Annotated in this window: 59 protein-coding genes (1 of these 59 running past the window's edge); 21 read left to right on the forward strand and 38 right to left on the reverse strand. The window is 44.9% G+C overall.

Going from position 1 to position 57,245, the window contains the following annotated elements:
* Positions 1-264 precede the first annotated feature (264 nt).
* The 3 genes from R7E51_RS12670 to R7E51_RS12680 all read right to left on the reverse strand — a co-directional run bounded on the left by R7E51_RS12670 (position 265) and on the right by R7E51_RS12680 (position 2,981).
* Positions 265-1,404: a flagellin gene (locus tag R7E51_RS12670; RefSeq protein WP_206957661.1), complete on the reverse strand. Its 1,140-nt coding sequence runs from the start codon at positions 1,402-1,404 to the stop codon at positions 265-267.
* A gap of 142 nt (positions 1,405-1,546) precedes the next feature.
* Entirely contained in the window at positions 1,547-2,449 is a 903-nt protein-coding gene (locus tag R7E51_RS12675; protein ID WP_136976114.1) for a Dyp-type peroxidase, read from the reverse strand.
* A 46-nt stretch (positions 2,450-2,495) separates the two neighbouring features.
* A complete protein-coding gene (locus tag R7E51_RS12680) occupies positions 2,496-2,981 on the reverse strand; it encodes a DUF2919 domain-containing protein (RefSeq protein WP_025768263.1) in 486 nt (161 codons plus the stop codon).
* 144 nt (positions 2,982-3,125) lie between these two features.
* Here R7E51_RS12680 and R7E51_RS12685 point away from each other — a divergent pair, with 144 nt between their 5' ends.
* A complete protein-coding gene (locus R7E51_RS12685; RefSeq protein ID WP_005380437.1) occupies positions 3,126-3,479 on the forward strand; it encodes a DUF2956 domain-containing protein in 354 nt (117 codons plus the stop codon).
* 3 nt (positions 3,480-3,482) lie between these two features.
* Entirely contained in the window at positions 3,483-3,815 is a 333-nt protein-coding gene (locus tag R7E51_RS12690; RefSeq protein WP_005380435.1) for a DUF4156 domain-containing protein, read from the forward strand.
* A gap of 34 nt (positions 3,816-3,849) precedes the next feature.
* Here the strand turns inward: R7E51_RS12690 and R7E51_RS12695 are convergent, their stop codons facing one another.
* Positions 3,850-4,137 carry a winged helix-turn-helix domain-containing protein gene (locus R7E51_RS12695; RefSeq protein WP_005380433.1) on the reverse strand — a complete coding sequence of 96 codons (288 nt, stop codon included), beginning with the start codon at positions 4,135-4,137 and terminating at the stop codon, positions 3,850-3,852.
* A 291-nt stretch (positions 4,138-4,428) separates the two neighbouring features.
* Between R7E51_RS12695 and R7E51_RS12700 the strand changes: the two genes are divergently transcribed.
* From R7E51_RS12700 to R7E51_RS12715, 4 genes are read left to right on the forward strand one after another with little or no spacing between them, the layout of a single operon-like run.
* Positions 4,429-4,779, forward strand: a complete 351-nt coding sequence (locus R7E51_RS12700) for an ArsC family reductase (RefSeq protein WP_005380431.1) — start codon at positions 4,429-4,431, stop codon at positions 4,777-4,779.
* 18 nt (positions 4,780-4,797) lie between these two features.
* Entirely contained in the window at positions 4,798-5,934 is a 1,137-nt protein-coding gene (gene dapE / locus R7E51_RS12705; protein WP_005380429.1) for a succinyl-diaminopimelate desuccinylase, read from the forward strand.
* Between the two features lie 14 nt (positions 5,935-5,948).
* Positions 5,949-6,647 carry a M15 family metallopeptidase gene (locus R7E51_RS12710; RefSeq protein WP_005380427.1) on the forward strand — a complete coding sequence of 233 codons (699 nt, stop codon included), beginning with the start codon at positions 5,949-5,951 and terminating at the stop codon, positions 6,645-6,647.
* Entirely contained in the window at positions 6,644-6,847 is a 204-nt protein-coding gene (locus R7E51_RS12715; protein ID WP_005380425.1) for a DUF2897 family protein, read from the forward strand. Before R7E51_RS12710 ends, R7E51_RS12715 begins: the two co-directional genes overlap by 4 nt.
* A 106-nt stretch (positions 6,848-6,953) precedes the next feature.
* Here the strand turns inward: R7E51_RS12715 and bamC are convergent, their stop codons facing one another.
* Positions 6,954-7,973 (reverse strand): outer membrane protein assembly factor BamC, encoded by a 1,020-nt coding sequence (gene bamC / locus R7E51_RS12720; RefSeq protein WP_005380424.1) that lies wholly within the window; start codon positions 7,971-7,973, stop codon positions 6,954-6,956.
* An 80-nt stretch (positions 7,974-8,053) separates the two neighbouring features.
* A complete protein-coding gene (dapA, locus tag R7E51_RS12725) occupies positions 8,054-8,932 on the reverse strand; it encodes a 4-hydroxy-tetrahydrodipicolinate synthase (protein WP_005380422.1) in 879 nt (292 codons plus the stop codon).
* A gap of 475 nt (positions 8,933-9,407) precedes the next feature.
* Here dapA and R7E51_RS12730 point away from each other — a divergent pair, with 475 nt between their 5' ends.
* Both R7E51_RS12730 and bcp read left to right on the forward strand, forming a co-directional pair.
* Positions 9,408-9,950, forward strand: a complete 543-nt coding sequence (locus R7E51_RS12730) for a glycine cleavage system protein R (protein WP_005380420.1) — start codon at positions 9,408-9,410, stop codon at positions 9,948-9,950.
* Positions 9,951-9,966: 16 nt separating this feature from the next.
* Positions 9,967-10,437, forward strand: coding sequence for a thioredoxin-dependent thiol peroxidase (gene bcp / locus R7E51_RS12735; protein ID WP_005380418.1), 471 nt, complete (start codon positions 9,967-9,969; stop codon positions 10,435-10,437).
* An 85-nt stretch (positions 10,438-10,522) separates the two neighbouring features.
* On the opposite strand, the gene R7E51_RS12740 is transcribed toward bcp, so the two are convergent.
* Together R7E51_RS12740 and R7E51_RS12745 are read right to left on the reverse strand one after the other, a co-directional pair.
* Positions 10,523-11,596 (reverse strand): AI-2E family transporter, encoded by a 1,074-nt coding sequence (locus tag R7E51_RS12740; protein ID WP_005380416.1) that lies wholly within the window; start codon positions 11,594-11,596, stop codon positions 10,523-10,525.
* Position 11,597: 1 nt separating this feature from the next.
* Entirely contained in the window at positions 11,598-11,834 is a 237-nt protein-coding gene (locus R7E51_RS12745; protein ID WP_005380414.1) for a sulfurtransferase TusA family protein, read from the reverse strand.
* A gap of 257 nt (positions 11,835-12,091) precedes the next feature.
* Here R7E51_RS12745 and R7E51_RS12750 point away from each other — a divergent pair, with 257 nt between their 5' ends.
* Genes R7E51_RS12750 through R7E51_RS12765 form a run of 4 tightly spaced genes read left to right on the forward strand, consistent with a single transcriptional unit; the run spans position 12,092 to position 14,943 of the window.
* Positions 12,092-13,543 carry a beta-barrel assembly-enhancing protease gene (locus R7E51_RS12750; protein ID WP_005394337.1) on the forward strand — a complete coding sequence of 484 codons (1,452 nt, stop codon included), beginning with the start codon at positions 12,092-12,094 and terminating at the stop codon, positions 13,541-13,543.
* A gap of 16 nt (positions 13,544-13,559) precedes the next feature.
* Positions 13,560-13,910: an arsenate reductase (glutaredoxin) gene (gene arsC, locus R7E51_RS12755; protein WP_005380410.1), complete on the forward strand. Its 351-nt coding sequence runs from the start codon at positions 13,560-13,562 to the stop codon at positions 13,908-13,910.
* Positions 13,911-14,480: an NAD(P)H:quinone oxidoreductase gene (gene wrbA / locus R7E51_RS12760; RefSeq protein WP_005380409.1), complete on the forward strand. Its 570-nt coding sequence runs from the start codon at positions 13,911-13,913 to the stop codon at positions 14,478-14,480.
* 22 nt (positions 14,481-14,502) lie between these two features.
* On the forward strand, positions 14,503-14,943 hold the full coding sequence (locus R7E51_RS12765) for a DUF2069 domain-containing protein (RefSeq protein ID WP_005380407.1): 441 nt from the start codon (positions 14,503-14,505) through the stop codon (positions 14,941-14,943).
* Positions 14,944-15,083: 140 nt separating this feature from the next.
* Here R7E51_RS12765 and R7E51_RS12770 read toward each other — a convergent pair whose 3' ends face one another.
* Positions 15,084-16,292, reverse strand: a complete 1,209-nt coding sequence (locus R7E51_RS12770; protein ID WP_005380405.1) for a DUF2066 domain-containing protein — start codon at positions 16,290-16,292, stop codon at positions 15,084-15,086.
* A 365-nt stretch (positions 16,293-16,657) separates the two neighbouring features.
* Here R7E51_RS12770 and R7E51_RS12775 point away from each other — a divergent pair, with 365 nt between their 5' ends.
* On the forward strand, positions 16,658-17,911 hold the full coding sequence (locus R7E51_RS12775) for a uracil-xanthine permease family protein (RefSeq protein WP_005389855.1): 1,254 nt from the start codon (positions 16,658-16,660) through the stop codon (positions 17,909-17,911).
* A 116-nt stretch (positions 17,912-18,027) separates the two neighbouring features.
* Here the strand turns inward: R7E51_RS12775 and upp are convergent, their stop codons facing one another.
* Positions 18,028-18,654 carry a uracil phosphoribosyltransferase gene (gene upp, locus R7E51_RS12780; protein WP_005380401.1) on the reverse strand — a complete coding sequence of 209 codons (627 nt, stop codon included), beginning with the start codon at positions 18,652-18,654 and terminating at the stop codon, positions 18,028-18,030.
* A 179-nt stretch (positions 18,655-18,833) separates the two neighbouring features.
* On the opposite strand from upp, the gene purM reads away from it, so the two are divergent.
* The gene (purM, locus tag R7E51_RS12785) at positions 18,834-19,874 is read left to right on the forward strand and encodes a phosphoribosylformylglycinamidine cyclo-ligase (RefSeq protein WP_005389861.1); all 1,041 of its coding nucleotides are present in this window, start codon (positions 18,834-18,836) and stop codon (positions 19,872-19,874) included.
* 151 nt (positions 19,875-20,025) lie between these two features.
* On the forward strand, positions 20,026-20,682 hold the full coding sequence (gene purN, locus R7E51_RS12790) for a phosphoribosylglycinamide formyltransferase (protein WP_005394347.1): 657 nt from the start codon (positions 20,026-20,028) through the stop codon (positions 20,680-20,682).
* Positions 20,683-21,071: 389 nt separating this feature from the next.
* Here purN and R7E51_RS12795 read toward each other — a convergent pair whose 3' ends face one another.
* Positions 21,072-21,917, reverse strand: a complete 846-nt coding sequence (locus tag R7E51_RS12795) for a class II glutamine amidotransferase (RefSeq protein WP_005385395.1) — start codon at positions 21,915-21,917, stop codon at positions 21,072-21,074.
* Between the two features lie 50 nt (positions 21,918-21,967).
* Positions 21,968-22,543 (reverse strand): D-sedoheptulose 7-phosphate isomerase, encoded by a 576-nt coding sequence (gene lpcA / locus R7E51_RS12800; RefSeq protein WP_005380392.1) that lies wholly within the window; start codon positions 22,541-22,543, stop codon positions 21,968-21,970.
* Between the two features lie 376 nt (positions 22,544-22,919).
* Here lpcA and fadE point away from each other — a divergent pair, with 376 nt between their 5' ends.
* Both fadE and R7E51_RS12810 read left to right on the forward strand, forming a co-directional pair.
* Positions 22,920-25,364, forward strand: coding sequence for an acyl-CoA dehydrogenase FadE (gene fadE / locus R7E51_RS12805; RefSeq protein ID WP_169628596.1), 2,445 nt, complete (start codon positions 22,920-22,922; stop codon positions 25,362-25,364).
* Between the two features lie 203 nt (positions 25,365-25,567).
* The gene (locus R7E51_RS12810; RefSeq protein ID WP_206957662.1) at positions 25,568-27,343 is read left to right on the forward strand and encodes a SulP family inorganic anion transporter; all 1,776 of its coding nucleotides are present in this window, start codon (positions 25,568-25,570) and stop codon (positions 27,341-27,343) included.
* Positions 27,344-27,416: 73 nt separating this feature from the next.
* On the opposite strand, the gene R7E51_RS12815 is transcribed toward R7E51_RS12810, so the two are convergent.
* The 5 genes from R7E51_RS12815 to dnaQ all read right to left on the reverse strand — a co-directional run bounded on the left by R7E51_RS12815 (position 27,417) and on the right by dnaQ (position 31,230).
* Positions 27,417-27,827: a GNAT family N-acetyltransferase gene (locus R7E51_RS12815; protein ID WP_005391824.1), complete on the reverse strand. Its 411-nt coding sequence runs from the start codon at positions 27,825-27,827 to the stop codon at positions 27,417-27,419.
* An 84-nt stretch (positions 27,828-27,911) separates the two neighbouring features.
* Positions 27,912-28,304 (reverse strand): DUF1353 domain-containing protein, encoded by a 393-nt coding sequence (locus R7E51_RS12820; RefSeq protein WP_206957663.1) that lies wholly within the window; start codon positions 28,302-28,304, stop codon positions 27,912-27,914.
* A gap of 191 nt (positions 28,305-28,495) precedes the next feature.
* On the reverse strand, positions 28,496-29,026 hold the full coding sequence (locus tag R7E51_RS12825) for a hypothetical protein (protein WP_005380387.1): 531 nt from the start codon (positions 29,024-29,026) through the stop codon (positions 28,496-28,498).
* Between the two features lie 222 nt (positions 29,027-29,248).
* The gene (locus R7E51_RS12830) at positions 29,249-30,499 is read right to left on the reverse strand and encodes a TIGR03503 family protein (RefSeq protein WP_206957664.1); all 1,251 of its coding nucleotides are present in this window, start codon (positions 30,497-30,499) and stop codon (positions 29,249-29,251) included.
* Between the two features lie 8 nt (positions 30,500-30,507).
* Entirely contained in the window at positions 30,508-31,230 is a 723-nt protein-coding gene (dnaQ, locus tag R7E51_RS12835; RefSeq protein ID WP_206957665.1) for a DNA polymerase III subunit epsilon, read from the reverse strand.
* Between the two features lie 59 nt (positions 31,231-31,289).
* Here dnaQ and rnhA point away from each other — a divergent pair, with 59 nt between their 5' ends.
* Positions 31,290-31,754, forward strand: coding sequence for a ribonuclease HI (rnhA, locus tag R7E51_RS12840; protein ID WP_005380384.1), 465 nt, complete (start codon positions 31,290-31,292; stop codon positions 31,752-31,754).
* Here rnhA and R7E51_RS12845 read toward each other — a convergent pair.
* Positions 31,751-32,497: a class I SAM-dependent methyltransferase gene (locus tag R7E51_RS12845; RefSeq protein ID WP_017636046.1), complete on the reverse strand. Its 747-nt coding sequence runs from the start codon at positions 32,495-32,497 to the stop codon at positions 31,751-31,753. The two genes, rnhA and R7E51_RS12845, sit on opposite strands and share 4 nt — an antisense overlap.
* Positions 32,498-32,534: 37 nt before the next feature.
* Here R7E51_RS12845 and gloB point away from each other — a divergent pair, with 37 nt between their 5' ends.
* From gloB to R7E51_RS12860, 3 genes are all read left to right on the forward strand, one after another.
* Positions 32,535-33,293 (forward strand): hydroxyacylglutathione hydrolase, encoded by a 759-nt coding sequence (gloB, locus tag R7E51_RS12850; RefSeq protein WP_017636045.1) that lies wholly within the window; start codon positions 32,535-32,537, stop codon positions 33,291-33,293.
* Positions 33,294-33,547: 254 nt separating this feature from the next.
* Positions 33,548-35,131, forward strand: a complete 1,584-nt coding sequence (locus tag R7E51_RS12855) for a lytic transglycosylase (protein ID WP_017820746.1) — start codon at positions 33,548-33,550, stop codon at positions 35,129-35,131.
* Positions 35,128-35,814: a YIP1 family protein gene (locus R7E51_RS12860; protein ID WP_005380375.1), complete on the forward strand. Its 687-nt coding sequence runs from the start codon at positions 35,128-35,130 to the stop codon at positions 35,812-35,814. Before R7E51_RS12855 ends, R7E51_RS12860 begins: the two co-directional genes overlap by 4 nt.
* Position 35,815: 1 nt before the next feature.
* Here the strand turns inward: R7E51_RS12860 and R7E51_RS12865 are convergent, their stop codons facing one another.
* The 20 genes from R7E51_RS12865 to tsf all read right to left on the reverse strand — a co-directional run.
* Entirely contained in the window at positions 35,816-36,661 is an 846-nt protein-coding gene (locus tag R7E51_RS12865) for an endonuclease/exonuclease/phosphatase family protein (RefSeq protein ID WP_054576285.1), read from the reverse strand.
* A gap of 140 nt (positions 36,662-36,801) precedes the next feature.
* Positions 36,802-37,140 carry a nitrogen regulatory protein P-II gene (glnB, locus tag R7E51_RS12870; RefSeq protein WP_005380372.1) on the reverse strand — a complete coding sequence of 113 codons (339 nt, stop codon included), beginning with the start codon at positions 37,138-37,140 and terminating at the stop codon, positions 36,802-36,804.
* A 186-nt stretch (positions 37,141-37,326) separates the two neighbouring features.
* The gene (locus R7E51_RS12875) at positions 37,327-37,641 is read right to left on the reverse strand and encodes a c-type cytochrome (RefSeq protein WP_064368713.1); all 315 of its coding nucleotides are present in this window, start codon (positions 37,639-37,641) and stop codon (positions 37,327-37,329) included.
* Positions 37,642-37,711: 70 nt separating this feature from the next.
* The gene (gene tilS, locus R7E51_RS12880) at positions 37,712-39,022 is read right to left on the reverse strand and encodes a tRNA lysidine(34) synthetase TilS (protein WP_064368714.1); all 1,311 of its coding nucleotides are present in this window, start codon (positions 39,020-39,022) and stop codon (positions 37,712-37,714) included.
* Between the two features lie 106 nt (positions 39,023-39,128).
* Positions 39,129-40,088, reverse strand: coding sequence for an acetyl-CoA carboxylase carboxyl transferase subunit alpha (accA, locus tag R7E51_RS12885; protein ID WP_005380365.1), 960 nt, complete (start codon positions 40,086-40,088; stop codon positions 39,129-39,131).
* A gap of 46 nt (positions 40,089-40,134) precedes the next feature.
* Positions 40,135-43,614: a DNA polymerase III subunit alpha gene (gene dnaE, locus R7E51_RS12890; RefSeq protein WP_206957667.1), complete on the reverse strand. Its 3,480-nt coding sequence runs from the start codon at positions 43,612-43,614 to the stop codon at positions 40,135-40,137.
* Between the two features lie 81 nt (positions 43,615-43,695).
* A complete protein-coding gene (gene rnhB / locus R7E51_RS12895; protein ID WP_033905509.1) occupies positions 43,696-44,331 on the reverse strand; it encodes a ribonuclease HII in 636 nt (211 codons plus the stop codon).
* Between the two features lie 9 nt (positions 44,332-44,340).
* The gene (lpxB, locus tag R7E51_RS12900) at positions 44,341-45,480 is read right to left on the reverse strand and encodes a lipid-A-disaccharide synthase (protein WP_047102603.1); all 1,140 of its coding nucleotides are present in this window, start codon (positions 45,478-45,480) and stop codon (positions 44,341-44,343) included.
* A 119-nt stretch (positions 45,481-45,599) separates the two neighbouring features.
* Positions 45,600-46,388 carry an acyl-ACP--UDP-N-acetylglucosamine O-acyltransferase gene (gene lpxA / locus R7E51_RS12905; protein WP_005380357.1) on the reverse strand — a complete coding sequence of 263 codons (789 nt, stop codon included), beginning with the start codon at positions 46,386-46,388 and terminating at the stop codon, positions 45,600-45,602.
* A 1-nt stretch (position 46,389) separates the two neighbouring features.
* Positions 46,390-46,842, reverse strand: a complete 453-nt coding sequence (gene fabZ, locus R7E51_RS12910) for a 3-hydroxyacyl-ACP dehydratase FabZ (RefSeq protein WP_005380349.1) — start codon at positions 46,840-46,842, stop codon at positions 46,390-46,392.
* Between the two features lie 232 nt (positions 46,843-47,074).
* Positions 47,075-48,106 carry a UDP-3-O-(3-hydroxymyristoyl)glucosamine N-acyltransferase gene (gene lpxD, locus R7E51_RS12915; RefSeq protein WP_171343218.1) on the reverse strand — a complete coding sequence of 344 codons (1,032 nt, stop codon included), beginning with the start codon at positions 48,104-48,106 and terminating at the stop codon, positions 47,075-47,077.
* 6 nt (positions 48,107-48,112) lie between these two features.
* Positions 48,113-48,622 carry an OmpH family outer membrane protein gene (locus R7E51_RS12920; RefSeq protein ID WP_005391804.1) on the reverse strand — a complete coding sequence of 170 codons (510 nt, stop codon included), beginning with the start codon at positions 48,620-48,622 and terminating at the stop codon, positions 48,113-48,115.
* 13 nt (positions 48,623-48,635) lie between these two features.
* Positions 48,636-51,050 (reverse strand): outer membrane protein assembly factor BamA, encoded by a 2,415-nt coding sequence (gene bamA / locus R7E51_RS12925; protein ID WP_005391802.1) that lies wholly within the window; start codon positions 51,048-51,050, stop codon positions 48,636-48,638.
* Positions 51,051-51,094: 44 nt separating this feature from the next.
* A complete protein-coding gene (gene rseP, locus R7E51_RS12930) occupies positions 51,095-52,453 on the reverse strand; it encodes a sigma E protease regulator RseP (RefSeq protein WP_005380334.1) in 1,359 nt (452 codons plus the stop codon).
* Complete coding sequence (gene ispC, locus R7E51_RS12935; RefSeq protein ID WP_017820752.1) at positions 52,453-53,658, reverse strand: 1-deoxy-D-xylulose-5-phosphate reductoisomerase; 1,206 nt, start codon at positions 53,656-53,658, stop codon at positions 52,453-52,455. The genes rseP and ispC overlap by 1 nt, the downstream gene beginning before the upstream one ends.
* 50 nt (positions 53,659-53,708) lie before the next feature.
* Positions 53,709-54,551: a phosphatidate cytidylyltransferase gene (locus R7E51_RS12940; protein ID WP_005385351.1), complete on the reverse strand. Its 843-nt coding sequence runs from the start codon at positions 54,549-54,551 to the stop codon at positions 53,709-53,711.
* Positions 54,552-54,563: 12 nt separating this feature from the next.
* On the reverse strand, positions 54,564-55,319 hold the full coding sequence (locus tag R7E51_RS12945; RefSeq protein WP_005380331.1) for an isoprenyl transferase: 756 nt from the start codon (positions 55,317-55,319) through the stop codon (positions 54,564-54,566).
* Positions 55,320-55,415: 96 nt separating this feature from the next.
* Positions 55,416-55,973, reverse strand: a complete 558-nt coding sequence (gene frr / locus R7E51_RS12950) for a ribosome recycling factor (RefSeq protein WP_005380330.1) — start codon at positions 55,971-55,973, stop codon at positions 55,416-55,418.
* 100 nt (positions 55,974-56,073) lie between these two features.
* Positions 56,074-56,799, reverse strand: a complete 726-nt coding sequence (gene pyrH, locus R7E51_RS12955) for a UMP kinase (protein ID WP_005380329.1) — start codon at positions 56,797-56,799, stop codon at positions 56,074-56,076.
* A 147-nt stretch (positions 56,800-56,946) separates the two neighbouring features.
* A protein-coding gene (tsf, locus tag R7E51_RS12960) for a translation elongation factor Ts (RefSeq protein WP_005380328.1) crosses the window boundary here: on the reverse strand, positions 56,947-57,245 show its final stretch. 547 nt of this gene lie beyond the right edge of the window; 299 of the gene's 846 nt are visible here — the last part of the coding sequence; its start codon lies off the right edge, out of view — the gene reads right to left on this strand; it ends in the stop codon at positions 56,947-56,949.

A 57,245-nucleotide genomic window follows, 5' to 3' on the forward strand; every position in this document is an offset into this window, starting at 1 on the left:
TGGTGATTTCTCCAATTGATTTTCCGGTGTAGCGGTTTCCGACGTCTCGGAAAACCAAGTAGTTCTCTCAAAGTTACTTTTATTAACGGCGCATGCCCTGTTTTCTTTAGAGAAAATTTTGGATTTTTTTGAAAATAATTCGTTTGGAGGGGTAATCGTGACAAAGCGGATAAAAAAGCAAAAAAACTTTCATTTTTCGCTAAAGCTTCTTTTCGAATTGTCGATACAGGCAGGTTTTACGTTAAATTCGGGCAAGGCCGTTCATCAGCCAAGTAAAGTTAATGCTAGGTTGGGCGCTTGTTTTGCTTGTGCAAGAATAGAAGTACTGACCTGCTGCAAAATCTGCTGCTTCACCATTTGCGTGGTTTCTTTCGCGTAGTCAGTGTCTTGGATACGACTGTTGGAAGCAGCTAAGTTTTCGTGGATGTTATCGAGATTATTGATCGCGTGATTAAAGCGGTTTTGATACGCGCCTAACTCCGCACGACTGCCATCTACCGTTTTCAAAGCATCATCTAAAATGCCGACCGCCATCTGAGCGCCACCGACCGTGCTAATATCAATACTATCTACCGTTCTATTTACGGTGACATACTTGCCAAGTTCTAACTCATCAGCCAGGCCACCACTGAAGGTTGGTCCAGGGTATTTTATGGCGTCCTTGTGGGACATGAGTAACTGCAGTTGCCCCTCTTCATTAACAGACGCTTTCACTTTATCGGTTTGCCCATTAATGTAAGTCGCGAGTTCTTCTATATCGTCGCCAGCTTTAGCTTCAATACGGATCTCCTGCTCTTCAAAATTGTTATCACGGTAGCTGATAACAATTTCATTATTTCCGTTTTGAACCGTCCAATCTGAACTGACTCTTTGATATGATCTCATTGAAAAGCTACCTAAAGATTCCGGCTGCATGGTCCGCAGGCCAATTTGTACCGCTTCACCAGCCGTTGCACCGATTTGAAAAGACGATGTACCGAATGTGCCATTCAGCAATTTACGTCCGCCAAAGGAGGTCGTTTCTGCAATACGACTTAACTCATCATTTAAAGCAGAGACTTCTTCTTGCAGTGCAGTGCGCTCCGCTTTGCTGTTTGAACCGTTAGCTGATTGAAGCGACAAATCACGCATACGTTGCATAATGTTAGTCACTTCATTCATCGCCCCTTCGGCGGTTTGCATTATAGAAATGCCGTCATTCGCGTTACGTACCGCGACATCCAAACCACGCATTTGCGATTGTAGACGGTTGGAGATTTGCAGACCCGCCGCGTCATCTTTTGCGCTGTTAATACGTTTCCCTGAAGACAAACGCTCCATGGATTGGTTCAGCATGTCAGTTGCACTGGTCAAATGACGCTGTGCGACAAGTGCTGCAACATTGGTATTAACGGTGATCGCCACGAATAAAGAGTCCTAAAATTAAGGCTTTGAGTACTTATCGACCAAGTAACAGAAAAGTTTAGTGTTTTTTGAAAAGAGATTGGAATAGAAATAGAAAACAAAAGCCCTCCATTGGAGGGCTTAAGAAATGAAGTCTGAGAACTTACTTGATGGCTAGCTCCGCGAGCATTTCTTGCGAAGGCGCGAAAAAGTAAGCACCTGTTACCGCTTTTGTGAAACGAAGCATTTGGTCTGTTTTACCATCTGTTACGCCGTACATACTTTCTAGCATCACTTTGATGTTATGAAGTGTATTGCAGTAAGAAATGAACAACAGACCGTGAGCACCGGTCACCGTCCCATATGGTAAGCTGTGGCGAACAATCTTCAAACCTTTACCTTCTTCTTTGATATCAACGCGACCAACGTGTGATGCAGCAGGAACGTCTTCTAGCTCGATAGAGTCTGGCTTGGTACGACCAATCACTTTTTCTTGCGCTTTGACATTCAATCGATTCCAAGCGGCAAGGTTATGTTCAAAGCGCTGAGCCATAACATAACTGCCTCCAGCAAATGGGCCCTCTTTTACTAGAGCCACATCAGCGCGAGCCTCCCCTTTCGGGTTTTCTGTGCCATCAATGAAGTCTGTCATATCACGAGCATCAAGGTAACGGTACCCATATGTTTCGTCCACAATGGTGACATCTTGTGCCGTCTCTTCTAGGAACTTACGCAACACGTAAAAATGCAAGTCGTGACGACTCGAGTGACAGTGAATCAGTACATCTACGTCTGTTGCTGGAGCAACGATGTCACCTTCGCCAAGTTGAGTAAAATCAATAAGCTCTTCTGGCGCGTCTACATTAAGGTGTTCCCAAAACGATTTTGTGAATGCGATAGAAAGCGTCAGCGCTGTACCCGGCTGGGTAATGTTTAACTCTTCCACCAACTTTGGCAGTGCTTTCAGTTTTTCTAATACGTTTTCACGGTTTTGGTTCACTTTGAGTTGAGTGTACAGTGCAAATGGCCCGGCTTCTGGCACGATCGCCGTTTGAGCTTGTGACATTGAGGTTTCCTCTATTACTTTGCCCCAGAGTGGGAAGTTATTGTTTTTAATTCTTTGAATGCTGCTGTTCATCGTGCGCCAATTGTGGCACATGAAAACAGTCTTTTACCCATCTTCCATTTAGAAGATAGATCATAAACCAAGCTAATAAGGTAATGGTAAGGGCGTTTGCCCAATTAAACACTCCATGTTCTAGGTACACATGATACATGGTCTGAGCAAGTTGAATACCGCACAAGATCAAAGTGATCTCGCGACCATAGCGAGTAATTCTGTTTACCCATCCTCTGTCGGGATGACGAAGCCCCATTAACCACATAAGAAGCAAACTTGGAATGCCCATCGCCAAACCTAAATACAACGTACTTGAATCTGGGTAAACAATAGCGAGTAGCTTACTGCCACTATCACGACTTACACCAGCCATGGCAAACACCACCCATGAACGCACAAGAAACATCCATCCCACCCATAAAATGATCGGCGCCTTTAAAAATCCATGAGCGTCATATTGGTCAAACGAATAGCGCACAACATCTTCTTCTTTATGTGATAAAAACGTCACTTTAACCTATCGTTTCAGAGTTGCAAGCCAACAAAGATGAGAACTGAAGTTCATTTCAGCACCTTACACAGGTAAACTAAACAAAGATTTACAGCGACGTTGATGAGAAACATGAAAAAAAGAACTCCTGCCACCCCTGTGCCTTCTCAAGAAACTCAAGCCGAAGCGATGAGAATTGCCAAATCCACGCAGAAACCGGGGCAAACCAAAGAGCAAACCAAACTCATCGCTCAAGGTATCGAAAAAGGCATCGCGCAATATAAGAAACAACAAAAAGAGCGCAACCGCCAAGCCGATAAAGCGAAGAAAAAACAGCAACGTGAAAAACAACGTCAGCATGAAGAGATTATCGAACAAGACAATATCACCGACGATGCGCCAAACCATTCATCAAGCAAACTGCCTTGGACACTACTTGTTCTGAGCTGGATTGGCTTTGCTGCTTACATAGTATTGGGGAAATAGCTAATGAAACGCCTGTTACTTGGACTTTTTGTCGTGCTTCTAACGGGTTGCACGATGCCTTCTCACCTTACTCATGCTCAAAGTCAAGATGTTCATATTCGCATTGACGCGCAATTCGACCCTGAGCGATGCGAATACAAAGGCGAAGTCACCGGAAGTGAAGGCCATTGGTATAACTACATTTTCATGACTAATGACGCGATGATGCAAGGCGCGATGAACGATTTAAAAAACAATGCAGCGGCTATCGATGCGGACACCGTTTTTATGGTTTCCCCACAAGATTTTATCACTTCATTTAGCGTACTGGGTTCCGCCTACCGCTGCAATGGATGAGGCCTGAATATGAAAAAAGCCAGCAATTGCTGGCTTATGCACGAAATCCAAGACTGCTAGCGATATCTCTCTCCCGCTCTAGAACCCATTGGCTATCAAAAGGCCCCCAATCTGAAAGTTGATAATAGCCGTCATTATGACGTCGGCCATCTTGAACGAATATGAGTTCAATGCCGATCCCAGGTAACGCCTTGAGTACATCTTGAATAGTACGACGAGGCCACCCCGTTTTTTCGATCAACTTTGGCACATTCGGCCTTTCTAGGTTTTCCACCAACAAGGCCAAATATAGCCGCCTTGCAAAAACAGGACTCAATTCCATTGACACCTCCTAAAATTGTGCTGATTCATTATTTCGTTTTTGCTCAACGAGGTGTTGCGTTTGATCAATAACTCGACTTTTCCATTTGATTTAGACGAATTTTTATTCGATTTATAGCGCATTCATCGTAAATAAGTTATGTGACATTAGTTATCTCAATCTATCTGAAAATATTTTCCACCGCATTTTGTCAGTTTGATTGCTTCTTGATAGGATGCTTTAACAGCCCAAATCACTTAAGTGCGTCTTAACCGCGCCAGTGAAAAATAGAACAAAGAAAAAGGAAAGACTATGTCGATTACCATGTTTGGTATTCCCAACTGCGATACGATCAAAAAAGCCAAGAAATGGTTAGAAGCCGAGGATATTGCTTACGACTTCCATGACTACCGTAAGCAAGGCATTGATGCAGAAATGGTAAGTGAATTTTGTCGCGCTTTAGGTTGGGAACAGGTGCTCAATAAACGTGGCACAACCTACCGCCAATTAGCGCAAGAGCAGAAAGACACACTTAACGAGGAAAACGCCATCGCTCTTTTGGTAGAAAACCCTGCGATGATTAAACGCCCAATTTTAAAAGTGAATGATCAACTTCATATCGGTTTTAAAGCTGATCAATACGCTAGCATTTTCAACTCTTAAATAAAGGAATACTCAAGGATGACAGACAGTCCAGTATTGGCACTTGCTAAAGATCTGATCAGTAGACAGTCCGTAACGCCGGAAGACGCAGGTTGTCAGGATTTGATGATCGAGCGCTTAAAAGCACTCGGGTTTGAAATTGAAGTGATGGTATTTGAAGACACCACGAACTTCTGGGCTCGACGTGGTTCAGAAGCGCCGCTATTTGCGTTTGCTGGCCACACCGATGTGGTACCAGCTGGCAAATTGGAACACTGGAATACACATCCGTTTGAACCGACCATTATTGATGGTTACTTGCATGGCCGCGGCGCAGCTGACATGAAAGGGTCGCTAGCTGCTATGGTCGTTGCTGTCGAACGCTTCATTGAAGAAAACCCAGACCACAAAGGCTCAATTGGCTTTTTGATTACGTCAGATGAAGAAGGACCATTTATCAATGGTACCGTTCGCGTTGTAGAAACGTTGATGGAACGTGGTGAGAACATCGATATGTGTATTGTTGGTGAACCATCCAGCACCGACGTGGTTGGCGATGTAGTGAAAAATGGACGCCGTGGATCCATCACTGGTGATTTAACGGTAAAAGGAACACAAGGTCACGTGGCCTACCCTCACCTAGCCAGCAATCCAGTGCACGAGTCTCTACTCGCGATTCATGAACTCGCGACGACAGAATGGGACAAAGGGAATGATTACTTCCCACCGACTAGTTTCCAGATCCCGAATGTATCGGCTGGCACTGGTGCGTCTAATGTTATTCCTGGCGAGTTCCATGTTCAGTTCAACCTACGTTTTAGTACTGAGCTTAACAATGACGCAATTGTTCAGCGTGTTACCGAAACATTGGACAAGCATGAGCTGGACTACGACCTAAAATGGACATTCAACGGTGACCCATTCCTGACCGATACGGGCGCACTGCTAGACGCAGTTGTAGCTGCTGTGGCCGAAGTCAATGATACGAAGCCAGCGCTACTTACAACTGGCGGTACTTCTGATGGTCGTTTTATTGCTCGAATGGGAGGTCAAGTCGTAGAGTTAGGCCCTGTTAACGCTACGATTCATAAAGTGAACGAGTGTGTGAAAGTCGACGATCTTGAAAAGTTGACGGACATGTACGAAAACACGTTGAAGCACCTATTGGCGAAGTAATCAGCGAGAACACAATGACACCAGAGCAACTCACCGGAATCACTGATTCCCATCTTCAATCCACTTTAGTGGATCAAAAAGCGTTTCTACTCCACCCTGAAGTGGCTGACGATCTGCTAAAGATGATTGAAGCGGCAACAGAAGCAGGTTTCAAAATGGAAATCGCCAGTGGTTTTCGTGACTTTAATCGCCAAAAAGCCATCTGGAACGGGAAGTTTTCTGGTGAGTTGCCAATTCTCGACATCAACTCCCGCCCTTTGAATAAAGCAGAGTTAAATGACAAAGAGAAATTGATGGCCATTTTGCGCTGGTCGGCATTGCCCGGAGGAAGTCGTCATCATTGGGGTTGTGATTTTGATGTCTATGCGCACAATTTATTGCCTGCTGACACAAGACTCAAGTTGGAACCTTGGGAGTATCTTGAAGGCCACCAGCAGGCGTTCAACCAATGGTTAAAAGCCAACCTTGGTCGGTTCGGTTTCTTCTTTCCTTATCAACATGATTTAGGTGGCGTTTCGATTGAGCCTTGGCACATTAGTCACCGCGCTGTCGGGCAGCAATGCCTCGAGCAGTTGACGCTTGATGTACTCAGAAGCCAGTTGATTAAACAAAATCAGACCGACAACATTGCAGGGATTGACGTCATACTGAATAATTTGGATAACGTCGTTGCCAAATTTATTCACAATATCACGCCGCCGGAGGCTCTATGATAGAAATACTAACCAATCCTTGGGTCATTATTATTGTAGTGTTGAGCGTGGTCATTGGTAATATTGCCGCACTCAAATATACCGCAAAAATGAAGTTTGGTCAGATGGATAAAAGCCGTAAGAACGATTTAGATAAGCTGAACACATTGGATAAACAGCGCTACGCTGAAGAAGATAAAAACAAAAACGAGCCTCGTTAGTTACTCACCAGCTTCATCTCGACACATTTAATCTAAACATCAAAAAAGGGACCACTAGGTCCCTTTTCTATCATTAAGTAAACACGCCGCGTTAAGCTCGCTTTGTTTACTGCTTCACTGTTGCAGCCAATACAGGCGCTAGTGATTTCAAAAACTCTTCTTCTACTGGCTTGCCAGAGGAGTCGGTGATATTGATAGACGTACGGTTGCCTAAATCACCAAGTAAGAATGTGTACTTACCAGCGGCTAACTCCACTGGTTTAACGCCGATATCGTTCCAGAATTCATCATCCGGAGATGCATATTTCGCAGTGATTGTGCCCTGAGACTGGCTACGCTCTTCAATCTTAAAGCCCATCTTAGGTAGAATATTAGGCAGACGTTGCCAAAGCATGTTGTATTGCGCACGCGCGATAATCACTGGAAGTCCGCTGCGGTCTTTACCCATTGTGATTGGGATCTGTTTAACCAACTCTTGCGCTTTACGCTGTGCTTCTTCACGCACTTCTTGATCGTAGCGAGCGGTGACCAAGTTCGTCATGAACACATTGTAGCGCTCACGGTTGGTCGCCGTTACTTCTTTCACTTGATTGCCTTCACGCCAGTCAATAAGGCTCACCTTAAAGCCGTGTCGACCATTTGCTTCAGCGCGTACGATTTCATATCGGCTGCCAATTTCTAGCTCTTCATCTGGCGAATCCCAAGTCACCCATCCTGTCTCGATGCGAGAGTCTGTTTGGCTTTCAACTGGAATCTCGTTAGCCGCGACCATGTTTTGCACCGTTTGCCAAACTTTATCTAGTTCATCTTTACGAAGTAGCCAAAGTGTCACTTCACCATCACTACTGCGGTCTAGACGTGCACCGGGAATAAGCTCTAGGACTTGTTGAGGTGGACGAATGTCGACATCTTTACCGACACCACCAGCGTAGTTACCCTGAGGGATCTCGTAGTTAGGGTAAAACTGAGGCTGTGCACCCTGTGGGACATTCCACTCACCCAAATTTGGGGAGTTCAAATACTCGAAGTCATCTTTTGCTTGACGACGTTGATTAGCACCACCTGAACAGGCAGTCAATACGAATACAGCTAATGAACTTAACACTAACTGGCTTGAAAGCTTCATCTATACTCCTAAAACACCGAGGGCGCTTTGGCCCCCAGTATGAACTTCAATCCTAGTAACTCAATCTTAATAGCTCAATCTTAATAAATATGGGCGTCTGTTAGCGCCTGCTCGACGATCGGCTGCGATTTTTCAGAAAGCGTAGTTAAAGGAAGACGCAAACCACCTTCTTCAATCAAACCAAGCTTTTGCGCTGCCCATTTTACTGGGATAGGGCTTGCTTCGATGAAAAGGTTTTTGTGTAGAGTCATCAAGCGTTGGTTAATCGCTTCTGCTTCTTCGTACTTACCTTCACTTGCCAAATGGAACATGTCTGCCATGTCTTTAGCTGCAATATTGTTCGTTACCGAGATAACACCATTGCCGCCAAGTTTCACAAAATCCAGCCCTGTCGCATCATCGCCACTTAGTAAGATAAAATCTTCGCCACAAAGTTCACGATGAATTGCAATTCGTTCCAAATCGCCCGTTGCATCTTTTAGAGCCACGATATTATCAAGCTTTGACAAGCGTGCCACTGTTTCTGGCTGCATATCAACAGCAGTACGGCCTGGTACGTTGTACAAAATTAGAGGCACATCACTCGCTTCGGCAATTGCCTTGTAATGTAAAAACAAACCCTCTTGAGTTGGTTTGTTGTAATACGGTGTCACACTCAGGAAGCCAGCAATACCAGAATCAGCCAGTAATTTGCTAAATGTTACTGCCTCATGGGTTGCATTTGCACCCGTGCCAGCAATCACAGGGATGCGACCGTCGGCAAACTCAACAGTTTTATTAACGACCTTCACATGCTCTTCAATGGTCAGTGTCGCTGACTCACCTGTTGTGCCTACTGCCACAATACCGTCTGTACCCGCTTCAACGTGGTACTCTACTAGCTTTTGCAGACCGTCAAAGTCTACTTCGCCATCTGCTTTGAATGGCGTAATCAGCGCTACGATACTTCCTGAAAACATGTTTATCTCCCTCATTTAACTCTTTCTGCATGGTACTGTAATGCGATTGAAAAACACAAGAGCGTAAACTCGCTTACAAAGTACAAATGAATGAATAATTATCAGTTGTTAGAGGTCTAGCAACTTAATTGCTCTATTTGGTTTGATTAACGGCAATATTGATAATCGTGTTGGGCTTTCGAGTGACTTTAGAATCTATCAGTGATTTGGAAAATACTGAAGAGCACAAGCAAGGAAAATATACTCTTTGGTCTTGTTAGCCAAGTCAGATCTAAGTGAATAAAACGGCCAGACAATAGGCAAGCACATCATGCAAACGTTTTGTTTATCCTGTAGCCTGCATTTACTGTTTATTTCCCTCCGCTCCCCTCAACATCCTCCTGCTTTTTATAGACTAAAAAAGAACTGGCTCGATATTTCTTCGCAATATCTGTGCTAACATCTCTCTATTGAAGAAAGGACAAGAAGCTCATTTATGAAGCAACATCTGGTACTTACAGCAGTTGGAACGGACCGTCCAGGCATTTGTAACCAAGTCGTACAGCTCGTTACTCAAGCTGGTTGTAACATAGTCGATAGCCGTATCGCTATCTTTGGCAGCGAATTTACGCTGATCATGCTCCTGACTGGGAACGCCAGCAGCGTGACTCGAGTTGAAACGCAATTGCCCCTGCTTGGCCAAGAACATGACCTTATTACGATCATGAAACGCACAGCGGCGCACGAACTGCTCGATAACAGCTACACCATGGAAGTGTTTATTGAGTCTGAAGACCGCCCTGGGTTAACTGAAAAATTTACTAAGTTCTTCGCTGATCAGCAGATTGGTTTAGACTCTCTTAGTGCGCAAACCATCAGCAAGTCGAAAATTCAACTCGATTCTGACCAGTTTCACATTGCGATTACTGCATCTGTAAGCGCGGATTTTAATTTGATGCAGTTACAAGAAGACTTCGATGAACTTTGTAAGTCGCTCAACGTACAAGGTTCTCTGAATTTCATTAAAAACACACTATAAAGTAAAGGAAATCAAAATGAATACGCTGACAGCAGGCTCGCCAGCGCCAGCCTTCTCTTTGCTCGACCAAGACGGAAATACCGTTTCTCTTGAAGACTTTAAAGGCAAGAAAGTACTTTTCTACTTTTACCCTAAGGCGATGACGCCGGGTTGTACTACACAAGCAAAAGGCCTTCGTGACATCAAAGCTGAACTCGATGCACATAACGTGGTGGTACTCGGCGTAAGCATCGACCCTGTAAAGCGCCTAGGCAAGTTCATCGAGCGCGATGATTTAAACTTCACTCTGCTTTCTGATGAAGACCATGCCGTTGCTGACCAGTTCGGCGTTTGGGGCGAAAAGAAATTCATGGGCAAAGTATACGACGGTCTTCACCGCATTAGCTTTCTGATCAATGAAGAAGGCGTGATCGAACATGTGTTCAACAAGTTCAAAACCAAAGATCACCACGAAGTCGTATTAAACTACTTAAACGAAAACGCTTAAACACTTAAACGCTATTGTTTTTCTACAAACAAAAAGCCCAGCAAACTGCTGGGCTTTCTTTTAACCATCGTACCTTTGGTAACAACTACTCTTGTTCGACAGGTTCGTTTTCTTCCGTGCTTGGTAATGCATGCCATACGGCTTTGACTAATGTCGCTAAAGGAATGGCGAAGAACACCCCCCAAAAACCCCACAGCCCACCAAAGACTAATACAGCCACAATGATAGCAACTGGGTGTAAGTTTACTGCCTCGGAAAACAGAACAGGAACCAAGACGTTACCATCAAGCGCCTGGATAATACCGTAAGCAAGCAACAACCAATAAAACGGAGGCGTTAAACCCCATTGGAACAAACCAACGATAGCAACAGGTACAGTAACAGCCGCCGCACCGATATAAGGAATCAAAACCGACAGACCAACGGCTACGGCAAGCAACGCCGAGTAACGAAGGTCTAGAAGGGCAAAAGTCACGTAGCTCACACCGCCCACGATTAAAATCTCTAACACTTTACCGCGAATGTAATTTGATATCTGCTCGTTCATCTCATGCCAAACTTTATTCGCCAATTTACGGTTTTTCGGCAGAATACCGCTTGCGATTCGCAGCATTTCTTCTTTGTCTTTAAGCAAAAAGAAGATCAGAAGTGGCACTAAGATCAAATATACCGCTAGCGTTGCAATGCTAACTAATGAAGCAAGCGACCCTTTGACGACACTTTCACCCAGCCCCAATGCTTGGTTTTTGGCGTTCGTCACCACGGTTTCTACTATTTCTAAATTGGCTAGTTCAGGGTGGCGCTCTGGCAATGTGACAATAAACTTTTGTAGCCCGTTGTACATGTTCGGAATATCGTTAATTAGATTACCGACCTGAGTCCAAATCGTCGGAACCAAGCCAAACAAAGCAATTAACATCAACCCGACAAAGACCAAGATCACGATAATAACCGACAAGGTGCGCGGCACGCCTATACGACACATTTTGACAACTGGCCATTCAAGTAGATAAGCCAAAACGATCGCGACAAGTAATGGCGCAATCAAGTGTCCAAAGAAGTAAATGGTGATAAAGCCAAACAGCAAGATCGCGACGAGACTTACTGCGTGAGGGTCAGAGAAACGTCGTTTATACCAACGACTAACCATTTCAAACATCTTATGCGGATTCCTTATTGAAGACAGTCAATGTGTAGTGCTCTGATGTAGATTGGCAATCAACCGAGTACCCTTGGGCACTAAGATAGTTCACAATGTCTCGTTTAGAGCTGTTGTCCACCACTTGAATGACAAGTTGATGATACTGCTTTGCTTCTCCTTGAAAGACCTCAGCAGCATGACGCTTTGCAAGTAACAGTGCCATAGGACAACGTTGCTCACGCAAATCAAGTAACATGGATTCCATTGTATTGCTCTGCACTTATGATAGGGTTGTATTGTAACGGCTTTTTGAGCTGGTGCTAGCACTTCTGACATGATTTAACCACATGCTGAAATAGCTCGGATGTAAAATAATTTACGAAACCAATTCATTTATTTCCGGTCTTACTGTTAGCTTATATCCTCACGGATAACCAAAACGTATGTGGCGCTGTTAATAGGCTCTCGACCTGTAACCACATGCTTATGTATTTTGGAGAACCTTTTAAACGTATGTTAAAACGCACTCGCTCGCTAGTTTGCTTATGTCTTGCTGCTGCCATCAGTTCGCCGACAACTTATGCCAATAGCATTGACTTGCCAGACATTGGCACAGCTGCTGGTGGCACGCTTTCAATAGACCAAGAGTTGATTTATGGCGACGCCTATATGCGTATGCTCAGAGCCAGTAAACCTATCGTTAATGACCCTGTCATCAATGAATATATTGACTCTCTTGGGCACAAATTAGTGGCCAATGCGAATGATGTAAAAACGCCGTTCCACTTCTTTATGATTCGCGACCGTAATATCAACGCGTTCGCGTTTTTTGGTGGCTATGTAGCGCTGCATTCTGGGTTGTTTCTTCATGCTCGTTCAGAAAGTGAGCTGGCCTCTGTTGTCGCTCACGAGATAGCGCACGTCACACAACGTCATCTTGCTCGGAGTATGGAAGAGCAAGCACGCCGCTCTCCGGCCACATTAGCCGCACTTGCGGGGGCACTACTGCTTTCAATTGCCTCACCCGAAGCGGGGATGGCTGCAATTACAGCAGCAACCGCGGGCAACATGCAAAGTCAAATCAACTACACTCGTGCAAACGAAAAAGAAGCGGATCGCTTTGGTATTTCGACACTAGCAAAAGCCGGTTTTGATGTTCAAGCAATGCCAAGGTTTTTTGGCCGTCTTGCTGATGAGTATCGTTATGCGAGTAAACCGCCACCAATGCTCCTGACTCACCCTCTGCCTGAAGACCGAATTACCGATAGCCGTGCGCGAGCAAGAACCTATCCTCCAATGCGTGTTGTGCCTTCAATAGACTATCATCTAGCTCGCGCGCGCATTGTGGCTCGTTACGCTGGCATTGATGGACAAGCCGCCCTGAGCTGGTTTGAGAGAACCCAAAAGAAAGCCTCTGCGGACATTACACCTGCTTTTGATTATGGTCGAGCACTCGTGCATTTAGACAATAAACGCTTATCTCAAGCGGAACCAATTTTGAAAAAGTTACTGGAACAAGACCCAAGTAACCCGTTTTACTTGGACGCTATGACGGATTTATACATCGAGAAGAAGCAGCCAGAAAAAGCAACCGAGATGCTCCGTAAAGCGTTATCTCGTAACCCTCAAAATAAAGTATTGACCATTAACTACGCCAATGCGCTACTTGAGGACAATAAAAACGATCAAGCCACGCGAGTTCTTCAAAGATACACTCATGACTATCCTGAAGATACAAATGGCTGGCACCTAATATCGAAGAGCTACCACGCGCTGGGGCGTAGCGATGAAGAGTTGGCTGCTCGAGCAGAAATTTTGGCATTGCGAGCAAATTGGAATAAAGCGATTCAATATTATAGTGAAGCAAGTAAAATGGCCAAGTTGGGCAGCTTAGAGCAAGCGCGATACGATGCCCGTATCGACCAACTCATGATCCAAAGAGATCGATTCATGGCATTACAATAACGAAATGGAGAAAACCATGTCAGTCGTGATTTATCACAACCCTCGTTGCTCAAAGAGCCGTCAAACACTTGAACTGCTTGAGCAAAATGGTGTTACACCGGAAGTCGTCAAATACCTAGACACACCACTTAACGTGGATGAACTAAAAGCGCTGTACGCCCAGCTTGGCTTTTCATCTGTACGTGAAATGATGCGCACTAAAGAAAGTGAATATAAAGAGCTTGGCTTAGGCGAAGACTCCGTCAGCGATGAGCAATTATTCGAAGCAATGGCGAAGAATCCAAAGTTGTTTGAGCGTCCGGTTGTCGTTGCTAACGGCAAAGCAAAAATTGGTCGCCCACCAGAGCAAGTGTTGGATATTTTATAAATGGATTGCCAGATCCTTATTTTGTATTTCAGCCGTCATGGCTCGACAAAACAACTGGCAAGACAAATAGCAAGAGGAGTCGAATCGACTCCTCAATGCCAAGCAATTTTGCGTACAGTTGAAGAATTGTCACCTCACTCACACTCCCCTTCTGATCCAATTGTTACTCTAGAGGAACTAAAAACGTGCGACGGTCTAGCGTTTGGCAGTCCCGTCTGGTTTGGCAACATGGCTGCGCCTTTAAAGCACTTCTGGGATCAGACTACATCTTTATGGGTCAGTGGTGACTTAATCGATAAGCCTGCTTGTGTCTTTACCTCTTCGTCCTCGATGCATGGTGGTCAAGAAACAACGTTACAAAGCATGATGACCCCTTTATTGCATCACGGGATGATGGTTTTGGGCATTCCTTATTCCGAGCCAGAGTTACACACTACGCAGTCCGGAGGCACTCCGTATGGCGCCAGCAGTGTAGGCCATGAGGCAACCCTAAGCAGTGAAGAGATTCGCCTGGCACAACAATTAGGCAAAAGGCTGGCAACTGCAGCGTTAAAACTAAAAGTCTGTTAGTAAAATCAAGGATAGTTAATCGATGTCTGACTCTTTAGACCAAACACCACTCGGTACACAGGCTAAAACCTATCGTTACCTAGCTTTATTTGGCAACTTAGCCTTATTAGCCTGGGTCGCTATTTGGCAGCTTGCGTTATCCCCTCATCCCCACCTCAGCAGCACAACACTTGCTATTGCTTGGTGTATTCCGCTACTACTTCCGTTGCCTGGTATTTTAGCTGGTAAGCCTTACACTCATGCTTGGGCTAACTTTGTTCTTATGCTGTATTTCTTGCATGCGCTGACCATCCTTTATGTGGATGGGGGTGAACGCTGGCTTGCGGCAGTGGAACTGATACTGACTTCACTCGGTTTCGCTGGCAATATTTTGTTTGCTAGAGCGAGAGGCAAAGAGCTAGGTCTTAAGTTGAAACGCCTCTCTCAAGTAGAAAAAGAAGAAAAAGCGAAATTCAATAAATAACGCCAATTGCAGTCAATCACTGATCATTGGTTCGAATACGAATTTAGAAAACAAAAAGAGTCGCAATTGCGACTCTTTTTTATGCTTACCACATTGGTCTTTGATCCTTGCGTTTCACGCCTGGAACGCTACCAAGGAGATTACGATGCCGAGCGCCACTCGTAGATCAAGTCATACTGTTCTCGGGCAGGCTCCACAATCATCGGCTGAGTTGGCTGTGTTTCGTCACTTGCTTCTGCCACAATATCTACTGGTACTTCAGGCTGCGCTTCTTTTGGCGTCGCGGCGTCTTTTGCTTCATTACTCTGAACCAATGGCTCTTCTTCTTGAGTTGAAGCTGGGGCATCAACTTCACCTAAAGGATCTTCAAAAACCATTAATTGAGAAATAGAAGAAGCTTCTTTCTCAAAAGCTTGTTGTGATGCCAAAAGGTGGATGTTGAGCGTTAACTCGTCCCCTTGAACACGCTTAATCTCTGTACCCGCAACCGAATTAAGTTGTTTTAACGCATTCTCTAAACGGAAGAAGTCCGTGGCAGAGGTTACATTAAGGACTTTCACTGCTAGCGCTTTTGAAGACTTTCCTGAAACCACAACTGCACTCTTACTTGCATAGTAGTCTGCGATGCCATCCACCATTTCTGCAATAGCATTAGCACCTGATACAGACCCGCTACGCGGAGAACGTTGCGCTTCTACAATTCTCGTTGGCGACTGGTCGTAGAGTGTCCAACGAATTTGTTCACCTTGAGCCCGTACAACCAAAACGGCGTCAGCTGGGTAGCGCTGGCTGGCTTGACCAATTGGCTCAATAAAGCCGCCCCAAAGATCAGAGACATTAACACCGGTTACATCATCAAAATCCCCAACCGGGATAGTGATTGGTAGGCCTCTTAATTTCGCTGCGCTACGAAGTGCTGCAACATTTGAAGATTCAGAATGTTCCCACGCAATGTTACGATCGTAACCCTGTTCTTCAACCATCCAAACTAAAATATTGGCACGATTTGGCGACCAAGATGGCAATTGTGCTTGTGTTAAAAGAGAGCTGATTTGGTCGTTGTTAAACAACATTTTTAAGCTCGCTTTTCCATCAACCTGCCCATAGCTTAGTTGAGAAATGTAACGCGCACTTGAGCTAAGTGCCTTTTTAATCACTGGATTGCTTAAAGAGGATTGAGAACCGGTCGCTCGAACAATCACATCCTGCATACCTTGTTGACGAGCCAAAGACTCACCGTCGTTCTGCTCACTGTCGATAACCACTTCGGCACGATAGATATCCACCTGAGTTAATGCATATACTGGTAGGGACAACCAACCTATCAGTAAGAGAGCTAAATAGCGCATAGTTTTTATAATCCTCTGAACAAGAACCCGAATAATAAGCAACTATCAAATCTTGAGCAAGGTAAGTACTGAGTAAATTGTCTGTATTATGACCAGCTTTGTTAACTCGGGCCTCAACCAGCGCTTCAGTGCTATTTTTTATAATAAACTCATTGCTTATTAAGCTATCTCAACAAGTTAGGCTGTCCATTTTTCATCTTCACGCAAGACACGTAAAAGAGGACAATTTGCAAGCAAGCAACTCTCAAAAGTGCCATTTATGGGAAGAATTCAATCGAAAGTTTGATCTATGCAACATTGCAAACGATTGCAGGATGATAGTATTCGCCGGATTTGTCTGCGTATCTTGAAAATAGGGAATTATTATGAAAAACGCGTTACAAGGCGCTCAAATGCTCTTTGTCGCTTTTGGTGCTTTGGTGCTTGTGCCGCTCCTAACTGGCCTTGATCCAAACGTAGCCCTCTTTGGTGCCGGTGTCGGTACTCTCCTCTTCCAATTAATGACTAAACGTTCTGTTCCCATCTTCCTTGCCTCTTCTTTTGCGTTTATTGCTCCTATTATGTTCGGTATCCAAACTTGGGGTATCGGTGCAACGATGGGCGGCTTGATGGCAGCGGGCTTAGTTTATGTGGCTCTAGGGGCGATGATCAAAGTGCGCGGTGTTGGATTTATCCATAAAATTCTCCCGCCTGTTGTCGTTGGCCCTGTGATCATGGTTATTGGCCTTGGCCTTGCCCCAACAGCAGTGAACATGGCGGTAGGTAAAACTGGTGATGGAGCTGCACAGCTAGTTAATGGTGATGCTGCGATCATTATCTCGGCGGTCTCACTGCTCACAACCATTGTACTCAGCGTTTTTGCAAAAGGCTTTTTGAAGCTCGTTCCTATTGTTGGTGGTATTCTTGCTGGTTACTCTGTTTCTCTATTCTACGGTGTGGTTGATTTCACTCCCGTAGAACAAGCGGCTTGGCTAGCCATGCCAAACTTCACCGCGCCAGAGTTCAATATCAACGCAATTTTGTTCATGATTCCTGTCGCTATCGCACCTGCGGTTGAACACGTAGGTGACATGCTTGCTATCTCAAACGTTACAGGTAAAAACTACCTGAAAAAACCAGGCCTTCACCGCACAATCGCAGGTGACGGGGTGGCAACTATCGCAGCTTCGATGGTGGGTGCTCCACCAAACACCACTTACAGTGAAGTAACAGGAGCGGTAATGCTAACCAAAGCATTTAACCCTGTGATCATGACTTGGGCAGCAATCACCGCAATCGTACTTGCATTGGTAGGTAAGCTAGGTGCGGTTCTTCAAACGATTCCAGTTCCTGTCATGGGCGGCATCATGATTCTGCTGTTCGGCTCCATCGCAACGGTAGGCCTCAACACACTGATCAAGAATAACGTTGATTTGCATAAGTCTCGTAACCTAGTGATTGTTGCCGTAACCCTTGTGTTTGGTATTGGTGGTATGGCTTTCGGTATTGGTGAGTTCAGTCTACAAGGTGTGAGCCTATGCGGTATCGTGGCAATTATTCTTAACCTTGTGCTACCAAACGATTTAGGTGAAAACCACGTTGTGGATAACGCACAAATGGAAGAAGAAAGCGCGAAATAGTACGTCTTCGCCGCTTTATTAGGTGGCGTGTCTTACTTTTCTCCTCTTGTAGATACAAAAAAGGCTTGGTTTTCACCAAGCCTTTTTCTGTTCAGTCATAGTAATACATCAAAGAATTACTTAGTACCGAAGATCTTATCACCTGCATCGCCTAGACCCGGAACGATGTAGCCTTTGTCATTAAGCTTCTCATCGATTGCCGCAGTGTATAGCTCAACATCTGGGTGTGCTTTTTCTAGCGCTTCAATACCTTCTGGTGCAGCAACAAGTACCAGCACTTTGATTTGGTTACAACCTTTCTCTTTTAGGAGATCGATAGTAGCAATCATAGAACCACCTGTTGCAAGCATTGGGTCAACAACAAGCGCAATACGCTCCTCGATGTTTGAAGCAAGCTTGTTGAAGTAAGGAACTGGCTCAAGCGTTTCTTCATCACGGTAAATACCCACAACACTGATACGTGCGCTTGGCATGTGCTCAAGAACTCCATCCATCATGCCTAGACCTGCACGTAGGATTGGCACTACGGTTACTTTTTTACCTTTAATCTGGTCTACTTCTACCGGACCGTTCCAACCATCAATGGTCACTTTTTCTGTTTCAAAGTCTGACGTTGCTTCGTAAGTAAGTAGGCTACCGACCTCAGTCGCTAACTCACGAAAACGTTTTGTGCTGATGTCACCTTCTCTCATTAGACCAATTTTATGTTTTACTAGAGGGTGCTTTACTTCAACAACTTTCATGTCCATCTCCGGCTATAGTTGGCAATATTTAAACAAACCTTCAGATTATACATGATTTTCACAGGGATATCAGGATAAATCACTAAAGAAAAAAACAGACGCAAACGTTTGCTATCTATGTTTAAGCACTGTTAGAATAGCGCCGTTTTCATATCCAACTTAATACCGAGGACTTCCCTGTGAGTGGTAACAACTCTTCTCTTAGCTATAAAGACGCTGGTGTAGATATTGATGCAGGCAACGCGCTTGTGGATCGTATTAAGGGTGCGGTAAAACGTACTCGTCGCCCTGAAGTTATGGGTGGTATCGGTGGTTTTGGCGCGCTATGCGAATTGCCAACTAAATACAAACAACCTGTACTGGTTTCTGGTACTGATGGCGTTGGCACAAAACTTCGCCTAGCACTGGATATGAACAAGCACGACACGATTGGCATCGACCTAGTGGCAATGTGTGTAAATGATCTTATCGTGCAAGGCGCAGAGCCACTGTTTTTCCTAGATTACTACGCAACAGGCAAACTAGACGTTGATACCGCAGCGGATGTTGTTTCAGGTATCGCAGAAGGGTGTGTTCAAGCAGGTTGTGCCCTAATTGGTGGCGAAACTGCGGAGATGCCTGGCATGTATGAAGGCGAAGACTACGACGTAGCTGGTTTCTGTGTTGGCGTAGTAGAAAAAGAAGACGTGATTGACGGCACGAAAGTCGCTGCTGGTGATGCACTTATCGCTGTTGGTTCAAGCGGCCCACACTCAAACGGTTACTCCCTTATCCGTAAGATCCTAGAAGTATCTGGTGCAGATAAGAGCGAAGAGCTAGCAGGCCGCACTATTGGTGAGCACCTACTAGAACCAACAAAAATTTACATCAAGTCAGCACTTAAGATGATTGAGAAACACGACATCCATGCGATTTCTCATATCACTGGTGGTGGTTTCTGGGAAAACATCCCACGCGTACTGCCTGAAGGCACGAAAGCAGTTATCGATGGTAACAGTTGGGAATGGCCAGTTATCTTCAAGTGGCTACAAGAGAAAGGCAACGTCGACACACACGAAATGTACCGCACATTCAACTGTGGTGTAGGTCTAATCGTCGCACTACCGAAAGACCAGGCAGATGCAGCAGTTGCTCTTCTTAAAGAAGAAGGCGAAAACGCGTGGGTGATTGGTCAAATCGCACAAGCAGACGCGAACGAAGAGCAAGTTGAAATCCAATAATTTGCAAATCGAGCTCAAAAGATAAGAAGAATGAGGACACTAGATGACTAGGTCCTCATTTTGCTATCTAGAACACTAAAAACCATTCTATTAGTAGGTAGTTTAGAAGCTACATAACTCCAACCTACAATACCAAGGCGCTCTCGACATCATGAAAAACCATACCCTAAAAAACATTGTGGTCCTCATCTCGGGTAACGGAAGTAACCTGCAAGCTATCTTGGAAGCTTGCGAAGACAGCATGCCAAACGCACGAGTGGCAGCCGTGTTCTCTAACAAAGCAGATGCTTTTGGTTTAGAACGTGCAAAAAAGTTTGATGTGGACGGTCACTTTGTCGACCCTAAAGCATTCAGCTCGCGTGAAAGCTTTGATGCAGAGCTAATGAGTCAAATAGATGAATACCAACCAGACGTGATTATTCTTGCTGGTTACATGCGCATTCTGAGCAGCGCATTTGTTTCTCATTACATGGGTAAGATGATCAATATCCACCCTTCTCTTCTACCAAAATATCCTGGGCTACACACACACCAGAGAGCAATTGATGCTGGCGATAAAGAACATGGTACGAGTGTGCACTTTGTAACGGAAGAGCTTGATGGTGGCCCTGTCATACTGCAAGCAAAAGTTCCTGTGTTCGAAGACGATGATGCTAGTGTACTTGCGGCACGTGTTCAGGCGCAGGAGCACCGAATCTACCCTATGGTGGCTAAGTGGCTGGTAGACGAGCGGTTGATCATGAAGGATGGTAAAGCCTATTTAGATGGCGCAGAGCTTGGCGTACATGGGTACGCCTCAGATGAGTAGCCCTGAATAATAAACTCCAAGCACAAAAGAGCAGCCTGAGGGCTGCTCTTGGTTGTTTTAATACTTATAAACTTGATTCAAGAAAACCATGGTGAGACTAGAAACCTAAAACCCAGCATTCTAAAAAATCCCATAACCACTTGAGTAACATAACACTCGGAAAGTAGATTCTGCATCTGGTTCGTTCTTCACCGTTCAGACTGACGAGGTGTTTTATGAGAAATTTCTATCAGTTACGTCTTTACAACAAGCCTTAGCGAGACTAGGACTCTACTACCAGCACTCTAGAAAGTAAGAATGCTCATCCGTATCCGCCCTCGGTTTAAAACGCATAAAAATAAAGCTCGCGATTAAGCGAGCTTTATTTTTATATTCAGAGTAAGAGACCATCACTCTAACGGTTCGGTTGGCGCTTGATTGCCCGGCTTAGCCGCCGCAAACGGCACATTTACCAGTTCAGAGGCATTATTTTTGACTAGTTCACCTAGGTGAAACAAGCCGTATTCGCCAGGTTTCATACGCTGCCAAGCTTCGTTGCCCGTCAAAGGTTGAGTTGCGATCACAGAAACGATGTCATGTGGCGTTGTTTCTTCTTGGAAGTTAATTTCCACATCTTCATCAAGCAACGCGGCTTTTCCAAACGGTGCGCGTCTTGTGATCCAATACAAATGATTGGTGCAATACGTCATTACATACTCACCATCACTCAGAAGCATGTTAAATACACCCTTCTCTTTTAGCTCATCACAACATTTAGCAACATATAAGAATACCGACTCCATATCCTTTGGTGGCTCAGGATATCGATCTTCCATTTGCTTCAATAACCAGCAAAATGCCAGTTCACTATCTGTCTCACCGACAGGTCTATGTCGACCTGTATGCAAGTCTTGGTAGCCAGAGAGCTGACCGTTATGCGCAAACGTCCAATACCTACCCCACAGCTCACGTGTAAAGGGATGAGTATTTTCTAAATTAACACCACCACGATTCGCCTGTCGGATATGACTAACGACCGCACGACTTTTGATGGGATAATTTTGTACCAACTCTGCTATTTTAGACTCACAACTTGGCTTGGGATCTTTGAAGGTTCGAAAGCCCTTCCCTTCGTAGAAGGTGATCCCCCATCCGTCACGGTGTGGGCCGGTTCGACCTCCACGCTGCATGAGCCCAGTAAAACTGAAACAAATATCCGTTGGAACATTAGCGCTCATACCGAGCAATTCACACATGGTTTAAAAAACTCCCTAACAACACAGCTCGAAACGGTGGCCGTAAACGATTATTCCATCTCTTTTTCGATCAACTGAATGATGATATGAATAATCTTAATATGAATTTCCTGAATGCGGTCTGCATAACCAAAGTGTGGCACGCGGATTTCAATATCTGCAAGGCCTGCCATTTTGCCGCCATCTTTACCTGTTAGCGCAATCGTCTTCATGCCTTTCGCTTGTGCTGCTTCAATCGCTTTCAGGATGTTACCTGAGTTACCTGACGTCGACAGACCAAACAGTACGTCACCTTTTCGACCAACCGCTTCTACATAGCGTGAAAACACGAAGTCATAACCAAAGTCATTACTCACACAAGAAAGGTGGCTTGGATCTGAAATAGCAATACCAGCATAGCCAGGACGATTTTCTCGATAACGGCCTGTTAGCTCTTCGGCAAAGTGCATTGAATCACAGTGAGAACCACCGTTACCACACGACAATACTTTACCATCTTGCTTGAATGAGTCAGCAATCATTTTCGCCGCTGCTTCGATTTGCGCAATGTTATGGTCATCGCTTAAAAATTTGTTGAGCACTTCAGCAGCTTCGTTTAATTCACTTCTAATCAGATCATGGTACATAAGACGTTCTCTTTATTATTTCGGCTTCAGTCAGCTCTAGACTCACTGAGCAAATTGTTCTGATACCAATTTGGTATCGGACATTTCATAAACCTGAACTCGGGTTTGATTACTCTGAGTTTACCCACAAACGAGAATTAGTGTCGATAGTGAACCAACAGATTTAGATTAGTGATGGTAATAAACTTGTCAACTTGCTCATGAAACCATCACTCAAATCTCAACTTTAGAATTTTAACTCTACTTAGATCACTTTTTATCCAATCTTATGTTTTACATTTCCTTAATATTTTGATTACACTTAAACCAACTGGTTAGACCTCTTACCTAACATACAGACGTACAAAACTTATAAAGTCTGAAAAGGAAAATATATATGGACATCTTGCTCTCAATCATCACGATGGCGATCGTGCTAGGCATTACGCTCTACCACCGCATGTCTCTCGTGAAATCTATTAGCTTACTCACCGCGGCCATGCTGGCTCTTACAGTAGCAGGAACTGTCGGCGTTATTGGTTGGGCTATTTACGTTCTCGCCGCAGCTGTGCTCGCGGTTCCTGGCGTACGTCAGTCTTTAATTAGCCGCAAAGCGTTAGTGCTTTTCAAGAAAGTGCTGCCAGCTATGTCTCAAACCGAAAAAGAAGCGTTAGACGCAGGTACCGTCTGGTGGGAAGCCGAACTGTTTAAAGGCAAACCAGAGTGGCAAAAGCTACACGCGATTCAAGCACCTAAGTTAAGTGCGGAAGAACAAGCCTTTTTAGACGGCCCTGTGAATGAAGTGTGCGCCATGGTGAGTGATTTCCAAGTGACCCATGAACTCGCGGACTTACCGCCAGAAGTTTGGCAATACCTGAAAGATCATAAGTTCTTCGCCATGATCATTAAGAAAAAGTACGGTGGTCTGGAATTCTCAGCATACGCGCAATCACTAGTACTACAAAAACTAACGGGTGTTTCTGGCGTTCTATCGTCTACCGTTGGTGTTCCTAACTCTTTGGGCCCAGGTGAGCTACTGCAACACTACGGTACTGAAGATCAAAAAAATCATTACTTACCGCGTCTAGCTGAAGGTAAGGAAATCCCTTGTTTCGCCCTAACAAGTCCAGAAGCGGGTTCTGACGCAGGCTCTATTCCAGATTACGGTGTGGTCTGTAAAGGCGAATGGGAAGGAAAAGAAGTACTGGGTATGCGCCTGACTTGGAACAAGCGCTACATCACCCTAGCGCCAGTCGCAACGGTACTAGGCTTAGCATTTAAACTTCGCGATCCTGAAGGTTTGCTAGGCGACAAAGAAGATCTTGGCATCACTTGTGCGCTTATCCCAACTGATGTCAAAGGTGTTGAGATTGGTAACCGACACTTCCCGCTCAATGTACCATTCCAAAATGGTCCAACGCGCGGTAAAGACATCTTTGTTCCTATCGATTTCATTATCGGTGGTGAAAAAATGGCGGGCCAAGGTTGGCGTATGCTGGTTGAGTGTCTGTCGGTTGGACGTGGTATCACGCTACCTTCAAACTCAACAGGTGGCATCAAAACTGCGGCAATGGCAACCGGTGCTTACTCACGTATTCGCCGTCAGTTCAAACAGCCGATCGGCCATATGGAAGGAGTTGAAGAACCATTAGCACGCTTGGGTGGTAATGCTTACGTGATGGATGCAGCAAGCAACTTAACCGTTGCGGGTATCGACTTAGGTGAAAAACCTTCAGTTATCTCAGCTATCGTGAAGTATCACTGTACGCACCGCGGCCAGCAAAGCATCATCGATGCAATGGACATCGTAGGCGGTAAAGGTATCTGTATGGGACCTTCTAACTTCCTAGCTCGTGGTTACCAAGGTGCGCCAATCGCAGTAACGGTTGAGGGTGCTAACATTCTAACACGCTCAATGATCATCTTTGGCCAAGGCGCAATCCGTTGCCATCCGTACGTTCTTGAAGAAATGAACGCGGCGTATTCTGAAGCAAGTAATGCTGTCGAGAAATTTGATAAAGCGCTTGCTGGTCACGTGAGCTTTACAATGAGTAACCTAGTGCGCAGTATCTGGTTTGGTTTGAGCGACGGTCTGGGCTCTTCATCGCCAACCAAAGATGCAACCAAGCGTTACTACCAACAATTGAACCGCTACAGTGCAAACCTTGCCTTACTATCGGATATCTCGATGGCAGTGCTAGGTGGCTCTTTGAAGCGTAAAGAGCGTCTATCAGCGCGTCTTGGTGACATTCTAAGCCAGCTATATTTAAGCTCTGCGACGTTGAAACGTTTTGAGCAAGATGGACGCCCAGTCGAAGATTTACCATTAGTACACTGGGGTCTACAAGACAGTTTGAAACAAGCGGAAGTGGCGGTAGACGAATTCTTAGCAAACTTCCCGAACAAAGTGATTGGTCGTGCACTGCGCGTGTTAATCATGCCATTCGGTCGTGTACGCAAAGCGCCAAGCGATAAACTAGACAGTAAAGTGGCGCGCATTCTACAAACGCCAAGTGCAACGCGCTCACGCATTGGTCGCGGTCAATACCTTGAACCAACCGAGCACAACGCAGCAGGTAAGATTGAGCTTGCGCTGTCAGTCATTCTTCAAGCTGAACCTGTGTTTGACAAAGTATGTAAAGCGCAAGGTAAGCGTCGCCCATTCTTACGTTTGGATACGATTGCTCAGGAAGGGCTAGAGCAAGGCTTTATCACGCAAGAAGAAGCCGATCTACTCAGAGAAGCGGAACAGCATCGTCTAGATACAATCAACGTTGACGACTTCGAGCCGGAATTGCTCGCCGCAAAGCCGCTATACCCTCAGATGGATAGCGTTGCCTAACTCTCTAATCTGAAACCATACAACGGGAGTGACAACTCCCGTTTTTTATTGCTTCCAGAATCGGATTCATAACACCTCACACTACAAAGCCCCCCTGCGCAATAAAATCCTCGCACTCCAATCTTTCCCCCGATTTCCAGTGATAACTAACTCACAGACGTTCCAACTAAGCGGTGTATACTTTAAGTAACTCACTCACATATATGGTAAATCCGTTGGCTAAAATATTACTCGCACAGTGGTTCCCAGGGCTTGTTCAGCTTAAGCATTATCAAAAAGAATGGTTTGTTAACGACTTTAGAGCCGCCTTTTCTGTTGTCGCGGTTGCACTGCCAGTTGCCATAGCTTACGCCCAGTTAACTGGTGTATCCGCAATTGTCGGTCTGTATTCGTGTGTACTGCCAATGTTGGTTTACGCCATGATGGGCACATCTCGACAACTCATTGTCGGACCCGATGCAGCAACCTGTGCAGTGATTGCTGCTGTTGTGACACCACTTGCCGCAGGTGACCCCACAAAACATTGGCAGTTGGTTATGACTATGACAGCGATGACGGGGATTTGGTGTGTACTGGCAAGTCGTTTCAAGCTAGGGGTATTTGCAGATTTCCTTTCTCGTCCGATTCTTTTGGGTCTACTCAACGGTGTTGCTCTCACAATTATCGTTGGTCAGTTTGCGAAAGTAGTCGGTTTGAAATACGAGCAACGTTATTTACTGGAACGTTTATGGGAAGCTCCACAACGATTAACCGATCTTCATTGGCCTACTGTAACTCTGAGTATCGTGACAGTTGTCGTTTATTTGCTCACCAAACGCTACCGACCAACTTGGCCTGCTGCCATGCTGGCGATCCTCGTAACTACTGCGTCAGTTTGGTTTTTCAATTTACAAGAGATGGGCGTATCGGTTGTCGGACTCACTCAAGGTGGCTTCCCTCAGTTTCAAACACCGGAGTTTGAGCTAGGTGAAGTTCGTGAACTAGTGGTCCCGGCTCTCAACCTTGCGATTGTCAGTTTTGTTAGCATGATGCTCACTGCCCGCAGTTTCGCTGCTAAAAACGGTTATGATATTGATGCTAATAAAGAGTTTCAGGCGTTGGGTTTTGCCAACATTGCCTCAGCGTTTTCGCAAGGTTTCGCGATAAGCGGCGCTGACTCACGCACAGCCGTCAATGATGCAAATGGCGGTAAATCTCAATTAGTTTCGATTGTCGCCGCAATCACCATTGCCATTATTGCGGTATTTATTTACGAGCCTTTGCAGTTCATCCCTATCGCTTCACTTGGTGTTGTATTGATCATTGCGTCCCTATCGCTGCTCGATCTTAAAGCAATTTGGAAATTAAAATCTCGTGACAAAGATGCATTTTATCTGGCCATCATTACTTTTATTTCTGTGTTGATCGTGGGTGTAATACCGGGGATCACTTTGGCGGTATTGCTAGGGCTGTTTCAATTTTTACGGATTGTCATGCGACCGAGTGATCAGCTACTTGGCTTGGATGAAAAAGGTACCATTCGGACCATCGACGACTCAGGAAAAGCTTCGCCTATTCCTGGAATGGTGATTTACCGCTTTAACTCACCGCTAACTTACTTCAATGCTCCTTACTTTAAACGTAGAGTGTTAGAGCAGGCAGAGCATCACAAAGACGCAAGTTGCGTTGTCATCGACGCCGTATCGAGCTTTACTCACTTGGATCTCAGTGTGATGGCAACACTGGCAGATATTCACAATACTTTGAAAAAGAGAGGTGTACGCTTAATCCTCGCAGGAAGGAAACGACGTCTTCGTCAATGGTGTGAGCTTACTGGTATCAGCACCAGTGAAGGAGGCATCTTACTGCGAGCTGATATGTACCTTGCCATTAAACTTAGTGGCTGTTACATCAGTGCTGTGGGTGAGGGACAAATTCCTACTGTTCAAAAAGAGCCTGATTTAGAGCAGCCACCCAAACCAATTCCAGAAGTGGCTTAAATACAAATTTAATATAGAAAACAGGAAATTAAACTCCTGTTTTCTAGTGCTTATCTTCACAGCTGAATACGTGTTACGCCTTTGGCTTAAACTTTTTTGTCATCCCTTGGCTTTTAGGAGCCACCAGCCTATAACCAAGCTTTTCGTAAAAGACCGGTTCATCAGCAATCATAGAAACGTAAGAGCCTTCAAGTGCAACAGAAGAAAGATAACCGTCGATGTATTCCATGACTTTTCTACCTAAACCGTTGCCTTGATAATCAGAATCAACGGCAACGTCGACAATTTCGAAGTTACACGCCCCGTCACCAACAACCCGACCCATTGCAATGAGCTTTCCTTCATCCCGAACAGATACGCCATATAACGAATTGGGTAGACCAATTTCAGCAGCTTTCAACGATTTGGGTGATAGCCCGGCTTTGATACGCATATCACAGTATTCTTTCGGGCTTGGCACATGCTCTTCATATCTTATTGTCATTATGTACTACTCCTTTGTATCACCTTGGAGCTTACATAACTAAACTGTATAAATAAACAGTTAAACGTTGGAAAGATGTTCCCATTAAGCACACAAAGTATCGGGTCTAGAAAAGAACCCGCCGACAACTCTGACGCCATAATAGGTATAAGTTGCTCTGAAGCTAGACATTCCTTTTTCTAAACATGTTTCTCTCAACAACGTATCCGCATGCTTTCGAGCACTTTGAGGCAACACCTCTTCCCTCATGAGTTGGTAAAGAGCATCATGTACTAAAGAAGCTTTCATAATGTTTTTTGTGTCTAACGCTGGCCCACTCGCTCCATCCCATGCATAGCCCTTTTTAATCGTTAACACGCCTTGTTTGGACAAACTAAGAAAAGGGCTGTCATACGCCTGACTCACTGAAATGTGAGTCTCAATCTTTTCTTCAGAATGGAGAGTGTATTTGTACTTCTGACGCTTTTTGTATTTCATCAGAGACCTCGCGTTTACTTATTCTTATTTATCACGCACAGCTGAATATTTATCCAGAAACCCTACAAGATCGGCTCTTGTTATTATGGCGTACTACCTATTACAAAGCCCAAATCAATATGAATAGAACTCCATGCAATCAATAAAGCCAGAACCCCTGACTTTATTGATCAAAATTCAACCAGAAACCCTTATTCTGAAGGAAGTCTACTCAATTTTTTATGGATATCTTCTACAAAATTGGCTTGTTCACTTGGAGAAACCTCTAGAACATAATGAAAAAACGGACTTGTATGCTCAGTAATTTTATACTCTTCACTTAACAGCTTAATTACTTGTTCATGATTAAATCGTGCGGAGACTAAGCCACTCTCGGTTTCTTGAGTTATAACTATATAGTGAGCGGTTGGAAAAACCGTAAACCTTCCTTCGACAGGAAACCAGGGAGCAAAAGAAATAATCTCGTCATCAATTATGTATGCTTGAGGTTTACTGACATAAGTGTAAGGGTACTTTTCATCTAAATAGGGTCTTGCTGTATCAAACAAGCCATCATAATAAGTTGGTATTTCTACTTTTTGGATTTTACTTAAGGGATCGAAAGTGAAGGTATCAAGTGATTTTAAATTATTACTTCCCGAATCTGGATTATTAACACCATTATCAATAGAAGAACAACCTACAATTATCACTGCACAAAAAAAAGCTAAAATTTTATTCATTATTTCTTTTATCTTTAATTGATTGTTTTGAAAGTTAGTCACATTAAAAATGCAACCAATTTAGAAAGTAAAAATGATATATTATTTATATAAAATCCCAAACATATATTTGAATACAGTAAACTTAAATATTCATAATTTATCCATTTTTCTTCTTCCAACTTGGTAACTTGATAAAAAAACGGAGCCGATTGGCTCCGTTTCTCGCTTTATGTGTTACTACTATTTCTTTGGTACTTCTAATTGCATCTCTGGCATGGCATCGCGCTTCGCTTTAATTTTGCGCCAGACTATCCATGCAATGATCACAATCAGCAGCATTATCAAATTACCCACCGCGATAATAATCATGCTGCGCTTACGCTCAGCCTCTCGCTCAGCGATAATTTGCTTTTCCATTTCAATACGGCGCTGTTCGGCTAATTCAGCTTCTTTTGCAATTCGAGCAGCTTCTAGATCAACTTCATCAACAACACTGAAGGTTTGCTCTGGGATAGGAAACACCAACGAGCGCTGGGTTGCAAAATCAGTGGCAAAGATCTCGCCGCGCCATGCGTACTTACCAAGCTCAGCATCGTTATTGAGGTTCAACGTAACTCTCATTCCATCTTTAGAGACCTGTCCTTGGCTGTAACCAATGAAACCATCGGGAGCGTCCTTTTTCACTGTGACTGCAATAGAGCCTGGTGCAATCATACCTTGCTCGCCACTCACCACTAATTGGTGTGGCTTATCGTGATTACGAGCCTGAATAAAAGTACGAGAGATTGGGTTCGGATAAACCAAGATGACTTGTTCTTGCGCTCGTAAGAATACGCCATTGCCAGACGTGATGCGAGCGCGGTACTTACCAGGCTCAACGTCTATTGGGAGCTGAACCGTGAACACTCCATCCCCTGCTTTTTCATCCAAGCCGCGGCCGTCATCAGAAAACTCACCCACAACCATCGGCACTGGACGAGCTTCTTTGATCAGCTCATCTTCATTTTCGACAAACTTGGTAAATGTCACGCGCAGATTCACGCGATCAAGGAAGTCGCGCAATACAAGAGGTTTGCCGTCGGAGGTCAGGCGAGCTGTAAACTTAAGCGCTTCCCCATTATATAATCGGTTTGGGAACAGATCCGTACTGAGCTTTAGGTGAGAAATTAAGCGGATGTTATTTTTAGGCGTAACTTTCCCCACAGCCTGCCATGGACCTGGCATAGGGTTATCAACGGAAATAATATCGAGAGAGGCTTCTTGATACCAACGTACATTGTCGTAAGAGCCCCAAGCATAGTATTTTTTACCGTCAGGACGGACTAAAACAACTGGCTGAGAACTTTGCTCACGATAAACCAAAAACGTGATCTGCTCGATGGTTGGATCAACTCGAAAGCGATTGTCTAACAAAGACATTGTAGATTCACTCGCAGCACTCGAGAGACTACTCCATATCGCTAAAAACGCGACCAACAAAGCCCTCAACATAGCTTCTCCTATTGATGCCAAATACAGTCGTTCACCAACTCTAATCTTTTTTGGTGAGCTTCTAGTTCATCGGCACTTGCGCGCAAAACCTTTAGCGCTTTTCTTCCTTCAATACGACGAATGGTTTCTACTCCACCCTCTTGTTTATTCGCGTTAAATTCTAGACTCGTTTGACCACCCGTCATAAAGAGGTAAACGTCGGCTAGAATCTCCGCATCGAGCAAAGCTCCGTGGAGAGTACGGTGCGAGTTATCAATACCGTAACGTTCACATAAGATATCAAGGTTGTTTCGCTTACCAGGGAAGATTTTCTTCGCCATAGCAAGGGTGTCGGTCACCTTGCAGTAGTCGTCCGTTTTGCCGATGTTAAGATCGAGCATGCCAAACTCGTAATCCATAAAGCCGGTATCGAAGGGCGCGTTGTGGGCAACAAGTTCTGCGCCTTTAATAAACTCAAGAAACTCTTGGTGCACGCTCGCGTATTCCGGTTTATCAACCAAGAATTCATCCGTAATACCGTGAACTTCAACCGCTTCTGGTTGGATTTCACGATCGGGTTTTAAATAAACGTGGAAGTGACGACCAGTCAGCTTACGGTTGATGATCTCCACGGCACCGATTTCAATAATGCGGTGTCCCATGTAGTGAGGACCACCCTCGCGGTTCATACCTGTGGTTTCGGTATCGAGAACGACAATGCGGTTATATTCAGAATTGCTGCTGGTATTCATAAGGTTATGTATGTCAGACTATGCTTTATTAAATGTTTCGGCTAATAGTACCAAAAAATATGACCAAACACGTTGAGATTTTCACTGACGGTTCTTGTTTAGGTAACCCAGGACCAGGTGGTTACGGCATAGTATTGCGTTACAAAGACGTAGAAAAGACACTTTCCAAAGGCTATACGTTAACTACCAACAACCGCATGGAAATGTTGGCGGCTGTCGTCGCGCTGCAGACGTTGAAACAACCTTGCAAAGTCACTTTAACGACTGACAGCCAATATGTGCGCCAAGGTATTACTCAGTGGATCCATAACTGGAAGAAGCGTGGTTGGAAAACAGCGGATAAAAAACCCGTGAAGAATGCCGATTTATGGCAAGCTCTAGACAAAGAAACCGCACGCCATCAAGTTGAATGGCATTGGGTAAAAGGCCACGCAGGCCATCGTGAGAACGAAATGTGTGATGAGCTAGCCCGGACTGCTGCAGAAAACCCAACTGAGGAAGATACAGGTTACCAACCCTCTTAGCGAGATTCTTTCCTCATAGTGTTACCCTCTCGATTCATCACCCCAAGTGGTGTGAGCTTTTTCTTCAAGCGCCAATGCGGTTTGATAGGCTTGAGAGGGTATGTCCGTTTCCGCGCGACTATGTAATACAAACTCCCAGCGGGTGATGCCCAATCACCAAGACTATTTTCCAACCATGTCCACATCGTACGGTAACGTTTCATCGGAAACAGCGCATAACGATCACAATGAATCACTTGATAATTAAGTAACCCTAACCAGTCTTTGATGCGGTTTGACGTAAACATTCGTCCACTCCAAGGCAAATTATGTTTACGCCATGGAAGCAAACTCGCTAATCCAGTCAAGCTTAATGGGTTGAATCCAGTAATAATTACATAGCCATCATCCATCATCACTCTATCGACTTCACGCAACAAACGGTGTGGATCGCTTGCATAGTCGAGCTGATGAGCGAGTATCACAACATCAAAGCTTTTTTCCAAAAAGGGTAATTCGTAACCATCCGCAATCACATTATGCAACGGGTTCTGGATATCTACGTTGACTTGGTGTTGAATGTTACAATTACAGCTGGTTAGCTCACAGCTCAACCCGCCCAGTTTGAGCATATGGTAGCCGAAGAGTTTCGGGCACCATTCATCAAGTCGGGTCTGGATTGACTCAAGCACCCACGGACCGTTGTTCATTGCTGACCAAGTCGACGGGTGTGGTATAGTTTTGTTGCTGAGTGCTGGTTTCATTAACCACCTGACTAAAATGGGTGACGGAGAACGAATCGTGTTAGAGATCAAAAGCATACCCGCATTTAATGATAATTACATCTGGCTGATACAAAATAGCGATAAGCGCTGCGCAGTCGTTGATCCGGGCGATGCGAAGCCAGTATTAGAATTTCTGCAGGCTAACGAATTAACTTTAGAAGCGATTTTAATTACGCACCACCACAACGATCACATTGGTGGCGTTCCAGACTTAGTGCGTGCATTTCCTGACGTCGCCGTTGTGGGCCCAAAATCAGAGCCAATTCCAACCCTAACGACACCAATGGAAGAAGGCGACAAGCTGGAGTTGTTTGGTGAGATTTTCTTAGTACTTGGGTTACCCGGCCATACTTTGGGCCATATCGGTTACGTTGGGGACGGAAAACTGTTTTGCGGTGATGTGCTCTTTTCTGCTGGCTGCGGTCGTATTTTTGAAGGTACGCCTGAGCAAATGTTTGAATCACTGAGCAAACTAACGTCTCTACCAGAAGAAACTCAAGTCTTCTGCGCGCATGAATACACCGCGAGTAACGTGGCGTTTGCTCTAGCGGTTGAACCTGACAATGAGCAACTTCGCCAATATCGCGACGATGTAAACCGACTGCGAGCACTCAACATTCCGACACTTCCAACAACAATACGCAAAGAAAAGTGGATTAATCCGTTCTTGCGAACCTCTAACCCTGACGTGGTTCAATCTGTTGCTAGTCGCATTAAAAATAGCGATCCATGCTCGGTTTTTACTGCTTTACGCGAGTGGAAGAACGAATTTTAACCATTTTCTGCTTGTAAGTTTGCAAGACCCCAGTATTATCAGGGACTGATTTTTCGAGAAGCGCCACTGGCGCTTCTCTTACGTTTGGGGTTGATATAAATCTATTTGAATTTCTCCCCATTGCATAATTAGAAGCTCTTTGCCTCTATAAATTAGTTAGTGTTTAAAAGATGTCTATTATCTTGCGACTGCCACGCACATTACGTTGCGCGACAGGCAGGTGAAGATAAACAGGCCCTAAATAGGCTGAATCCATGCGTTTGAAGTATACTTGGGCGTTGGCGTTGTTATTATCTGGCTGTCAATTGACTCAGTCAGATTCAACGTCTTCTACACCAGAAACCAATAAATCTGAGCAGACTGCAAAGCAAAATGCAGTAAAAGCTCAACCGGGCAATAAATCGTCACTAGCAAAAAAATCCGCTAACGACGCGCCTAAAGTTCTCTCCCCCCAAGAACAAGAAGATGTGTGGCAACGTATCGCCATGCAGCTGGACATGGATATCCCAAACCACAAGAAAGTGGACTACTACCGTACGTGGTATTTAAAGCACCCAAATCACCTTTACACGGTATCTAAGCGTGCGACTCCTTTTCTATACATGATCACAAAACGTATCGAAGAGCGCGGACTCCCAATGGAGCTTGCATTACTTCCTGTAGTGGAAAGTTCATTCGATGCCTTTGCCTACTCACATGGCAGCGCGGCTGGGTTGTGGCAATTTGTCCCAGGCACCGGAAAAATGATGGGATTAGAGCAAAACTACTGGTATGACGGTCGCAGAGATGTGGCAGCAGCAACGGATGCAGCGCTGGACTACCTAGTACAACTAAACGAGCGTTTTGATGGTAACTGGGAACATGCAATCGCCGCTTATAACAGCGGTGGAGGCCGAGTTTCTAGCGCAATTCGTAAGAATAAAAAGCTCGGTAAACCTATCGATTTCTTCTCATTAGACTTACCAAAAGAGACCAGCAGTTACGTTCCTAAGCTATTGGCCTTGGCTGACGTTATCGCAAACCAAGACAAGTACGGACTTAATATTCCTGCAATTCCAAACAAGCCTGTTCTAACGCTTGTTGATCCAGAAGAGCAGTTAGATCTGGCTATTGCCGCAGATTATGCCGGCATTAGCGTAAAAGAGTTGCAGAGTTACAACCCAGCATACAACCAGTGGTCGACAGCGCCTGAGGGGCCGCACCAACTTTTGATTCCCGTAGAGAAAAAAGAGACTTTTCTCACCAAGGTGGAGAAAAATCGCGGTAAAGGGATGAAGGTCGCTCGCTACAAGGTGAAATCTGGTGACTCTTTAAGCGTGCTAGCTAATAAATACGGCACAACCACGAAAGTCATTCGACGTGCCAACGGCCTATCGAATAACAACATTCGTATTGGTCAATACCTATTGATTCCGACATCAACAAAAGACGATGCAAAATATGCATTAACGGCACAAAACCGATTAAACAAGACTCAATCTCGTGCTCGTGGTCAACTCAAGCTCACCCATGTCGTTCAGTCTGGAGAAAGTTTGTGGTCAATCGCACGTAACAATAAAGTGTCGTATAAATCGTTAGCTAAATGGAATGGTATGGGCCCTAAAGATCCATTGCGTGTGGGTCAAAAGCTAGTGATTTGGAAAGACTCAGACAAAGGTTCTGTGATCCGTACCGTTTTCTACAACGTTCGCTCTGGCGACACCATTAGCGGCATTGCAAGCAAGTTCAAAGTAAAAACGAACGACATCGTGAAATGGAACTCGCTACACAAGAAAAAATACTTACAACCAGGTCAAAAGCTTAAGTTGTACGTTGACGTAACGAAGGTAAGTGTATGAACCCATCAAGCAATCCACTTGTGATGCTGTTGGACATTTTTCGTTCTCCAACATCTTGTTTTCTTGCGCTTTATCAACGCGGTGGATGGGGATGGCAACCGTTCATCTTCCTGATGCTTAGTCCGTTTTTATTCTGGGGTGCTTACTTTTCGAATGTCGATTTCACGTGGCTCAGTGACCAACTTGCTGCGCAATTTCAGCAAATCGACCCGAAGCAGATTGAGCTATTAGAACCAAACACGCTAATGGCAAGCGCGATCATCAATGATGTATTCAACCGCTTTGCCACCTTACTATTGCTCGCGCTTTGGTTCTTTCTTGCAACAAAGGCAAGCAAACAACAATACGGTTACTGGAAATGGTTTGCCGCATCGTGTGCTATCTTATTCCCAGCAGTATTGGGCGATGTAGCAAGCTACGCGAGCTTGCTACTCAAGCATGGTCAGGTAATGACTTACGCTGCAGATTTAAATAGCCTCAATGGTCTGTTAAAGCTGCCTCTTACTAACGAATGGTCTCATTTCGCTAGCTCGTTACCTTTGCTTCTGCCTTGGTACATTGTGCTCGGCTACGGCGTTGTACTGACGTGGACGGAGTTTGAACGTGGCCAAGCTTTGGTGATTGCAAGCCTGCCATGGGTATTCTTCTACGTTATTTGGGCACTTTATATTGTGGTAACCTAAGCTAGTCATTTAACGTAAATGACAATAACAATGGGTTATGATCGGAAGCGTCGCTCTGCGGCGCTTTTGCGTACTTAAGCGTCAGACCTCGGTAAAACACATGGTCCAGTGGTAACCCTGTTATAAATTGGACTCGATGATCCGGCAAGAACGTCACCTCTTGTAAGTCCGCAGCCTTTAAGGCCTGCCTCATCGCATTAACGCGAGATTCACTCCAGCTATTGAAGTCTCCAGCAAATAGAATTGGCCCCACATGATGCTTTAAAAGCATTTCAAGCGCCGTTAACTGAGATATATACTCTTTTGTACCTACGGTGAAGTTAATCGCATGTACATTCACCACTGCGAGTTTCTCGCCATTACTCAAGTGATACTGGCTATATAATGCAGACTTAGGTAAGCGAAGCCACGGCTCTTTAGAGGTGTAAGCGCAGGCTTTTTCTGGTTGCCCTTGAGCAATACTAATTACACCGGCACCGCTACCCAGCGCCTTAAAAGCACTCACTTGATTACTAACCCAGCGACCATCCACCAACCACTGTTTAAATGATGGTGTCATGCTGGCTTCTTGCAATAACAGCAGCTGCTTATCAGCAGAGAATTCATTGAGTGCACTTTGCCAATTCGTTCGGTTCTGTTTGTAGATATTCCAGACAAGTACATTGATTTCACCGCCCTGATCCAGAGCTTTTGAGCCGCTAAATTCGATACACCTAATATCCTGCGTCAACTCTGAGCCTCTTTGAGTAATGATTTGCGGCTGATCTGGTACGGTGAAAATAACCTGGAAGCCGACCAATACCGCCATAATAAGAAAAGCTAACGCCAGAAAAAAACGCTTAAACATACGACAAACCTGAATGTAGGCACCCGAAATCTAGAACAACCAATCTCGGGTTAAATGATTTCACTAATAAGCAAACAACAAAAAAGGAGCCACTTGGCTCCCTTTTAGCATAATAAATACGAAACAGGTGACAAGAAACCTTAGATCGCGTCTTCGTCTTCTTCACCAGTACGAATACGAACCACACGCTCAATGTCAGTGACGAATATCTTACCATCACCAATCTTACCAGTTTGCGCGGTTTCAATGATTGTCTCTACGCATTTATCAGCCACATCTTCCGTTACAACGATTTCGAGCTTCACTTTAGGTAGAAAGTCCACCATATACTCTGCACCACGGTAAAGCTCTGTGTGACCTTTTTGGCGACCAAAACCTTTCACTTCAGAGACAGTCATCCCTGTAATGCCAACTTCAGCTAGCGCTTCTCGAACATCATCCAGTTTAAATGGCTTGATAATCGCTTCAATTTTTTTCATGTTCATCCCTTAAGCTTCAATCGATTGCGCTTATTATCGTTTAGCGTTTCGCAACATTCAATGTTTGTCTCTGATTCACCAGCGAAAATCCAGGCTGAGCAAATTAACATAGCGAATATCGTGAGTTGATAAAACTCAATGAGGACTGCTCAATGCCCAATCGTCCAAGCTTTTTCAGACTCGCGTTTACTTCAAACTTGCGTAGTAAGTCGCTAGGTTAGCGATATCTTCATCAGACAACAATGAAGCTTGAGCTTGCATCACAGCAGCAAGCCCACCTGTTCGCTCTTTATTTTTATAAGCTTTAATTGAACTGATAATATATTGCTCATTTTGCCCTTTCAGATTTGGGTAACCCGGAATGACAGCAATACCATCAGCGCCATGACACGCCGCGCATACTCCCGACTTTGCTTGACCTGCTGCAGCATCTCCCGCAGCTAGAGCCTGCCCACTGAACATGGTTAACGCCACCATTGCACCCATGATTGTTTTCTTCATTGCTTCACCTAATCAATTATTATTTAAGGATTTTTATATTTTATAATCGACATTGTGGCATGAATTTTCATTACCTGCGCCAAATAAGTTCACAATCTTGACCATTAAACGCCTGATCAACGAACAGATCTGCCACAGCAACGACTCGGTCTTGGTACATTAAAATCGGAATTTGACGACGCAGCCAGCTTGGCACATTGTATTCTTGGAATAACTTCTTCAGTTTTCGACTATGATTACGCATGGTTGGATGCGCTGATAAGCCTTCCGGATTGAAGGTCACGCGAAGCAATTCTGGCTGACTCGGTAGCGCAATCGTTGCGTTGCTAGAACTCGTCGTTAAGGTCAGCTCCCCGAGTCCCTCAGGCAGCGACAAAGTCGCATCAACTTGAATCGTACTTTGCCACTTAGTGACATCAGCCGTTTCCGTTACCCAATAGAGACGATTTCGAAAACGGCGCACTTCACCTTGTTTAAGTTGTAGTTTGGGGTTGGCATCTTGCTGAGCTAATGCCACTTCATTCCAGATAAGATTGAGTTGTACCTGAGTCGGCATACTAGTATTAAGCTTAGACAGCCACATACGAATCAAGCGCGCACGCGCTAATCCACTGTGCTTAGCCAGTTCTTCAATACTCAAACTTAGATCCGTTTGTAAAGCGCGTTCAAACACCGCGCTCAATAGTTCATCCAATAGCGCTTCTTGTTGAGCACATAAGTTTGCACTGCGCTGAACCGCTTGATGGATACTCGGCCAACGACCAGACAATTCAGGAATAACACAATGACGAAGAAAGTTACGATCATAACGGGTATCTTGATTGCTTTCGTCTTCCACCCACTCCAAGCCTAATTTAGTAGCGGCGTCTTCGATGGTCTTCCGCTTGATAGTAAGCAATGGTCGAACTAGAGATCCGCCAGAAAACGGCATACTCTCCGCCATCGAAGATAACCCTTTAGGCCCGCTGCCGCGCTTAAGCGCAAGGAGAAAAGTCTCTATTTGATCGTCGGCATGTTGACCAGTCAACAGTATATCGCCTTCTTGAATGTACTTAGTTAAGGCTTGGTAGCGAGCTTCACGAGCAAGAAGTTCAATACTTTCACCATTGCTGATGTCTAAGCTCACTCGCTCAATCGAGCACGATATCCCCACTTGTTGTGCCCAAAGTAAGCATTTATCGGCCCAATTATCGGCATTCGAGCTTAAACCATGGTGCACATACACAGCGTGACACTCTACAAAGTGCGCTTGTTGGTAGCGACTGAGTAATTCGAGTAAAAGACGTGAATCCACTCCTCCGCTAAACGCCAAGACAACCTTAGTGCCTGATTGATAGTAGCGGCCGAGAACTTGAGCAAAATGCAGGTAAAGCGATTCCATAAGCGATCCGATAGGTACAAAAAAGGGCTGGACTCTCATCCAACCCTTTCTATTTTAACTGTTATCACTTGAGATATCAGCTAACGCTTAATAGCAATCACCGAAATTAACAGTAACCGTAGCTCATTAGGCGCTGGTAACGACGTTCACGTAGCGTCTCTTCATCCAATTGTTCTAGATCTTCTAGCTGACGAAGTAGTGTTGCTTTCATATTCGCTGCCATTTGAACATGATCGCGATGAGCGCCACCTAGTGGCTCTTCAATGATTTCGTCGATCAGTTCAAGCTCTTTAAGACGAGGAGCAGTTAGGCCCATTGCCTCTGCCGCTTGTGGCGCTTTGTCTGAATCACGCCATAAGATTGAAGCACAACCCTCAGGAGAAATTACTGAGTACGTAGAGTACTGAAGCATGTTCACGTAGTCGCCTACACCGATTGCTAATGCACCACCAGAACCGCCTTCACCGACAACGTTACAGATTACTGGTACTTTAAGACCAGACATCACTTTTAGGTTTTTCGCGATAGCTTCAGATTGACCACGTTCTTCTGCGCCCACACCTGGGTATGCGCCAGCCGTGTCAATAAATGTGATGATCGGCATGTTGAAACGCTCTGCCATTTCCATCAAGCGTAGAGCCTTACGGTAGCCTTCTGGTTTCGGCATACCAAAGTTACGTTTCACCTTTTCTTTGGTCTCACGACCTTTTTGGTGACCAATGATCATCACAGGGCGGCCTTCAAGGCGAGCCATGCCACCCACAATCGCTTTGTCGTCTGCAAACGCGCGGTCACCCGCTAATTCATCAAACTCCTCAAAAGCGTGTTGGATGTAATCCAGCGTGTAAGGACGTAGTGGGTGACGAGCCAGTTGAGCTGTTTCCCATGCACCTAGGTCACTGAAGGTTTTTTTCTTCAGCTCTAAGCTTTTCTTCTCAAGCTGTTCGATTTCTTTATCCAGGTCAATCGCAGAATCACCACCGTGACGAGAGACATCACGTAATGCTTCAATTTTCGCTTCTAGTTCTGCAATTGGCTTTTCAAATTCAAGAAAGTTTAGGCTCATCTATGAATCCTTGTTTACTCAGCGTCTAACATATTGCGCTGAATTTTTAGTTAAATTCGAGTTCTACCTGGCTTTTGCCAAGCAACTGTTTTAAATCGTCGAGTAATGTATCACTTGGCGTAACTCGCCACTCGGTGCCCAATGTTAACCGCGCTCTGGCGTCGGCACGCTGGTAGTATACATTGACGGGTACGGTTCCGGCTTTGTGCGGTTCTAAAATACGGCTGAACTGCTCAAAAAACTGATCGTTGATCTGATTTGCATCTATCGATACCGACAAACCACGAGCGTATTTCTCGCGCGCACTGCCGAGATCCATAACTTCACGCGCCGACATTTTAAGGCCACCGTTGAAGTCATCAAAGCTGACCTGTCCAGAAACGACCAAAATTCTGTCTTTTTCGAGAAGTTCAGCGTATCGATCCAGTGCACCTGAGAACAACATCACTTCCATGCGACCACTTCGGTCATCCAGTGTCATAATGCCAATTCGTGTACCACGCTTAGTCGTCATTACACGAGCGGCAATAACCAGGCCGGCTACCGTGACAGATTGGTCGCGGCGAGTGGGCGTTGCGTCTTTTAGTCGACAACTGGTGTATTTGTTTAGTTCCTTTACGTAGGCGTTAATTGGGTGCCCTGTCAAATATAGACCTAGGGTATCACGCTCGCCCTCTAACCACACTTTTTCTGGCCAAGGCGGAACCTGCGTATACTTATGCTCTACTTCTTCAGGTGCATCCGTTAGCACACCAAACATATCCGTTTGACCAAACGCCTCAGCTTGGTGATGTTGACTTGCTGCTTTTACCGCATCATTGAGTGACGCCATCATCGCCGCACGGTGTGGGCCTAGTCGATCCAACGCGCCCGCGTAAATCAGCTTCTCTATCACTCGTTTATTGACGCGTTTTAGATCAACTCGAGCACAGAAATCAAATAGGTCTTTAAAGTGACCACCTTTATTTCTCGCCTCAAGAATCGCATCGATAGGGCCCTCACCAACCCCTTTTATCGCACCAATACCGTAAACAATTGCGCCATTTTCATCAACATTAAAGCGATATAGGCCAGAGTTGATGTCTGGTGGCAGCACGGTAAGCTTCATACGGAAACACTCATCGACCAAGCCAACGACTTTTTCCGTATTATCCATATCGGCTGTCATTACCGCAGCCATAAATTCGGCAGGATAATGTGTTTTCAGCCAAAGAGTTTGATAAGAAACCAATGCATAAGCAGCAGAGTGCGATTTGTTAAAACCATAACCGGCGAACTTCTCTACCAAGTCGAAGATTTTCATCGCCAACTCGCCATCGATACCGTTCTTTATCGCACCTTCTTCAAAGATAGCACGTTGTTTTGCCATCTCTTCTGGCTTTTTCTTACCCATTGCACGACGAAGCATGTCCGCACCACCTAGCGTGTAACCTGCTAAGATCTGCGCAATCTGCATTACCTGCTCTTGATACAGGATGATGCCGTAGGTTGGATCAAGCGTCTCTTTTAGCGACTCGTGTTGCCACTTTTCATCTGGATAAGAGATCGCTTCTCGACCATGTTTACGGTCGATAAAGTTATCTACCATGCCCGATTGCAAAGGACCCGGACGGAAGAGTGCTACCAATGCGATAATGTCTTCGAAACAGTCTGGCTGAAGTCGTTTGATCAGCTCTTTCATGCCTCGAGATTCAAGCTGGAATACTGCTGTCGTTTCAGAGTTTTGCAACAAACGGAAAGAGGCAGGGTCTTCTAACGGTATGGATTCAATTTGAACCGGTTCTTTCCCTTCTCGCTCTAGGCGTGGGTTAATCAGTCCTAACGCCCAGTCAATAATGGTTAAGGTACGTAAACCCAAGAAGTCAAACTTAACTAGGCCAGCGGTCTCAACATCGTTTTTATCAAATTGAGTAACCGGAAAGTGACCTTCAGCGTCTGCATAAATTGGCGCAAAATCGGTAATTGTTGTAGGTGAAATTACAACACCACCAGCGTGTTTACCGGCGTTTCGCGTACAGCCTTCCAAAATATGACACATGTCGATGAGTTCTTTAACTTCCTCATCGGCCTCATACAATTCAGGTAGTGCAGGTTCAGCTTTAAACGCTTTATCTAGCGTCATGCCTGGATCGGGCGGGATCAGCTTTGAAATACGATCAACAAAACCAAATGGGTGGCCCAATACGCGACCAACGTCACGGATTACCGCTTTTGCCGCCATGGTACCAAACGTGATGATCTGAGATACCGCGTCGCGACCGTACATTTCCGCAACGTGGTCAATAACCTGGTCACGTTTATCCATACAGAAATCGACGTCGAAATCGGGCATCGAAACACGTTCTGGGTTCAAGAAACGTTCGAACAGCAAGTCATATTCTAGTGGATCCAGATCGGTGATTTTTAGTGCGTAAGCCACCAAAGAACCAGCACCGGAACCACGTCCAGGACCTACAGGAATTCCATTATCTTTTGACCACTGGATGAACTCCATTACGATCAAGAAGTAACCAGGAAACCCCATTTGGTTGATAACATCTAGCTCTATCTGAAGACGTTCATCATATTCAGGGCGGCGACGTTTTCTCTCTTCCTCATCTGGAAATAGGAACTCTAAACGCTCTTCCAACCCCTCTCGGGATTTCATGACTAGGAACTCAGTCTCTTTCATCCCTTCGGTTGGGAAAGCTGGTAGGAAGTACTCACCTAAGCGCACAGTCACGTTACAACGCTTCGCTATCTCGACACTGTTTTCTAACGCTTCAGGAATATCAGCAAACAGCTCACACATTTCTTCTTCTGTACGAAGATATTGCTGCGGACTGTAGTTTTTTGGCCTACGCGGATCTTCTAATGTGTAACCATCGTGAATCGCTACGCGTATTTCATGAGCATCAAATAGGTCAGGACTCAGGAATACAACTTCATTGGTCGCCACTACTGGCAAGTCCTGCTGCTCTGCCAATTCAACCGCAAAGTGAAGATAAGTTTCTTCATCTGGACGACCGGTACGAAGTAGCTCAAGATAAAAGCGATCTGGAAAATGCTGTTTATAGAAATCAACACACCCTTGCACTATTTGACGGTTGCCTTTCAAAAGGCCGCGACCAATTTCCCCGCTTTTACCGCCGGATAATACAATCAGGCCTTCAGACATTTCAGCCAACCAGGCTTTGTCAATCACTGGGTAGTGTTGAACATGTCCACGTAAGTACGCTTTTGATATCAATAACGTCAGGTTCTTATAACCTACATTATCCGCCGCAAGCAAAGTCACTTGTGTCAGCTCTTCACCAAACTCGTCCGACTGCATTTTAAAGTCAGCACCAATGATCGGTTTAACACCACTGCCATGCGCCGTACCGTAAAACTTCACCAAACCACATAGGTTGGTAAAGTCGGTCAACGCCATTGCGGGCATACCGAGCTCAGCAACTTTCTTTACAATTGGCGGAACTTTGTTGAGGCCATCCACCATCGAGAAGTCACTATGAACACGCAGGTGGATGAATTTGGGATCTGACATTAACAGGTACCGTGTAACTCTATTTTGTTGGGGATTCTAACCTAAAGAGGTTGGGTTTATAACACCAATTAGATCGTTTGATTATTCTATGCCTAACGCTTTTTTTACTGGCTTGAAACTCTTGCGGTGTTCACTGATCACTCCGTGTTGCTCAATCGCTTCAAAGTGCACTTTAGTTGGGTAACCTTTGTGCTTCGCGAAGCCAAATTGTGGATGAAGTTTATCCAACTCTTCCATCTCTTGGTCACGCACGACTTTGGCAATAATTGAAGCCGCACTGATTTCGGCAACACGTAGATCGCCTTTTACTACAGCTTGAGCATCCATTGGCAGCTCCGGACAACGGTTACCATCAATCAACACCAAATCAGGTTGAACCTGTAACCCCGCCACTGCACGCTGCATCGCAACCATAGTCGCCTGCAAAATATTCAGTTGATCGATTTCTTCAGGAGAACAACGCCCGACCGCCCACGCCAATGCTTTTTCTTTGATTTCAGGAAGCAACGCCATGCGTTTCTTTTCGGTCAATTTTTTCGAATCGTTCAACCCTTCAATAGGATTGTTAGGATCAAGGATAACCGCAGCGGTGACGACGTCTCCCACCAAAGGGCCACGTCCTACCTCGTCGACTCCGGCCACAAGCTGGTAACCTTGCGGATATTCAAACGGAGGGAGTTCAACTTTGGTTTTGGTCGCTTTTGGTTTAACAGCCATGATAAATCTCTATTTCTCAATCAGTTTTAGAACCGCGTTTGCGGCTTGTTGGTCCGCATCTTTACGAATCCAATGATGCATTTCCGTAAACTTATCTAACATCGGTTTATTGTCGCTTTCCAATAAGCGAGAAACCTCAGTAAACAAATTGTCTGGTGTGCACTCATCTTGTAGATATTCTTTGACGAGCTCATCATCCGCCAAGATATTCGGCAATGACACATACTTCGTTTTCAATAGACGTTTAGCTAAAAAAGCAGTAAATGCATTCACACGATAACCCACCACCATTGGACGCTTGAGAAGCATACACTCCAACGCTACGGTACCGGAGGCCAGCATCACGGCATCGGATGCGGTGATGACGTTGCGTGCGGTGTCATCAACTAACTTGAAGTCTAATTCTGGTGCGAGCACTTTCCATGCTTGTTCAAACTGCTCACGGCGTTTTTGATTAACAAGCGCGACAACAAACCCCAGTTCTGGAAATTTTTTATGGAGTAACTTGCAGGTTTCAATAAATGGCTCTGAGAGCATTTTTAACTCGCTACCACGACTGCCTGGCAGGACAGCAAGCCACTTTTTATCTTGTTCTAAACCAAGCAACTCACGTGCAGGCGCTTGTTCTGATTCTAGTGGGATGGCATCAGCCAAGGTATGACCAATGAACTCGCAAGGTACATTAAATTTGTCGTAGAACGCTTTCTCAAACGGAAGAAATGCTAGTACCAAGTTCGTTGCCGCTTCTATTTTAAAGATGCGCTTCTGACGCCAAGCCCAAACAGACGGACTCACGTAATGAACGGTTTTAATGCCCGCTTGCTTGAGGTCAAGCTCCAGGCGTAAGTTGAAGTCAGGAGCATCGATCCCGATGAAAACATCAGGCGGATTCTGAGTAAAATACTGAACGAGCTCAGCTTTCACTTTAAGAAGTCTCGGTAAGCGGCCTAAAACCTCGACTAATCCCATCACCGCAAGCTCTTCCATATCAAACAGAGACTCGCAACCTTGGGCTATCATTTTCGGACCGCCAATGCCTACGAACTCTGCGTCTGGATATTGTTGCTTTACTGCTTTGATAAAGCCTTCACCTAGCGTATCGCCAGACAATTCTCCGGCAATGATGCCAATACGTAATGGTCTTTCCATATCTACTTCGCTATTTTTCCTGTGCGCTATGGATAACGGTTTGCCTTATCCATAAAACACAAAAAGATCGTAACCTCAAATTCGGTCACGATCTTTTTATTTATTGGTTCATTCGCCAATTAACGAATAATGCCACGTTCCGTCGTTTCCAGAATATCTGAGAAACGCTTCACTGCTGGCCACTCTTGAGCCATTTCAGCTAGAATAGGCTTCACTTCTTCTAGCGTCTTACCTGAACGGTAGATTTCTTTATACGCTTTTTGTAGCGCACGAATCTCTGGTTTCTCAAAGCCATTACGCTTCAAGCCAACAAGGTTCAAGCCGAATGGAGTAGCGTGGTTACCTTGCGCGAGTACATAAGCTGGGACATCTTGCACCACAGCTGAACAGCCGCCAATGTAAGCGTAAGCGCCCACTGTACAAAACGGATGAATCGCAGACAGTGCCATCACACCGGCATAATCATCAACTGTAACGTGACCACCAAGAATCGAGTTATTACCGATATGAGTATGGTTACCAATAACAACATCGTGCGCAACGTGTGCATTCACACATAATAAGTTGTCATCACCAATGATCGTGGTTGCTTTGTCTTGCACTGTGCCGCGATGAACTTGGACCGCTTCACGAATGACGTTACGATCACCGATAACCACAGTTGTGTCTTCACCACCGTATTTTTTGTCTTGGTTTTCTTCACCAATGACAGCATGTGGGAAAATACGGTTATCTTTGCCAATAGTTGTGTGACCTTTGATCACAACGTGAGACATCACTTCTGTGCCTTCACCAATTTCAACCGTAGAGGTGATGTACGTAAAAGGACCTACTGTTACGTTAGCACCAATTTTGGCGCCCTCTTCTACCACCGCTGCCGGGTGGATTTTAGCGGTTTCATGAATCATATTAAAACTCTCGACGAGCACACTTCAGTTCTGCAGAACATACTACTTCGCCGTCAACTTTTGCTACACCGCTAAATGCAGCAATGCCACGACGTTCTTTCAGAAATTCTACCTCAATAACCAATTGGTCGCCCGGAACCACTGGTTTACGGAATTTCGCGCCGTCTACGCTTGCAAAGTAGTACAGTTCATTTTCTGTTGGTGCACCAAATGATTTAAATGCAAGTAAGCCTGTTGCCTGAGCCATTGCTTCTAAAATCAAAACACCTGGGAATACTGGTAGTTGAGGAAAGTGACCTGTGAACTGAGGTTCGTTAACCGACACGTTTTTAATCGCGTGAAGGTACTTCTCTTCTTGGAAGTCTATCACTCGGTCGATCAATAAGAATGGGTAGCGATGAGGTAGTAGCTCTTGAATTTCAGAGATGTTCATCGTTTTCTTTTCAGTAGTCAAAGTCGTCTTCCTATATCAATTTTTTGCCGCCAAGATGGCAAACGTGGCAACAGGTCGTAAAGCCGAATCGCTTTACAATATACTAGCAAAATACGCACCATCTTGGAGTTAAATCTACTTAGAGCGCGTCATTATAGAAGAAAAAGACCCGCATTTCGCGAGTCTTCGTACAGAATATGGAACTAGAGCTTGTTAGCCTTCGTGTTAAATACAGAGCGAAAGATAACTTGTTCTAAATTTCTTCTTTCTGTTCCAGCTGTTTTTCAACCGCTTTTAGGCGCTTATTCATCTCATCAATACGGTGAACTCGAGTTGCGGTCTTACGCCACTCTCTGTTCGTTTGTAGTGGAATACCTGATGAGTAAAGGCCTTTTTCTTCGATACTGCGCATTACCATGCCCATACCTGTAATCGCCACACCATCTGCGATAGTGATATGGCCATTCAGAACAGACGCGCCGCCAATCTGGCAGTACTTACCAATTTTTGTACTGCCTGCGACAATAGTACCACCAGGCATCACGGTACCATATCCGATCTGCACGTTGTGCGCGATTTGAAGTTGGTTATCCAGAATGACATTGTCTTCAATGATAGTATCTTCGAGTGCACCGCGGTCAATCGTAGTACAAGCACCAATCTCAACGCGGTTACCGATACGCACTGAACCAAGCTGAGGAATTTTAATCCACTCGCCTTTGTCATTAGCGTAACCAAAGCCATCAGAGCCAATGACGGTACCCGATTGAACGAGACAGTCATCACCCAATGACACTTCATGGTAGATAGTGACATTAGCCCAAAGCTTGGTGTTATTCCCTAGCTTGGCGTTCTTACCGATAAAACAACCAGCGCCAACGCTTACGTTATCGCCGAGTTCTACGCCCGTTTCAATCACAGCATTAGCGCCGATTGTAACGTTCTCACCCATCTTAACGTCAGCGGCAATCACAGCACTTGGTGCAATATCGTCTGCCGGTGTTGGTGTGGTATCCATCGCTTGGACCACACGAGCAAATGCGACATAAGGGTCTGAAACCACTAGCGCACTTCCAACGCATTGATCTTTATGCTCAGCCTTTACCATAACAACGGTAGCTTGGCACTCAGAAAGGTGTTTTGCGTATTTTGGGTTAGACAAGAAGGTTACGTCACCTTCTTGTGCTTTATCCATTGGAGCAACACGGCTTACAACGAGAGACTCGTCACCAAACAGCTCACCCCCGGTAATTGTCGCCAATTCGGCTAATGTTAATGTCTTCATAACTTCTTATTTTAGAGCTTTAATTACGTCTTCAGAAATATTGTATTCTGGCTTGCCGTACTGCAAAGCAGAGATATCAATCACAAGATCGTAACCATTTTTGTCTGCGACTTTCTTAACTGCATCTTGAATCGTTTTGAAAAGCTTCGCTTTTTCTTCAGCTTCACGACGCGCACTTGCTTTTTCAAGTGCTTGTGCTTTCACTTTGTACTCGCTGTCTAGCTTCGCGATATCGATACGTAGCTTTTCAACTTCGTCTTGACCCAAAAGCTCGCCGTCACGTTGTAGCTTCTCAATCTTTGTTTTAGCTTGTGCTTGGATTGACTTCAGTTCATCAGCTTTGCTTTTGAAGTCTTTCTGCATTTTTTGTAGTACAACTTCACGTTGAGGAAGAGCTTGAAAAACTTGAGCTGTATTTACGTAAGCAATTTTCTGTGCAGCTTCTGCCGCATTTGCAAACATTGAAGAGCTCAGTACAAGAAGGCCAATCCCAGCCGCTTTGATCATTTTATTCAAAATATTTTCCTCTTTAGAAAGTTCTACCGATAGTGAATGTGAAGAACTCTTCATCATCGCCATCAAATTTCTTAATTGGTTTCGCTAGTGAGAAGACTAGTGGCCCCATTGGAGACATCCACTGCAACGCCGCACCGTAAGAAGAGCGGTAGTTGGTTGGATCTGAGTAATCGTAGTAGTAACGGTCACCATATTCCGCACCTGAATCGCGGTAGTCGAACTCCGTATCCCAAACACTTGCCATATCAAAGAAGATACTGGTACGAATTTGGTTTTGTACTTCTTCTGATGCAAATGGTGTTGGGACAATCAACTCAACACTTGCTAGCGCTACGGCGTTACCACCAACAGAGTCATCTGTTGCTGTATCTGCGCCATTATTTGAACCAGATGTATCACGGTAAACCGCTTTAGGACCAACAGAGTTTGAGCCAAAGCCACGAAGCGATGTAAAGCCACCTGCGTAGTAGTTTTCGTAGAATGGGAACAAGTTATCGTTACCATCCGTCTGACCGTAACCATTACCGTAACCTAAGCGGCCACGGAACAAGAGGGTAAACTCGTGCTTTTTAGTCAATGGCACATACTGGCGAACATCGTACTGCATTTTGAAGTATTGAACGTCAGAGCCAGGTACGGTCATTTTATAGAATGCACGCTGATGGTTACCTGCCGTAGGGAAATAGCCACGGTTTAAGTTATTACGTGTCCAAGAGATATTGAAGTCGAAGTCGTTTGTGTTCAACGCTCCACTAGAATCAATGTTGTCTGCTTGTGCTCGTAAGAACTGCTCTACCTGCAAGTAAGGCGATAAGTTACCGATCTTGTTGTGCGTATAACCGACACCGAATTCAAAACGGTTCAACTCATCGAATGGGAAGCCCCACGTTAAGCTCGCGCCATAGCTTTCGTTGGTATAGTCAACGATATTGGCTTCTTTCGCTTCAAATTCGTTATAGAAAACCTTACCACCCAAGCTTACACCGTCTAAGTTCCAGTACGGATCACGGTAATCAAGACTGATGTTTTTCTGGTAGTCATTCATCATCGCGTTGATACCAACACGGTTACCGCTACCAATAAAGTTATCTTGTTGCAGGCCAACCTGGAAGCTCACACCCGATTCTGTACCGTAGCCAACACCGAAGTTAACGCTACCAGAGTTCGCTTCTTTGACAGAATAAACTAGGTCAACTTGATCATCACTACCAGGAACTCGAACCGTCTGTACTTCAACATTTTCAAAGTAGCCCAAACGATTTAGACGAGTTTTACCCGTTTCAATCGATTTCGAGTTCAACCAACTGCCTTCCATCTGACGCATTTCACGACGAAGGACTTCATCTTTGGTTGAGTTATTACCCGTGAAGCGAATATCACGAACATAAATTCGGTTACCCGGGTCTACGTTAACGACCAAAGAAACTTCTTGATTCTCGTCGTCAAACTCTGGAATGGTATTCACTTGAGGATAAGCATAACCGGACTCACCAAGCACACGCTTAATCCCTTCTTCCATTGAAGTCACCAACGAGCCGTTGTATGTCTCATTGTCTTCAAATGGCACAAGTCTTTCGAACGTCGCTTCCTCACCAATCAAATCACCACGGAACTTCACGTCCTTAACGGTGTAAACCTCGCCCTCTTCTAGACCAAGAGTAATGTATACCCCTTTCTTGTCAGGAGAGATTGCAACTTGTGTCGAATCAACGTTAAATTTTAAGTAACCACGATCCAGGTAGAATGATTTGAGTGCTTCAATATCACCTGCAAGAACTTGCTTTTGATACTTTTCATCAGAAAGGAAATTCCACCACGGCACATCAACATTTAAGTTAAAGCGCGAAAGCAGTTCTTCATCACTGAACACTTCATTACCGATAAAGTTGATTTGCTGAATTTTTGCCGACACACCTTCAGTAAAGACAAACTTAAGATCAGAACGATTACGTGGTAGTGGAGTCACCACCGCTTTTACTGTTGCGTTGTATTTACCTACGCTGTAGTAAAAGTCTTCTAAGCCTTTTTCAATGTTGCTTAGCGTGGTGCGGTCAAGCGCTTCACCTTCACGAACGCCAGACGCGTTCAGGTTTTCTTGTAGCTGCTCGTCCTTGATTGCTTTGTTACCTGAAAAAGAGATGCTTGCAATGGTAGGACGTTCTTTGACTTGAACCATCAGAACACCACCGTCACGCAACACTTTCACATCTTCAAAGTTACCAGATGCATACAGGGCGCGGATAATTTCTGCAACATCGCCTTGGCCAATGGTATCACCGACACGTACAGGCATTTTCAACAATGCAGCACCCAGTGCTACACGCTGCAATCCATCGATTTCAATATCTTGAACTACGAAGTTCTCTGCTCCATTTGCAGATACACTGGTCGCCAGTAAACTTGCAAATAGAATTCGCTTAATCGCCATACTTGTTCTAATTATTCCTTGCTACTGCTTTTGTCTCTGAACTATCACAGACGAGTAAAATCATTAAATAGCGCTAACGCCATGAGCGAGAAGATGATCGCACCACCAATTCTAAAGCCCATTTCCTGCACTTTCTCAGGAACAGGACGTCGAATGACTGCTTCAATTGCAAAAAACAACAAATGACCGCCATCCAACATTGGTAAAGGAACGAGATTAATAATACCTAGGTTAACACTAATTAGAGCGAGAAAACCTAAAAAGTAGACCAAACCATAATCTGCTGTCGCGCCTGCGCCTTTGGCTATTGATATTGGTCCACTCAGATTATTCAGACCAACGTCTCCAACAATAAGCTTCTTAAGCATGCTGATTGTCAAACCAATGACTTGGCCAGTTTTGTCTACTGCTTTACCTATTGACTCGAATACACCAAACTGAAGATCGAAGCGATAACTTTCTGGCCATTCTGCGACTTTAGGTGCAATACCTGCAAAACCAACGACTTCTTTGTTAGCTAGCTCACGGCTACCGGGCGTCAGCGTCAATGTTTGCTCATAACCCTGACGTAACACCGTCAATTCAAGCGGTGTATCAGGATTAGAACGAACCGCTTCAACTACTTGCTTCCATTCGGTCACGCGTTGTTGACCAATTGCGACAACCTCATCACCTGGAAGCACACCGGCTTTTTCCGCCGCTCCACCTTGCGAGACCTGCTCGATAACTCGATACACCTCCGGTGTATACGGAGCAAAACCTAACGACTGCATCGCTGACTGAGTTTCTGGGTCGAACTTCCACTCACGTAAATCGAGCGTTTTCGTTACTTCTGAACCAACTTCATTCGCTGACGTTAGTGTTACCGTCATCAAATCATCGCCAATATGAGAAATCAATCCCATATTTACTGATTCCCAATCCGGAGTTTTGATACCAGATATCGATTTAAGTTCCATTCCAGATTCAATTCCAGCTTCCGCAACAATCGAATTGGGCGTAACTTCACCAATTACAGGCTTAACTGCTGGGATACCAATTAGAAATACCAGCCAATAGGCAAAAATTGCGAAAAGAAAATTAAAGATGGGGCCAGCCGCAACAATAGAGGTTCGCTTCCATAACGGCTTCTTATCAAACGCTAGGTGCTTCTCATGCTCTGGCACCTCATCGACACGGCTATCAACCATTTTCACATAGCCGCCGAGAGGGATCATTGAGATGCTGTACTCCGTTCCGTCTTTGCCTACTTTACTCCAAATAGACTTGCCGAAACCGATTGAAAACTTTTCAACTTTAACGCCGCAACGGCGAGCAACCCAAAAGTGCCCAAATTCGTGCACGGCAACAAGAATGCCCAGTGCGACGATAAAAGAAATGAGATTCCACAATATACCAGTCATCAGCTACGCTCGCGTATGGTTTCTAGGGCAATAGTTCGTGCCATTCTATCTAGCTCGAGCAAGCTTTCCAAGCTATTCGCATTCTCAGCTTTGCAGCTTGCGTTGATTTTATTCAACACAGACTCATTGATGCGAGCAATATCGGTAAAACCTAGTCTGTTATTTAAAAATGCATCAACAGCGACTTCATTAGCTGCATTCAATGCCGTTGTTGCGTGTTGACCTTCATAACAAGCATCAATTGCGAGTTTTAAACATGGGTAACGAGCAAAGTCAGGCTGCAAAAACGTCAGCTCACCAACTTTCGTGAAGTCTAGCGGCTTAACCCCAGCTTCTACTCTTGACGGGTATGACATGGTGAGCGCAATTGGCGTCGCCATATCCGCTTCTCCCATTTGTGCCAAGACCGAACCATCACGATACTGAACCATAGAATGAATCACAGATTGAGGATGAATAACCACCTTCAGTTGTTCGCGAGCAGCATTAAATAGCCACTTAGCTTCGATATACTCAAGGCCTTTATTCATCATCGTGGCAGAATCAACAGAAATTTTTGGCCCCATCGACCAGTTTGGATGAGCGATCGCCTGAGCGGGTGTCACCTGCTCCAGTTCTGCGATGTCAGTGTAACGGAAAGGACCACCAGATCCAGTCAACAAAATATGAGAAATGCCATGTTCTTGTAAATTGCAACGACCTAGATTGGTTTGTACTTGCTGTGGTAAACATTGGAAAATGGCGTTGTGTTCACTGTCGACGGGAAGTAGCTCTGCGCTAAATTCTTCTACAGCATCAATAAATAGCTGGCCTGACATTACAAGTGCTTCTTTATTTGCCAACAAGACTCGCTTACCTGCTTTCACGGCAGCCATGGTAGGCAATAAGCCAGCGGCTCCTACAATAGCAGCCATTACACTGTCGACCTCGTCCAGCGAAGCTATATGACATAGCGCATCAGTACCACCTAGCACTTCGGTACCTGGCGAAACCGAGTGTAGCTCAGCTTGAAGTTGAGACGCCGCAGCTTTATCTGCCATGACCGCATATTTAGGTTGCCACTGACGACATAGACCGATCATCTTTTCAACGTTAGTGCTTGCCGCTAAGGCAACGACAGAAAACAGATCTGGGTTTTGTTCGACCACTTTAAGCGTGCTTGCACCAATTGATCCAGTAGCACCAAGAATCGTTAACTTTTGCATGTTGTAAGACCGTTAGAAAGCTCAGGAGCGACGACGCCGCTCCTGATAAATTAGAATACGTAGTAAAGAAGAGCAAAAACTGGGAATGCTGCGGTTAGGCTGTCGATACGATCTAGCACACCACCGTGCCCTGGGATAATGTTACTGCTGTCTTTAATGCCTGAGACACGTTTGAACATACTTTCAACCAGATCACCAAGCACTGAAATAACGACAGTAACCAGCGTAATCAGCACCATATGGACAGGGCTAGTGAACTGGATATCGAACCAATCAGCAAATGCCCACGCTACGATTAATGCCGTGATAATGCCACCAATTAGCCCTTCAATGGTTTTATTGGGGCTTACATGAGGAGCCATCTTACGTTTGCCTAAGCTTTTGCCTGCAAAGTAGGCGCCGCTATCTGCAGCCCATACCAAGAAACAAACGTACAACACAAGCTTTGCGCCGTGGTATGGATCTACAGTGATGTCATACGCTCTGAGAATAATCACACTCCAAAGGAATGGGATTAATGTCAGAAAACCAAATACATGACGTAAAACAAAATTACTTTGCCAAGATTTCGTCGTTTTGGGGTAAGTAATCGCCATTAAGCTAGCAATAATCCACCAAACAAAACCAATACCCAAGACGACATAATGAGGTGTCGTTAAGTGATTGAGGCTATATGCATCAGGCGAGATGTATAGAAAACTAAGTCCGGTAATAATGATTGCCGGCACAAGGGCAGCAATGCGAGAGTTGCTTCCTGTAAACTGAGTCCACTCCCAAAAACCTAATAGCGTTATTGCAGTTAAAGCGGCAATAAAGCCCATTAGCGGTAATTTAAAAATGCCTAAAATAACCAGGGGAGCTAAAATTAGTGCTGTTATTATTCTCTGTTTCAAACTAACTAGTCCTTATTGAGCTGCCATCAATGCCTTTATTTGTTCACCTGTACAGCCAAAACGACGTTCTCGGTTGATAAACCAAGTTACAGCTTCTACCAAACTGTCTTCATCGAATTCTGGCCAGTACTCTGGTGTAAAGTACATTTCTGCATAAGCCATTTGCCACAACATAAAGTTGCTGATGCGGCACTCTCCACTGGTGCGAATTAAAAGATCCACTTCCGGTAGGTCTGCCATGGTCAAATGCTCAGTGATTAGCTGCTCATTGATATCCTCTACACGAATTTCACCGTTACGTGCTTTTAGCGCTAACGTTTTAGCAGCTTCTGTGATGTCCCATTTACCACCATAGTTGGCTGCAATGTTGATCACCATACCCGTGTTATCTGCCGTTAGGTTTTCTGCTTCTACAATTTTCTTTTGTAGACGCTCACTAAATCGACTGGTATCACCGATCACGCGCAACCGTAAATTATTTTTGTGTAGTTTTTTTACTTCACTAGACAGGACCGTGATAAACAGTTCCATCAAAAGACCCACTTCTTCCTCCGGACGACGCCAGTTTTCACTACTAAAAGCAAACAGCGTCATGGCTCTAATGCCTAGTTTTGAAGCAGCAGCCACGGTCTTACGAACGGCACTAACGCCTTTTTTATGACCAAATACGCGAGGTTTTCCTTTGGACTTAGCCCAACGGCCATTACCGTCCATAATGATGGCAATATGCTTAGGAAGGGAATCAGAGAAGGCTTGAGAATTTTGCATAGGGAGTTAATTGAGTTCCATCAGTTGGATAGACTAACATAAAAAAACGCTGAGCTGTGAGCACAGCGTTTTCCAACAGTGATGTGTGTGGGAGTATTAAACTTCCATCAACTCTTTTTCTTTTGCAGCAAGAACTTCATCGATCTTCTTAACTGCAACGTCAGTTAGCTTTTGAATTTCGTCTTGTGCTTTACGGTCTTCATCTTCAGAGATTTCTTTATCTTTTAGAAGCGCTTTAAGATCGTTGTTTGCGTCACGACGGATGTTACGAACAGCAACACGACCACCTTCAGCTTCACCACGAACGATCTTAACTAGGTCTTTACGACGCTCTTCCGTTAGCGGTGGAAGTGGAACGCGGATGATAGTGCCAGCTGACATAGGGTTTAGACCAAGGTCAGACGTCATGATCGCTTTTTCTACTTTCGGCGTCAGCTCTTTATCAAAAACCGTGATTGCAAGTGTACGCGCATCTTCAGCAATAACGTTTGCTACTTGGTTTAGAGGTGTTGCTGCACCGTAGTATTCTACAGAAATACCAGATAGTAGGCTTGGGTGTGCACGACCTGTACGAATTTTAGAAAGGTTGTTCTTAAGCGCTTCAACGCTTTTATCCATGCGCTCTTGCGCGTCTTTTTTGATTTCGTTAATCACAGTTTCACCTTAAAAATGTCATCTTTCCTGAAGAAAGCCTAAAACGGTTGAGCAAAGCAAGCACCACCCTAACGCTTTGGAGTGGCACCTTAAGCCAAGCTTATTCGTTGATGAGCGTGCCTTCTGCTTCGCCCATAACCACGCGACGTAGTGCGCCTGGCTTGTTCATATTAAATACGCGGATTGGCATTTTGTGGTCACGAGCTAGCGTAAACGCCGCCAAGTCCATAACTTTCAGCTCTTTATCCAGAACTTCTGCATAAGATAGCTTATCATACAGCTCTGCGTCTGGGTTTGCTACAGGGTCAGCAGTAAATACACCATCAACTTTCGTCGCTTTTAGTACGACATCCGCTTCAATTTCGATACCACGTAAACAAGCAGCAGAATCCGTTGTAAAGAACGGGTTACCAGTACCAGCAGAGAAGATGACAACTCGGCCTTGGCGAAGCTCACGGATCGCATCAGCCCAATTATAGTCGTCACATACGCCTTTTAGAGGGATTGCAGACATAACGCGCGCATTTACGTATGCACGGTGAAGAGCATCACGCATCGCCAGGCCATTCATTACTGTAGCAAGCATACCCATGTGGTCACCAACTACGCGGTTCATACCAGCTTCAGCTAGGCCTGCACCACGGAACAAGTTACCGCCACCGATAACTACACCAACCTGAACACCCAGTTCAACCAGTTCTTTAACTTCTTGTGCCATACGATCAAGGACCGCAGGATCAATACCAAAACCGTCTTCACCTTGAAGAGCTTCACCACTCAGTTTTAATAGAATACGTTGATACGCTGGTTTAGGGTTCGTAGTCATGGAGTTTACCTTCCAAAGAGAGTTGTTGATTAACAGTCATGAATAGACACAACTTCAGTTATGGCTATTCATCACGGCTAATCGTTCACTGCTCATAAAAAGACCGCAGCCTTGGCTACGGTCTAATCTTTATACAGTCTCTAAGGATTAACCTTTTTGAGCTGCTGCAACTTCTTCAGCGAAGCTCATTTCTTCTTTCTTCTCGATACCTTCACCTACTTCTAGGCGAACGAACGTAGAAACTGAAGCGCCTTTTTCTTTCAGCATTTCGCCTACAGTTTTCTTAGGCTCCATGATGAAAGCTTGACCTGTTAGAGAGATCTCGCCAGTGAATTTCTTCATGCGGCCAACAACCATCTTCTCAGCGATTTCAGCAGGCTTGCCTTCGTTCATTGCGATTTCAACTTGAACCGCTTTCTCTTTTTCTACTACGTCAGCTGGTACGT

This window comes from Vibrio sp. Vb1166, from assembly GCF_033338695.1.
Lineage (GTDB): Bacteria > Pseudomonadota > Gammaproteobacteria > Enterobacterales > Vibrionaceae > Vibrio > Vibrio alginolyticus.

Excerpts from the sequence above, each read along its gene's own strand:
- R7E51_RS12770 (WP_005380405.1), bottom strand. The coding sequence starts at position 16,292 with ATGCGCTATTTAGCTCTCTTACTGATAGGTTGGTTGTCCCTACCAGTA.
- dnaQ (WP_206957665.1), bottom strand. The coding sequence starts at position 31,230 with ATGAATACCAGCAGCAATTCTGAATATAACCGCATTGTCGTTCTCGAT.
- R7E51_RS12695 (WP_005380433.1), bottom strand. The coding sequence starts at position 4,137 with ATGGAATTGAGTCCTGTTTTTGCAAGGCGGCTATATTTGGCCTTGTTG.
- R7E51_RS12730 (WP_005380420.1), top strand. The coding sequence starts at position 9,408 with ATGAAGCAACATCTGGTACTTACAGCAGTTGGAACGGACCGTCCAGGC.
- bamA (WP_005391802.1), bottom strand. The coding sequence starts at position 51,050 with ATGGCGATTAAGCGAATTCTATTTGCAAGTTTACTGGCGACCAGTGTA.
- purN (WP_005394347.1), top strand. The coding sequence starts at position 20,026 with ATGAAAAACCATACCCTAAAAAACATTGTGGTCCTCATCTCGGGTAAC.
- rnhB (WP_033905509.1), bottom strand. The coding sequence starts at position 44,331 with ATGGCTGTTAAACCAAAAGCGACCAAAACCAAAGTTGAACTCCCTCCG.
- R7E51_RS12830 (WP_206957664.1), bottom strand. The coding sequence starts at position 30,499 with ATGTTGAGGGCTTTGTTGGTCGCGTTTTTAGCGATATGGAGTAGTCTC.
- R7E51_RS12865 (WP_054576285.1), bottom strand. The coding sequence starts at position 36,661 with ATGTTTAAGCGTTTTTTTCTGGCGTTAGCTTTTCTTATTATGGCGGTA.
- R7E51_RS12700 (WP_005380431.1), top strand. The coding sequence starts at position 4,429 with ATGTCGATTACCATGTTTGGTATTCCCAACTGCGATACGATCAAAAAA.
- bamC (WP_005380424.1), bottom strand. The coding sequence starts at position 7,973 with ATGAAGCTTTCAAGCCAGTTAGTGTTAAGTTCATTAGCTGTATTCGTA.
- R7E51_RS12845 (WP_017636046.1), bottom strand. The coding sequence starts at position 32,497 with ATGAAACCAGCACTCAGCAACAAAACTATACCACACCCGTCGACTTGG.
- ispC (WP_017820752.1), bottom strand. The coding sequence starts at position 53,658 with ATGCAAAAGTTAACGATTCTTGGTGCTACTGGATCAATTGGTGCAAGC.
- R7E51_RS12795 (WP_005385395.1), bottom strand. The coding sequence starts at position 21,917 with ATGTGTGAATTGCTCGGTATGAGCGCTAATGTTCCAACGGATATTTGT.
- R7E51_RS12710 (WP_005380427.1), top strand. The coding sequence starts at position 5,949 with ATGACACCAGAGCAACTCACCGGAATCACTGATTCCCATCTTCAATCC.
- R7E51_RS12685 (WP_005380437.1), top strand. The coding sequence starts at position 3,126 with ATGAAAAAAAGAACTCCTGCCACCCCTGTGCCTTCTCAAGAAACTCAA.
- dapA (WP_005380422.1), bottom strand. The coding sequence starts at position 8,932 with ATGTTTTCAGGAAGTATCGTAGCGCTGATTACGCCATTCAAAGCAGAT.
- lpcA (WP_005380392.1), bottom strand. The coding sequence starts at position 22,543 with ATGTACCATGATCTGATTAGAAGTGAATTAAACGAAGCTGCTGAAGTG.
- lpxD (WP_171343218.1), bottom strand. The coding sequence starts at position 48,106 with ATGAAGACATTAACATTAGCCGAATTGGCGACAATTACCGGGGGTGAG.
- pyrH (WP_005380329.1), bottom strand. The coding sequence starts at position 56,799 with ATGACTACGAACCCTAAACCAGCGTATCAACGTATTCTATTAAAACTG.
- wrbA (WP_005380409.1), top strand. The coding sequence starts at position 13,911 with ATGGATTGCCAGATCCTTATTTTGTATTTCAGCCGTCATGGCTCGACA.
- rnhA (WP_005380384.1), top strand. The coding sequence starts at position 31,290 with ATGACCAAACACGTTGAGATTTTCACTGACGGTTCTTGTTTAGGTAAC.
- R7E51_RS12945 (WP_005380331.1), bottom strand. The coding sequence starts at position 55,319 with ATGCAAAATTCTCAAGCCTTCTCTGATTCCCTTCCTAAGCATATTGCC.
- R7E51_RS12740 (WP_005380416.1), bottom strand. The coding sequence starts at position 11,596 with ATGTTTGAAATGGTTAGTCGTTGGTATAAACGACGTTTCTCTGACCCT.
- tilS (WP_064368714.1), bottom strand. The coding sequence starts at position 39,022 with ATGGAATCGCTTTACCTGCATTTTGCTCAAGTTCTCGGCCGCTACTAT.
- dnaE (WP_206957667.1), bottom strand. The coding sequence starts at position 43,614 with ATGTCAGATCCCAAATTCATCCACCTGCGTGTTCATAGTGACTTCTCG.
- R7E51_RS12815 (WP_005391824.1), bottom strand. The coding sequence starts at position 27,827 with ATGACAATAAGATATGAAGAGCATGTGCCAAGCCCGAAAGAATACTGT.
- lpxB (WP_047102603.1), bottom strand. The coding sequence starts at position 45,480 with ATGGAAAGACCATTACGTATTGGCATCATTGCCGGAGAATTGTCTGGC.
- dapE (WP_005380429.1), top strand. The coding sequence starts at position 4,798 with ATGACAGACAGTCCAGTATTGGCACTTGCTAAAGATCTGATCAGTAGA.
- fadE (WP_169628596.1), top strand. The coding sequence starts at position 22,920 with ATGGACATCTTGCTCTCAATCATCACGATGGCGATCGTGCTAGGCATT.
- R7E51_RS12690 (WP_005380435.1), top strand. The coding sequence starts at position 3,483 with ATGAAACGCCTGTTACTTGGACTTTTTGTCGTGCTTCTAACGGGTTGC.
- R7E51_RS12860 (WP_005380375.1), top strand. The coding sequence starts at position 35,128 with ATGAACCCATCAAGCAATCCACTTGTGATGCTGTTGGACATTTTTCGT.
- bcp (WP_005380418.1), top strand. The coding sequence starts at position 9,967 with ATGAATACGCTGACAGCAGGCTCGCCAGCGCCAGCCTTCTCTTTGCTC.
- R7E51_RS12675 (WP_136976114.1), bottom strand. The coding sequence starts at position 2,449 with ATGTCACAAGCTCAAACGGCGATCGTGCCAGAAGCCGGGCCATTTGCA.
- accA (WP_005380365.1), bottom strand. The coding sequence starts at position 40,088 with ATGAGCCTAAACTTTCTTGAATTTGAAAAGCCAATTGCAGAACTAGAA.
- R7E51_RS12715 (WP_005380425.1), top strand. The coding sequence starts at position 6,644 with ATGATAGAAATACTAACCAATCCTTGGGTCATTATTATTGTAGTGTTG.
- R7E51_RS12745 (WP_005380414.1), bottom strand. The coding sequence starts at position 11,834 with ATGTTACTTGATTTGCGTGAGCAACGTTGTCCTATGGCACTGTTACTT.
- R7E51_RS12750 (WP_005394337.1), top strand. The coding sequence starts at position 12,092 with ATGTTAAAACGCACTCGCTCGCTAGTTTGCTTATGTCTTGCTGCTGCC.
- R7E51_RS12810 (WP_206957662.1), top strand. The coding sequence starts at position 25,568 with ATGGTAAATCCGTTGGCTAAAATATTACTCGCACAGTGGTTCCCAGGG.
- R7E51_RS12775 (WP_005389855.1), top strand. The coding sequence starts at position 16,658 with ATGAAAAACGCGTTACAAGGCGCTCAAATGCTCTTTGTCGCTTTTGGT.
- R7E51_RS12765 (WP_005380407.1), top strand. The coding sequence starts at position 14,503 with ATGTCTGACTCTTTAGACCAAACACCACTCGGTACACAGGCTAAAACC.
- R7E51_RS12855 (WP_017820746.1), top strand. The coding sequence starts at position 33,548 with ATGCGTTTGAAGTATACTTGGGCGTTGGCGTTGTTATTATCTGGCTGT.
- upp (WP_005380401.1), bottom strand. The coding sequence starts at position 18,654 with ATGAAAGTTGTTGAAGTAAAGCACCCTCTAGTAAAACATAAAATTGGT.
- R7E51_RS12875 (WP_064368713.1), bottom strand. The coding sequence starts at position 37,641 with ATGAAGAAAACAATCATGGGTGCAATGGTGGCGTTAACCATGTTCAGT.
- glnB (WP_005380372.1), bottom strand. The coding sequence starts at position 37,140 with ATGAAAAAAATTGAAGCGATTATCAAGCCATTTAAACTGGATGATGTT.
- R7E51_RS12825 (WP_005380387.1), bottom strand. The coding sequence starts at position 29,026 with ATGAATAAAATTTTAGCTTTTTTTTGTGCAGTGATAATTGTAGGTTGT.
- R7E51_RS12820 (WP_206957663.1), bottom strand. The coding sequence starts at position 28,304 with ATGAAATACAAAAAGCGTCAGAAGTACAAATACACTCTCCATTCTGAA.
- arsC (WP_005380410.1), top strand. The coding sequence starts at position 13,560 with ATGTCAGTCGTGATTTATCACAACCCTCGTTGCTCAAAGAGCCGTCAA.
- rseP (WP_005380334.1), bottom strand. The coding sequence starts at position 52,453 with ATGACTGGTATATTGTGGAATCTCATTTCTTTTATCGTCGCACTGGGC.
- lpxA (WP_005380357.1), bottom strand. The coding sequence starts at position 46,388 with ATGATTCATGAAACCGCTAAAATCCACCCGGCAGCGGTGGTAGAAGAG.